The organism is Mesorhizobium calcicola, assembly GCF_042682105.1.
Classification (GTDB): Bacteria; Pseudomonadota; Alphaproteobacteria; order Rhizobiales; family Rhizobiaceae; genus Mesorhizobium; species Mesorhizobium calcicola.
Window position 1 is genome coordinate 1 of the sequence record NZ_JBHUGY010000052.1, and the last position, 55,190, is coordinate 55,190.

Sequence of the window (55,190 nt, forward strand, 5' to 3'; positions counted from 1 at the left end):
CGTAGAACGGGCTGGTTTTGGTTCGTGTCTCTGACGCTAGGTCACTCGTCGTCGTGGTCCGTGTTCTTCGACTTCAAGGCCGAGAGCTTGGGCGAAGACGGCGTTGGCGTCCAGCTCGGCGTCCTCGTCCTTCGGCTTCTCCGGAGCCGGCACCCAGCCGCTCGGTCAAGGCCGCCGGCAGCAGCGTGTCGCCAATCGGCTGCGCCTGTTCGCGACCACGTGAAGCGCGGTTGACCTCCATGTCAAGGTCGATCTGCGAGGCGAGGCCCAGCGTCACCGGATCCATCGGCTGCAGATTGGCCGAGTTCCAGTGCTTGCGCTCGCGGATCTGCTCGATCGTCGACTTGGTGGTGCCGACAAGACGCGAGATCTGCGCGTCCTTGAGTTCTGGATGGTTACGCACTAGCCAGAGAATGGCATTCGGCCGGTCCTGGCGCTTTGACAGCGGCGTGTAGCGAGGACCCTTGCGCTTGGATTCCGGCACCCGCACTTTGGGGTCCGAAAGCTTCAGGCGCTGGTTCGGATCCTTCTCGGCGCGCGCGATCTCGTCGCGGGTCAACTGGCCGGTCATGATCGGATCCATGCCCTTGATGCCTTGCGCCGATTCGCCGTCGGCGATGGCCTTGACCTCGAGCGGATGCAGCCCGCAGAACTGCGCGATCTGCTCGAAGGAAAGCGCGGTGTTGTCGACCAGCCAGACGGCGGTCGCCTTGGGCATCAGCAGCGTGTTGGCCATTGCAAAAAATCCTTCTCGTTCGCCCGCGTTCCCGCGCGGGCGGTGGTTTAGAGCCACCAAAATGGGAAATTCGCAGTCTGTATAACCGCTCTCTTACCATTTCGCAACGTTTTTGGAAGCAACGACCGGACCGCGCTCGTGCCATCGAGCGTAGCGGATTGAAAACCGACATTGGGGAAGCTGAGGTCGGCCACCGACTGCCGTCTAGCTGCATTCGGTGGTTGCCGGCGCCAAAACGACAAAACCCGCCGGACTTGGTCCAGCGGGCTCGGAACCGCGACGGAAATCCCGTCTGATGCGGCTCTGGCTTCCACGGCACGGTCCGCTTCCTAGAGCAATTCCAGGAAAAGTGTGAAACGGTTTTCCGTCCGGAATTGCGTCAAAACAAACAGATAGAGCGGTTCGGCGTTTCCGTGAAACGGTGAACCGCTCTAGAGCGGACCGTTGCCTGACGTCAGATGGCCTTGCGGGCGATCTTTTCGATGTCGGCGCGGTTGATGCCGAGATCGCTGAGCTGACGTGCATTGAGACGGTTCAGTTCGCGCACGGTCTCGGTGTACATGCGCCAGTTACGGAAAGCGCGGATCGGGTTCATGGCAGTCCTCCAAATGGGTTGTTCGTTTCGGTGATGCTCAAATAGTCATCATCGAGCAGGACTTGAACGGCCGATTTTGCATAGCAATGATGCAAATGCTGCATTGCACCATTAAGCCTTTGTTCATCTTGCAGGCAGGGATCGAAGGCGCGGCGCGAGCCCTTTCGGCCAGCCCGCCGACCGCGCCTTAGGCAATGTCGCCGTCAGCCGACGTCGAGGACGATCTTGCCGATATGCTCGCCGTCCTCCATCCGCTCATGCGCCCGCCAGGCCTCGCTGAGCGGGAAGATCATGTCCATGACGGGAGCGACCTTGCGGGTGCCGAGCAACGGCCACACCTGCGCCTCCAGCGCCGCCGCGATCGCCGCCTTGAACTCGACGGTGCGCGGCCTCAGCGTCGAACCCGTGTGGGTCAGCCGCTTGACCATGATCTTCGAGAAATCGGCGCTCGCCACGGCGCCGGCCTGCAAGGCAATCTGGACAATGCGGCCCTCGACGGCGGCGGCCTCGTAGTTGCGCGCCACATAGTCGCCGCCGACCATGTCGAGGATGATATTGGCGCCGCTGCCAGCCGTTGCCTCTTTCACCGCGGCGACGAAATCCTCCTCGCGATAGTTGATCGCCCGGTCGGCGCCGAGCTTCAGGCAGGCGTCGCATTTTTCCTTGCTGCCTGCGGTGGTGATGACATAGGCGCCGAATGCCGAGGCAAGCTGGATTGCCGTGGTGCCGATGCCGGACGAGCCGCCATGGACGAGCAGCGTCTCGCCGCTCTTCAGGCCGCCGCGCTCGAACACATTGTGCCAGACGGTAAAATAGTTTTCCGGCACCGCCGCGGCCTCGGTATGGGTAAAGCCGGCCGGCAGCGGCAGCACGCTGCCGGCATGGACCTTGACATATTCGGCATAGCCGCCGCCAGGCGTGAGCGCGCAGACGCGGTCGCCGATGCGCCAGCGCGATATGTCATCGCCAAGGGCGGCCACTTCGCCCGACGCCTCGAGGCCCGGCAGGTCGGACGCGCCGGGCGGCGGCGGATAGGCGCCCTTGCGCTGCTGGATGTCGGGCCGGTTGACGCCGGCGGCATGCACCTTGATCAGGATCTCGCCGGGGCCGGGCTGCGGCACGTCGCGCGTTTCGGGTTTCAGCACCCGGGGCCCGCCCGGCTCCGAGATCGCGATGGCCGTCATTCGTGCCGGAATTTTCTGTCCGCTCGCCATGAGATTTCCCGTCTTTCCTCGCCGTTATCGGATCGGCTGTTTGCATCGACGCCCCTGCCCTATGTATGCTGATTGCCAAATCAGGCAAATGGCCAATGTGGGAGGAGCGACGATGGCGATCTTCGACGACGAACCCAAGAAGAAGGCGCGCCCGCACGAGATCGGGCAGGATCTGTCGCTGCTTTCGGTCGGTGAATTGACCGAGCGGATCGGCATCCTGCGCGACGAGATCACCCGCCTGGAAAACGAGCTCAAGGCCAAGGACGGCACCAAATCGGCCGCCGAGGCGCTGTTCCGCCGCGGATAGACGCGGGCGTAAGGCTCGCCGCCGAAAAGCCCGAATGCGACTGTCTTCAGAAGACCCAGCGTCCCCGCCAACCCGAGCCGGATCAGAAAATGTTTGCAACCTACCGACCGATCCTCTCGCTGCTTCGCGGCACCGCCTTCCTGCTCGCGGCGTCTGGATTGCACGGGCTGCTGCTGCCGCTGCGCGGTCAGCTGGAAGGCTTCTCGACCGCATCGCTCGGCCTGATGGGCACGGCCTGGGCCGGCGGCTTCGTCACCGGCTGTTTCTTTGCCCCGCGCATCGTGCGCCGCGCCGGGCATGTGCGCGCCTTCGGCGCCTTTGCCGCGGCGGGCGCCATCGTGGCGCTGCTCACCGGGCTGATCATCGACGAGTATGTCTGGATCCTGCTGCGCGCCTTCACCGGCTTCACCATGGCCGGAGCCTTCATGGTCATCGAAAGCTGGCTGAACGAGAAGGCCACCAACGAGAACCGCGGTACCGTCTTCGGCCTCTACATGATGGTCACCTATGCCTCGATCATGGGCGGGCAGATGATCGTCGCCGGCGGCGACGTGAAATCGGCATCGCTGTTCATGATCACCGGCATCCTGTTCTGCCTGTCGCTGCTGCCGACGGCGGTTTCGACCGCGTCGCATCCAAAGCCGCTGCAGGATGTCAAGCTTGACGTCAAAGGCCTTTATGCCAATTCGCCGGTGTCGGCGGTCGCCTGCCTGTTGATCGGCATCGCCAACGGCGCCTGGGGCACGCTTGGCGCGGTCTATGGCGCCCGCATCGGCATCCCCACGGCCGAGATCGCCCTGATGATGAGCCTTGTGGTCGTTGCCGGTGCCGCCATGCAGCTTCCGGCCGGGCGCCTCTCGGACAAGACCGACCGGCGCTTCGTGCTGGCGGGTGCTGCCTTCGGCGCGGCCCTGTTTGCGCTTGCCATCTTCCTGTTCGAGCCACGCTCCAGCGTCTTCGTCATCGTCTTCACCGCCGCCTATGGCGCCTTCGCCTATACGCTCTATTCGATCGCGGTGGCGCATGCCAACGACCACGCGCGCCCGGAGGATTTCGTCAAGGTGTCGGGCGGCCTGCTTCTGCTCTACGGCTTCGGCACGATGATCGGACCTCTGCTGGCCGCGGCGCTGATGGGCTGGATGCGCCCCGAAGGCCTGTTCCTGGCGACTGCCTTCGCGCATCTTTGCCTGGCGGGTTATACGCTGCTGCGCATCAGCCGCCGCGCCCCGGTGCCGATCGGCGATCGTGACGCGTTCAAGACGCAGCCGGCCGACCGGTCGGTGACGCCGGAAGCATTGCGGCTTGATCCCAGAAGAAAAGCAGAAGCAGACGGTTGAGATTCGAAAGGCTTTGCCTCACAAATAAGGCATGATGTTTTCCGATGCCTTCATGGCGATTGCCGATCCCAACCGGCGCCATCTTCTGGAAGAACTTCGCCGCGGCCCGAAGACCGTCAACGAGCTGGCGTCGGGTTTGCCCGTGTCCCGCCCGGCCGTTTCGCAACATTTGAAAGTGCTGCTCGATGCCGGGCTGGTCAACGCCAAGGCCGAAGGCACCAGGCGCGTCTATACGGTGAGCAACACCGGTTTCCTCAAACTCAACATCTGGCTCGATCAGTTCTGGGAAGCCTGACGACCCGCACCCGCAGCACCCACCACATCGCTCAAGCATCCTTGCCCAAGTAAGCGCCGAGCACATCGAGCAGCTCCCCTGTGCCATGTTCGCGTGTGGCCGCCGTGTCGTGGCCGTCGAGGAAGGCGCCCTGTTCCGTCATCACCAGCCGCGTGCCCTTGCCCTCGGCAACAAGTTCGATCGTCGTCAAGGACACCGAGATGCGGGTTTCGCCGAACAGCATCTCGTAGCTGTAGACGATGCGCTGATCCGGCACGATGTCCTGGTAGACGGCGTTGAAGACGTGGATCGGTCCATCCTTCGGCCCGCCGGCGTTGACCTCCTTGCCGCCAATGCGGAAGTCCATCTCGTGCCTGTGGGTCATCGGATTGTCGGGGTCGGCGAACCAGCGCCGTTTGGCCGCCGGATTGCTGAGCGCGAAATAGACTTTTGCGGGCGACGCAGGATAGCTGCGCTCGATGACGAAGGTGGAATGGACGACGGATCGTTCGGTCATGTTAGGCTCCTTCAGCTTCCTCAGGTTTCATCGCCAGCAAGAAAATCGCCGAGCCGATCCAGCCGGCGCTCCCAGGCGAGGCGCCGCTCGTTGATCCAGTGTTCGGCGGCTCTCAACGCCTTGGGCTCGATCTGGCAGGTGCGCACCCGGCCAAGCTTCTGCGTGCGCACGAGGCCGCTGGCCTCCAAAAGGTTGAGATGCTGGACGACGGCCGACAGCGACATCGCCAGCGGCTCGGCCAGCTGGCTGACCGAAGCGGGGCCGCGCGACAGCCGGTCGACCATCTGTCGCCGCGCCGGGTCGGCAAGTGCCTGGAACATCAGGTCGAGCTGGGCAGGATCGTGCAGCATCGCGATCAGCCGTTGTTGTAGGGGAAGAACTTGAAGTAGGGCCGCGCCTCCTCGATCACGCGGGTGAAAGCGGGGCGCTGCAGCAGGCGATCACGGTATCGCTTGACGGCAGGATACTTGTCGCCGAACGGCTCGACCTTGTTGGCATAAAACAGTGCGGGAGACGCCGAGCAATCGGCCATGCTGAAGGCGTCGCCCATAGCCCAGGTCTTCGTCTGCATGTCCTGTTCGATGATGGCGTAGGAATTGTGCAACTGGGCGCGGGCCTGCTCGACGCCGAACGGATCGGTTTTGTCCTGCGGCCGCAACCGGTCGCCGACGATCTTCTGCATCGGTTCCTGTACATAGAAATCATAGAAGCGATCGGCCTGCCGGACCGCCAGCGCCAGGTCGATGTCGGCGGGAACGAGGTCGATCGGCCCCGGATAGTGGGCGGCCAGATATTCGACGACGATGGTCGATTCCAGCACCGTGCGGTCGCGCGTATCGTCGCGCAGGGCCGGCATCTTGCCGCTCGGCGAAATCTTCAGAAAGGCCGCGCGCGACTCGGCGTTGCCGAGATCGACGACGACGGGCGTAAACGGTATGCCGTTCTCATACAGTGCGATCAGCGGCTTCCAGCAGAAGGAGGCCAGCGGATGGAAATGAAGCGTCAGGGACATTTTTTGCTCGTCTGTTTTGGAGGCGTCGGCGGCCGGCGCCGCGCTGCTTGCCAGGATTAAACACTGAAGCATTCACTTAACTATTGCGACGGGCCTTGCTCGTCAAGACCCGTCGATGCCGTCTCAATTGGCTTGGGTGTGGGCGACGATTGCCGCGGATATCACCGCCCAGTCGTCCGGGTGCAGCTCGTGGCCGCCGCCGTCGATCCGAAGAATTTTCGCACCGGCGACAGCCTCAGTCAGCGCCTCGCCATGCTCGACCGGAAAGATCGGATCCGCCTTGCCATGAATGACCAACAGCGGCGCCGTCATCTCGCGCAGACGGCCCTTCCATGCGTCACCGCCCTTGAGCATGAAGTGGTTGGTCGCGCTCAAGAAGCCGCCGGAGCGGTCGTAATCCTGCTCGACAAAAGCCCGCATCCGAGCCTCGTCGAATGGATGTGCGGTGCTGGCGATCGCCCGCGCGTCCTTGACGATGAAATCGACCACCTGGCCACGATCGGACCAATCGACTTTCGCGCCCTCGGCCGAATGCTTGATATAGGCATCGCCCGTTTGCGGCAGATGCGATGTGTCGACCCCCAGGGGCGAGCTGCTGATGACGGTCAGCGATGCGACACGGGACGGGTGCTTGAGGGCCACGAGCTGCGCGATCATGCCGCCCATCGACATACTGACGACATGCGCCTTGCCGACGCCGTGGTCGTCGAGCACACGCATCGCGTCGTCCGCCATGTCGTCGAATGTGTAAGGCGGTTCGCCCGGCGGATATTTGGTCGATCGGCCGGTATCGCGATTGTCGTAGCGGATCACGAAAAGGCCGGCATCGGCCAGGTTCCGGCACAGCGCCTCCGGCCACCAAAGCATGGAAGCCATCGCTCCCATGATCAGCAGCAGCGGCGGGTTTGCCGGATCGCCAAAGGCCTCGGATAAGATTTTGGGGCGTTCGGTCGTCGTCATGGCGCGTTCTCCTGCCTTTACAATACTGATTGCATTTTGCAATCAGTTGCACGATAATAAACCGATACGATAATGCAACTGGTTTTTGGAGAAATCTCATGAGCATGGATCGCCGGTCTGGATGCCCGATCAACCTGTCGCTCGAAGTGTTCGGCGACCGCTGGAGCCTGATCATCCTTCGCGACATGATCTTCGGCGGCAGGCGCCATTTTCGCGAGCTGCTCAAAGGATCGATGGAAGGCATTGCCTCCAACATCCTCGCCGACCGGCTGAAGCGGCTGATGGAGCTGGGCATGCTGACCAAGGCCGACGATCCCAGCCACAAGCAGAAGGCGATCTACAGCCTGACCGAGATGGCGATCACACTGGTGCCGATCCTGGCCCATCTCGGCGCCTGGGGCCGCGTTTGGCTGCCAGTCAGCGAGGAACTCTCGATCCGCGCCGAGCTTCTGGAGAAAGGCGGACCGCCGATGTGGGACAAGTTCATGGACGAGTTGCGCCACGAGCATCTCGGCATGCCGCTCGATACGCCGGCGGACGCCACCGTTCGTGCGACCCTGCAAGCCGCCTATGAGGCCGTGGTCGCCAGCAAGGCCCTCGCCGCCAGCCCGGCCGCTTGACCCAACTTATTTTCCCGTTTTCGGGCCGGCTCTGCTACAAGAGGCGGAAAATCAAGCTTCACGGGATTGGACAAGCTCTTGGTTGAGAACTCTAGGGATGCTGCCCGCGCACGCGCCGACCTGCGTTTCAAGAAGCAGGAAGAGGCGGCAACCGTCCGCCAGAAGGCGATGGCCGAATATGTCGCCGAGAGCGACGCCCGCCAGGCCAAAACCAACAAGTTGCGGGCGCTCCGCCTCGCCAAGGAAGCCGAAGACCTTGCCAACGCGCCGGCGGCACCCGCCAAGAAGCCGGCCCGCGCCAAGAAAAAATAGCGCTGCCGGCCGGCACGATCGACTGCCGGCGTGGAAATGCGCAAAATGGCAACGCCATATCCGGTGTCAGCGAACGCCGCTTTCCATTCCACCTCTTCACGCAAAGCAATTTCAACCGAAATCGGGATTTTACCGTGCCCGTCGACGGTCGATGATCGACGCGTTTTAACCAGGAGACTGCCATGACCGCACTGCCGCTCGAAAAAGCCGTTGAGATCATCGATGCCGCCTTTGCCAAGGGCGCCGATCTCAAGCTCAAGCCGCTGGGCGTCTCGGTGCTCGACGCCGGCGGACATCTGGTCGCCTTCCAGCGCCAGGACGGCGCCTCGTTCCTGCGCCCGCAAATGTCGGCCGGCAAGGCCTATGGCGCGCTGGCCATCGGCATGGGCTCGCGACGGGTCGAGGCCTTCGCCAAGGAGCGCCCGCACCTCGTCGCCGGCATCTCGGACGTGTCGGGCGGTCGTGTGCTGCCGGTTGTCGGCGGTGTGCTGATCCGCGACAAGACCGGCGCCATCATCGGTGCCGTCGGCATTTCCGGCGATACGTCAGACAATGACGAAGCCGCCGCCATCGCCGGCATCGAGGCCGCCGGCTTCACCGCCGATCCAGGCTAGAGCATGATGCCGAAAAGTGTGAAGCGGTTTTCGGACGACATCATGCTCTATCTCTTTGAGTTAGAGCCGGAGCTTCGGCTCTAATTCAGATTGATGTCCCGGCTCGCCGACCGCATCGACACCGCGAATCCGGCCAATACGTCGAACAGCGCGATGACCATCAGCGTGAAGAAGATGGAATGCGCCGCACCCTTCACCAGCAGGAACTCGACCAGGAACGCGACGAAAACCAGCGTCGACAAAAGATGATCCATGATCGAGGCACCGGTCGTGCGCGCCGCCTTCACCATTTCGGCGAAAAGGAAAATCAGCCCGATCAGCACCATCAGGTCGCCGAGCGTCATCGAGAAGACCCCGCCCGACATCATGCTGTATGAGAAGACTTCGCTCGCCCACGGGTCGTCACCGCCGCCGAATATTCCGAGCAGGCCGAGATTGTAGAGCACGAAAGGCACGATCAAAAGCGGGACGGCACCGAACATCTGGCGTCTCCATATGGGGGCAATCTTCTGTAGAATGCGCCACAGGCACGTCGTCAAGATTTTTCGTAAGAGGCCACGAACACGGTCGAAGACCGGATGCAACAACCGTGTCAGCCTCCGGCGCAACGATCCTGATGAATATCCCCCGGCATTTGGCGTCTGCCACAGGGTGAGCCGACACGCGCCAATCCAGGCCGTCCGGTCATGGGGCGCCGAACGCAAAAAGACCGGCCAATGGCCGGTCTTTCGGTAACTCAAAACTTCGAAAAAGCTGGTCTCAGCTTTCCTTGGGCGTCAACACCTGGCGGCCGCGATACATGCCGGTCTTCAGGTCGATGTGGTGCGGACGGCGCATTTCGCCGGAATTCTTGTCCTCGACATAGGTCGGGGCCTTGAGGGCGTCGGCCGAGCGGCGCATGCCGCGCTTGGACGGAGAGGTTTTTCGTTTCGGAACGGCCATGGATATGCTCCATTACATGGTCAAAAAGCCCCGCCCGCCCTCGTGAAAGGGCCATGTCGGGGCCGGAATCTGAGAAAGTCGGGTGCCTATACACGCCCTGCGCCGTTTTGGCCAGCGCTGCCGCGAATTTTTTTGAGCTGGCTACTGCAGACAGCCGACATAGGCTCCAGAGCGGCCGGCCCGCCGCTCGATCAGGTTGGCGAGCCGTCTGAGGCCCGGCCCGGGCTTCGCCGGATTGCGGGCGATCGGATTTGGCAAGGAGACGGCGAGCAGTGCGGCCTGCCGTCGCGACAGCTGTTTTGCTGAAACGCCGAAATGGTGCTGTGCCGCGGCCTCGATGCCGTAGATGCCCGGCCCCCATTCGGCGATGTTGAGATAGATCTCCATGATGCGCCGTTTCGACATCACCGCGTCGAGATAGACGGCCAGCGGCAGTTCGACGACCTTGCGCACCGAGCCCAGCGGCCGCGACCAGAGAAAGAGGTTCTTCACCGTCTGCATGGTGATGGTCGAGGCGCCGCGTGTCGCCTCGCCGGCCAGCGCATCGTCGACGACGCCCCTCAGCTCACCGAGATCGACGCCGCGATGAAAGCAGAACTGCCCGTCCTCCGACATGATGACCGAATTGGCCAGCACCGGCGCGACGTCGTCGATCGACACCCAGCGCCGGTCATAACCGGAGAATGTCGCCAGGTCCTTCAGCATCAATGTCGAGACCGGATGCACGAAGGACGGCAGATAGAGGAACGTCAGCACCGTTGGTATGAGCGCCAGCACCGCGGCCACGACGATGCCGCGCCGGACCCAGCGCTTGAGACCGCGGCGGTTCATGCCCCGCGATCTGGTCGCCATGTCCAGCTTTTCGATTTCATGATCGACGATCGGTTCCGCCAAGCCGCCCAACCCATGCCTCTCCTTGCTCCGGCATAATGGCGCTTGGCTTCTTGCGCAACGTCTGAGTGTCGGCTACCGCTCCCGGCCATGACGAATGACAACGAAATGGCGTTCGAAATGGCGCTTATTGGACGGGCAGCCGGCGTCGAGGCGCTGCTGCGGCGGCTGCTCGACGACCGCGCGCTTTCGGGCGAGATCGCGCGGCCCGACCGCCTGATGGCGGCCATGCGCCACGGCGTGCTCAACGGCGGCAAGCGCCTGCGCCCGTTCCTGGTCATGGAAAGTGCCGGATTGTTTTCCGCCGACGGCGAGGCAGCGCTGCGCATCGCGGCCGCCCTCGAATGCGTGCATTGCTATTCGCTGATCCACGATGACCTGCCCGCCATGGACGACGACGACCTGCGGCGTGGCCAGCCGACGGTGCACAAGGCCTTCGACGAGGCAACCGCCATCCTGGCCGGTGACGCCTTGCTGACAATTGCCTTCGATATCATTGCCGACGAGGCAACCATGCTGCCGGCGGAGCGGCGGGTAGCCCTGGTGCTGGCGTTGGCCCGCGCCGCCGGACCCGGCGGCATGGTCGGCGGCCAGAAACTCGACCTCGAGGCCGAACAGGCGCCGCCGGACGAAGCCGGCATCATCCGGCTGCAGGCGATGAAGACCGGCGCGCTGATCCGCTTCGCCTGCGAGGCCGGCGCGCTGATCGCCGGCGCCCCCGCCGAGGACCGTGAGCGGCTGGCCGAGTTCGGCTCGGCGATCGGCCTTGCCTTCCAGCTTGCCGACGACCTGCTCGACCTGACCGCCGATGCCAGCCAGATGGGCAAGGCAACCGGCAAGGATGCCGCCGCCGGCAAGGCGACGCTGGTGGCATTGCATGGCGCGGCCTGGGCGCGCAGCCAGTTGCAGGGGCTTGTCGAACAGGCTCAGGCGCTGCTCGATCCCTATGGCGACCGCGCCGTTCTTCTCAAGGAAGCCGCGGAATTCATAGCCATTCGCAACAACTGATTTCTGCCCAATATCTCGTACCGGGTACCATTTTTGGACGATCCCGGCTTGGACGGCTTGCCGGTCGTCCTGCCCGGCGCCGTATCAAGGTCGGCAGAAGTTTCGCGGTGACAACAGGTATTCCGCGCACGGACCGGGCGAAGATTATACCCGGTAGAGGTTCGTATTTATAACCTCTTCACCGACGTTTACTCCACCTGATTGTTCCACGGCTAAATGATATCCGTCTCTGCATCTGATATGCAAAGAGGGAGCCGGTCGGCGACTGAGCTTAATATAGAGCATTTCGATTCGCTCGTCCGTTTTCGGCAATTTACAAGTATTATTGAATTGCGCGCATTTGAAAATCGGGGGAATATTTATTCGGGAGAGAGGGGTGCGTGACGCGTCGGACGGCAGCCAGGACTTCCATTTTCTTCATAGCGACGACAACCTGCTGTTTTGCCGGCAATCTCTATCTTGGGCGACGCCGCCGACATCGGCAGCGGCCATTGTTTCATGCCAGCAGCAGCTGGGGCCTCTAGCGATCATGAGGAGAGACGGGCATGCGATTCAAATCGGACAAGATCGGAGGCTTTCAAGTCTTCGCGGTATCGGGAACGAACACTGTTTCCTTCGGCATCGATTTCGATCCCGCTCAGATCGTTGAGTTGATGGGTTTTGCAGTCGAGCGCCACGACATCAAGGAGGATGAGCGCTACTATATGTACGGGTTCAAGGTGTTCGAGAGCATCTATCCGAACCCTGACCCGACGCTGCAGGTCTCGACCTTCGACCAACCGGTCCAAAGTTTTGTCTGGGACGATTTCACGGCCAAGGATGGCCGAGAGTACGTCTATTATTTCCACCCGCTGAAAGGCACACCGAAGAACCTGGACCGCTCTGCTCCCGCAATCCCGATCCGGATTCGAACCGAGAAGGCCTTCAGCACCGGCACCCATGACATCTTCTTCAATCGGGGTGTTGCCAGCAGCCAGGCCTATGCTCGAAAATTCGACAACAAGCGGCCGGACAAGCTTCCCGAGCCCAAGCGCACGGAAGCTTTGCAATGGCTCAGCCGCGATCTCGACGAAGCTTTGCAAAAGTTCATCGAGCAGGCCCAGCCGGGCGACACTTTGCTCGGTGCGTTTTACGAATTCAGGTATCCGGACGCGGCACAGTGGTTCAAGACGGCCATTGATCGGGGCGTCGACGTCAAGTTCGTCATCGATGCGAAGAAGAATGGCGGTGGTGTCGACAAGAAGGGCAAACCGATCCCCAACTTCCCGCGCGACGACAACATGCAGACCGTTGCCGATGCCGGTCTGCCGGCGGACGCGATCGCATGCTGGCGGGAGAAGAACACCGATGAGATCGCACATAACAAGTTCATTGTCCTGTTGAAGGGGGCCGCGAAGGCGCCGACACAGGTTTGGACCGGCTCGACAAATCTTTCGGACGGCGGCATTCACGGTCAGACCAATGTCGGCCATTGGGTCCGGGACGCGACTGTCGCCGGCCACTTCAGGGATTATTGGACACTGCTTTCCGGCGATCCGGGAAAACCCGGAACGGGTACGCCGGCCGAGGAGAAGGCGGCGATGAATGGGCTAAGATCCAGTGTCGCCGCCCTGCTTCCGACGCCGGCCGACTGGCGAACGATTCCGCAAGGTGTCACGCCGGTTTTCAGCCCGCGGGCCGGTGGCGGCGTGCTCGACATGTATTCGGTTGCGCTCGACGAATCGGATGCGTTGGGCTGCATCACGCTCGCTTTCGGCATCTCAGCGGTCTTCAAGGGCCGCCTGGTGAAGCATGACCAGACCTCGCCTTTGACCTTTCTCATGCTCGAGAAGAAGGACGCACCGACAAAACCAAAGCCGGGAACCGCCCCGAAGCCCTTCGTTACCCTCAGCTGGAGGCAGAACGTCTATTCGGCGTGGGGCTCGTTTATCCAGGATCCGCTGTACCGTTGGACGCGCGAGACAAATGCCGGAGCGCTCAAGCTCAACCAGCATGTAAGCTACATCCATTCAAAATTTCTGCTGCACGATCCGCTTGGGGCGGACCCGATCGTGGTGACCGGGTCGGCGAATTTCTCGACCGCCTCGACCAACGACAATGACGAGAACATGCTGTTGATCCGCGGCGAGACCCGGGTTGCCGACATCTATTTCACCGAATTCAACCGGCTGTTCTTCCACTATTATTTTCGCTCGGTTCACGAGGCGATCCGCGACCGCAAGCCAGCAGATACACTGGGTGTGGCGGCTACCAGTGCGGCCGAGAAGGCAAGTCTGTTCCTTGACGAAACGGCGGGCTGGGTCAGCAAGTATGCACCGGGGAGTCTGAAGACGAAACGCGTGAAGATATTCACCGCCATGGCAGGGGCGACTACCATCTAGCAATCGGACGCGAAGCTGGGGAGCTGCAGCGAGGCGAAGGGCATGATTCCGCAAAGGCGAGCCAACCCTTGCGAACGAAATTTTAATGTAAATGAAGCGTAATCCCGACCATTAAAATGATGCGTATGTGTTGGGGTTGCGCATGCCGGAATATTCGTCCTTCATCCGGTCGGTCCGGATTCGCTATATTTCGGGGTTGCTGATCTTCGCGCTGGCTTCCGCCGCCATCGTGATTGCGCTCGATCGTGTCAATTCCTTTCGCCGTGACATCGATGCGCTGAACAGCAACCTCGTCGTCTTCACCCGCGACCTGCGCAACGCGACCAGCTTTGCCGAGACGACTGGCACCGCCTGGCGGGCGGAGACACGTGATGCGCTCACGACATCGGCGCGCGGCCATACGGAGCGCCTGACCGGCGAGATCGAGACGCTGACCGCCCAGCTTGCCGCGATCAGGTCGCGCCTTTCGGTGAAGACCATCAACGAGCTCGAATCCGCTTCCGTCAACGGCGACCTGTTCTGGTCGCCCCGCGACATGGTGCGCAACTTCAACCTGATGTCGGCGGCGCAGAAGGTCGATGAATGGAGTTATCGCGAAATCCGCAACCAGAACGACCTATTTGCCCAGCCCATGCTGGTCCGCGTGCGCACCGCCATGGACGATGAGCGCCATCTGGCCGATGCCTCCAGCGACAGGCTGCTGCTGTGGGCGAGCGGTATTCTGTTCGCTGCCCTTGCCATCGTCGCCTTCTGGATCTTCCGGCCGATGGAAGTGGCCATCCGCCGCGCCTTTGCCGAATCGGCCGAATCCCTGTTCAAGGCCGAGGCCGCCGATCGCGCCAAGTCGGAATTCCTAGCCAATATGAGCCACGAAATCCGCACGCCCATGAACGGTGTGCTCGGCATGGCCGAGCTGCTGGCCAAGACCGACCTGACCGCGCGCCAGAAAACCTTCACCGACGTCATCGTCAAATCCGGCAACGCACTGCTCACCATCATCAACGACATTCTCGATTTCTCGAAGATCAATGCCGGCCAGCTCACTCTCGACCCGGCCCCCTTCCGCCTCTCCGAAGCGGTCGAGGATGTGGCGACGCTGGTATCTGCGCGCGTCGCCGAAAAGAACCTCGAACTGATCGTGCGGGTCGACCCGCGGCTGCCGGCCTATGTCGTCGGCGACGCCGGGCGGTTTCGGCAAATCGTCACCAACCTGCTCGGCAACGCGGTGAAGTTCACCGAAAAGGGTCATGTGCTGATCGATGTCGGCGGCGAGATCGTCAATGACGTTGTCCAGCTCAAGGTTCGCGTCGAGGACACCGGCATCGGCATACCGGCCGAGAAGCTGCAGAACGTGTTCGAAAAATTCGCCCAGGTCGACGGCTCGTCGACCCGCCGCCACGAAGGCACCGGCCTCGGCCTCGCCATCGCCGCCCGCCTCGTCGACCTGATGGCGGGCAAGATCGGCGTCGAGAGCGAGATCGGCCGCGGCTCCGTGTTCTGGTTCGCGGTGCCGCTGCCGGCGCACCATGCCACGGCGCGCGACGAAATCGTACCGGTCGACGTCACCGGCGCGCGCGTGCTGGTCATCGACGACAACCCGGTCAACCGCGAAATCCTGCTCGAGCAGCTGAGAAGCTGGAGCTTCGATTGCGCCGCCGCCGAAAGTGGCGCCGTGGGCCTGGCCTTCCTCGATCGCGCCTTCCAGCTGGGTGCCGCCGTCGACTGCATCATCCTCGACTACCAGATGCCGGGCATGAACGGCGCCGACGTCGCCAGGGCGATTGCGTCCGACAGCCGGCTGGCTTCCATTCCGGTGGTGCTGCTGACCTCGGTCGACCAAGTCGATTTCGGCAAGATGATCATCGACTTCGGCATTGCCGCCCACCTGACCAAGCCGGCGCGCTCCGCGGTCTTGCTCGGTACCGTCATCTCGGTCATCCAGAGAGCCCGCTCGCAGGTCGGCAAGGCGCAGTTCGTGCGCGAACCGATCGTGCCGGCTCCCCCGGTAGCGCCACCCGCTTTCACCGTCATCCGCGGCCCGGCGATGCCGGTCGCCGCAGCACCGGAATCGACGGCCTCGCCGAACGGTCCGATCGATATCCTCATTGCCGAGGACAATGACGTGAACCAGCTGGTGTTCGGCCAGATCCTCAACGGCCTTGGCCTCAGCTACCGCATCGCCGGCAACGGCCGCACGGCCGTCGAGATGTACAGGGCGCTGCGCCCCAGGCTGATCCTGATGGACGTCTCGATGCCGGAGATGAACGGCTACGAAGCGACCCGCGCCATCCGGGCGATGGAGACCTCGTCGGGCACCCGCATCCCGATCATCGGCGTCACCGCGCATGCGCTGAAGGGCGATCGCGACAAGTGCATCGAAGCCGGCATGGACGACTATCTGCCCAAGCCGGTTTCGCCCGACCGGCTCGGCACCAAGATCGGCACCTGGCTCAGCGAAACGGTGGTGGCGAAGACGGCTTAGCCAGCAGCCATCGACGCATCAGGCGGCGGCGTCCAGATGATAGCGGCGCATCCAGTCAAGGCTCGTCTCGTCGGAGAGCTGTGCAACGCCGGGCCTTACGTCGTCGGCATTCGGCGCTTGAACGCCCAGGGCCTCGAAGATGCCTAGCAATGTCGCAGCCGGGTTGGCGGCAAGACGCTCATAGCCAACCCGCAGTGGAATGATGCCTTGTTCTGCAAACCAGATGTTCCAGGCGCCATCATAGGCCTCTAGCTCCGTGACCTCGCGTCTGAGCCGCTCGAAATCATATTGCGGTTTCTTCGCGGGTGCGACCCTTTCGATCTCGGTTCCGTCAGGAGCGATATGCCAAAGACCGGTTTGCTCCGCTTTGACCAGGGAGACAGCCTGCGCAAGTTTGTTCTCCCGCGACAGATGCAGGTAGAGAATATGACCGAATGCTTTTTCAAAACGCGCTCTGTCCGATGAAAGTTTTGGGAAAATCTGGTCGAGGATCGCCGAGAGCTCATCCAGGTTTTCGCGCATCAGACGAAGGCCGAAAATGCCTGTCCCACCCCTGCCGGCGGCGATCGCCGCATTCAGATAGGCGGCATTGAATTGGAGCTCGCTCATCGTGGCACGATCGGGCAGGCCCCAGTCTTCGGCCCACTCCGCCACGTCCTGCCGCCGATAGAATGAGTGAGGATTGCCGGCCGTCTTCGTAGACGCCAGAAGCTTGCACAGCAAAGTGCTTCCGGTTCTCGGCGTGCCGCAGATAATGTATCCGTCAAACATCTTATGGCCCATGCTGCTCGTCGTGCGGCAGGCCCCCGGCGAATGACGGCCGTCGCTATAGCTGAAATCCTTGCTGGATGCGACGGCCATTGAGCAGAACGATGCTGGCTTTCACCTTCAAACGCCTCTTTCAGACATTGTGCCGATTCCAAGTCGACTACCGGTTGCGCACCACCACACACGCTCCGCCGATACTTTGCAGTTTCTGACAGATGACGTTGGCGGCGGCGCGGTCGTCGACACCGATCCTGACCGCGTAGATGCCGCGCCGGCCGATGGGGGTGCGCACCCGGCTGACCACCGGATCATGGCCGCTGAGCAGAACCGGAAACCGGCTCCTCACCCGCAGCCACTGGCTGATCGCGGCACTGCGGCGGAAGTTGCCGGCCACCTGGATGCCCCATGGTTTTATGTTGATCGAGGCCATCGCCACGGTCTGCGACATGATCACCGGCAGCCTGCGGCAAGCGACGGCAAAATCCGCCTTTGCATCGAGCGGCTCGACCTTGCCGGCATAGGCCCGGTCGGTGAACTTGTCGACCGGCTCGCCCATGATGTCGAAGACATAGCTCTCGGTCTCCATCGGCAGGAAGCCGCCCGAGCCGAGCCAACGCGAGACCCGGCTTTCGCCGGAATTGTAGGCGGCAGCCGCCAGGCCGAGATTGCCGTAGCTGGTTTTCATCTCGGCGAGATATTTCGCCGAGGCCGGGATCGCCTGGCTGATGTCGAAGGAATTGGCCAGCCCGCGCATCTTGGCGGTGCCCGGCATGAACTGGGCAATGCCTTCGGCGCCGACCGGACTGACGGCGTTGGGATCGAAACGGCTTTCCTTCCAGATCAGCCGGGCGAAGAAATCCCTGGGCAGGCCGTTCTGGTCGGCATGGGCCTGGATCAGGTTGCAGACCTTGTCGATGAGCCTCTGCTTGGCGGATTGCGGCGGATCCGCCTGAACGGAGGTCGAACACCCCAGGGCACAAAGCAGAACCAGCGTCGCCCTGAGGAAACGCTGCATTGCGTTTACTCCGCCGCGGCCTTGCCGCGACCGAACCGTTGCTCGATATAGTCCGCGACCATTTTCTCGAAATCCGCCGCGATCGACGGCCCCCGCAGCGTCGCCGCCTTCTTGCCGTCGACGAAGACAGGTGCCGTCGGCGTCTCGCCGGTGCCGGGCAGCGATATGCCGATGTCGGCATGCTTGGACTCACCCGGGCCGTTGACGATGCAGCCCATCACCGCGACCTTGAGGTTCTCGACGCCGGGATATCTTTCGCGCCACACAGGCATGTTCTTCCGCAGATCGGCCTGGATGTTCTGGGCGAGTTCCTGGAACACGGTGGAGGTGGTGCGGCCGCAGCCGGGGCAAGCAGCGACGATCGGCACGAACTGCCTGAACCCCATGGTCTGCAGCAGCTCCTGCGACACCTGCACCTCGCGCGTGCGGTCGCCGTTCGGCTCCGGCGTCAGCGAGATGCGGATGGTGTCGCCGATGCCTTGCTGGAGCAGGATGCCCATGGCGGCGGACGAGGCGACAATGCCTTTCGAACCCATGCCGGCCTCGGTCAGGCCGAGATGCAGCGCATGGTTGGAGCGAGTGGCGAGCCCGGTATAGACGGCAATCAGATCCTGCACGCCGCTGACCTTGGCCGACAGGATGATTTTTTCGCGGCCAAGGCCGATTTCTTCCGCCATTTCGGCCGAGAGAATGGCCGACTGCACGATCGCCTCGCGCGTCACTTCCTGCGCCGTCAGCGGGAAACCCTGGGCCTGGTTGTCGTCCATCAGCCGGGTCAAAAGCTCCTGGTCGAGCGAACCCCAGTTGACGCCGATGCGCACCGGCTTGTCGTATTTGATCGCCATCTCGACGATCGCCGCGAACTGCCGGTCCTTCTTGTCCTTGAAGCCGACATTGCCCGGATTGATGCGGTATTTGGCCAGCGCCTCGGCGCAGGCCGGGTGGTCGGCCAGCAGTTTGTGGCCGATATAGTGGAAATCGCCGACCAGCGGCACGTTGACGCCGAGCCGCGCCAGCCTTTCGTGGATGCGCGGCACGGCGGCCGCGCTCTCGTCGCGATCGACGGTGATGCGCACGATCTCGGAGCCGGCACGGTGCAGTGCGGCAACTTGCGCAACGGTCTGGTCGACATCGGCCGTATCGGTGTTGGTCATCGACTGCACGACGACAGGCGCGCCGCCGCCGACGACCACGCCGCCGACATCGACACCGACCGACGTGCGGCGGGGGAAGGGAGAGGAAAAATATCCGGTCATGCCGGCAGCCTTTTGTCTCTGGAGCGTCTTTGCGTCCACTTGGACGCACAAACTACGCTCCGGGCCGATGCGCTAGGTCCGGGCATGAGGTGGAGGAGCAAAGATGGCTTGTCAATGGCGACAGGTCGCCACTGGCCACAATTGACCCGCCGCAGGAATCGGAAATGATCCCGATCCGGCGAAGGCCGAAGCGATAATTGAGCTCATTGGAGGTCCAGCCTCGGCTGAAAGCCCAGCGCTGGAAATTAAAAACCCGCCCTACCGGCGGCAGACGTCGCCGGCAAAAGAGGCCGCGGATCGTAAGCGGCTATGTCAGCAGGGCATCAATGCGTGGTTGGTTGTGCTCTCAGTTTTTCAATCTCGTCCTTGAGTGCCAGCTTGCGTCGCTTGAGATTCACGATTTCGAGGTCGTCGACCGATGGATGGTTCATCGCGTCATCGATTTCACGCTCGATGTCGCCGTGTTTCCGCTGCAACTCATCAAGATGGGATGCAAGAGACATGATTGGTTCTCCCTTTCATGGTTTCCTCGATTGCAGCCGTCACGGCGCGTCCACCGCAGGTCGCTTCTGTGACGGCACAATGACACTGTGCCACCATCCGGCAGCGATGTCGAATGCTGCGTGGTAGCATTCCACGACAATGTGAAATGTGATATGGGCTGCGCGCCGGTGGCAGAAGTTGCCGGCCCCGCCCAATCAGGCCCAGTTTTGGGCGCCGCAGACGTGCAGACGGTAGAGAATGTCCGATCAGGAACAGGCCGATATTCGCCTCGAATTTTCCCGGCTGAAGCAGGAACACGCCGATTTCGACGCAGCGATCAACGCGATGATCGCCACGAACTGCGACCCGCTGCAGATCCAGCGCATGAAGAAGAAGAAGCTGTTCCTCAAAGACCGGCTGATGGCGCTGGAAGACAAGATCATTCCCGACATCATTGCCTGAACGAATTCCGCGCCGGGCGGACGATGGATTTGCGGCTCATCCCGAAATCGAAAGCCGCGCCGCGCGCTGGCGCAGCAGGCCGATGAGTTCGTCGGTTTTTTCGTTCGACGTGTCGATGGGAACCACCAGGCACATCGTCGCCTCGACCTTGCCGGCCGCCGAGAAGACCGGCGCCGCCAGGCATTTCGTATAGGCGTCGACAAGCCCTGAGGTGACGCAATAGCCAGTCGATCTGGCCGTCGCGATATCAGCGATGAAATCGTCGAGCTCCAACCTGCGGCCATCAGGCAGCAGGAGATCGTCTTCCGACACCATGCCTTCGATCGCGGCCCTTTCCAGGCCCGCCAGAAGCAGCCGCCCGGACGCGGTCCAGGGCAGCGGAATCTGCAGGCCGGTGGCCGAGCTGATCCGGAACGGCCTGGTGCCCGGGCTTGAATGGACGATCGTGTAGCGGCCACTCTGCAGCATGCATAATTCGGAGGTTTCGCCGGTCTCGCGCGAAAGATTGTCGACCTCCTGGCGCCCCCTCCTGAGCAGGTCGTTGCCGCGCACATAATCCATTCCGTAGAGATAAAGCTTCTTGCCGAAATAGACGCGGTTGCCGTCGCCTTCCATCTCCAGGAGGCCGGCATCGACCAGCGATCGCACCAGCGTGTAGGTTGTCGACCGTGGCGCGTTCACCCCCTTGGCCAGATCGCCGATGCCGATCGCGCGCTGCGTCACATGCAGAAACTCCAGAATCTCAAGCACCCGGTTGAGGCCCTTCTCACGAGAGGCCGTCGTCTTGTCGCCGACTGAGACTGCCAAGGCATTGCCATCTTGCATTGTCAATTCCTGATGTTAGTATCTGTCTTGTACAGGATACATGCGTCTCTTGTAAGAGACAATCGCAATGCCGACGCATGTATTTCTCGTTCAAGGGGAACACAACACGAAAGGAGGTCGCCGTGAACGACACATCCAAAAGGCGTGATTTTCTGAAACTGGGAATGGCCGGACTGGCAACGGCCGGGGTCATGAGCGCAGCGTCGACGATCGACGTCAAGAAGGCGGCCGCTCAGGCCGCGTCGGACAGCCTGCTGCGCACCGTGCTCGATCGCGGCAAGCTGATCGTCGGCACCGGCAGCACCAACGCACCCTGGCACTTTGAGAACGACGCCGGCGAATTGGTCGGCATGGACATCACCATGGGCCGGATTCTTGCCAAGGGGCTGTTCGACGACCCGACCAAGGTCGAGTTCGTCATGCAGGATCCGGCGCAGCGCATTCCGAATGTCACCACCAACAAGGTCGACATCACCATCCAGTTCATGACCATGAGCGCCCAGCGCTCGCAACTGATCAACTTCTCCAGGCCCTACTATGTCGAAGGCGTCGCCTTGCTGACCCGCCCGGACGCCGAGAACAAGACCTTCGACAAATTGCTTGCCGCGGGTTCGGCAACGCGTGTTTCCATTCTGCAGAATGTTGACGCCGAAGCCCAGGTGCATTCGGTTCTGCCCCAGTGTGAGGTCATGCAGATCGACACCCAGGCCAACGTACTGCAGGCACTGGAATCGAAGCGCGTCGACGCGGCCGCGGTCGATCTGTCGACGGTGCGCTGGCTGGCCTCGCGCAACCCGGACAAATACTTCGATGCCGGAAAGAGCTGGTTGAGCATGCTCTATGGCGCCGCCCTGCGGCAACGCGACCTCGATTGGCTGACCTTCGTCAACTCGACTTTCACCATCGCCATGTTCGGCCACGAAAACGCGCTCTACGACGCGGCGTTCAAGGACTATTTCGGACAGGAGCCGCCGGCACGCCATCCCGGTTTCCCGGCCATCTGACGTATCAGGCGGAAGGGCATCCACGCCCTTCCGCCTTCTTTTTTCTCGATACAAAGCATGTCGCCCAAAAGTGCGCAGCGGTTTTGGGCGACATGCATAAAACTGAGGCCCGAAGCGGGACGAATTTCGGATTCGTCACACCATTCGTTGCCTTAGGGGCACTGAGAGAGGCGCATGGGCTATACGCTCAATTTCAACCTGATCTGGCGGCACTTCGACAAGCTGTGGGGCGGATTGCTGCTCAGCCTCGAGCTCGCCGTCATCTCGATCGCCATCGGCGTCGTCATCGGACTGGTGCTGGCGGTCTGGTATGTTTCGGCCGGACGCGCGGTGCGGGCCGTCATTGCCGCCTATGTCGAATTCATCCGCAACGTACCGCTGATCCTGCTCGTCTACCTCGTCTTCTACGGCCTGCCGACCGTGGTCGATATCGCCTACAGCGCGCAGACGTCGTTCGTCGCCACGCTGGCGCTCTACAGCGGCGCTTATCTGGTCGAGGTGTTTCGCTCCGGCCTCGAAGCCGTGCCGCGCGGACAGCTGGACGCCGGCAAGGCGATCGGCTTGACGCCTTGGCAAAGGCTGCTGCATGTAAGACTGCCGACGATGCTGCGCATCACTTTGCCGGCGCTTTCCAACACCTTCATATCCCTCTTCAAGGACACGTCCGTCGCGTCGGTCATTTCGGTGCCGGAGCTGACCTACGGCGCCCAGTGGATCAATTTCAACACCTTCCGCATCGTCGAGGTCTATCTCGTCGTGACGGCGATGTACCTGTTGACCGGCTACGCCCTGCTTTACGCGCTTCGGCTTGTCGAGCGCTGGTTCAGGACGGTGCACTGATATGCTTGGCCAGATCATCTATGCCTTGCCTTTCCTGGCCCAGGGTTTTGCGCTGACGCTGTGGGTGTCGCTGCTGGTCGTGGTGTTCTCGCTCTTGGCCGGCGTGATTCTGGGCGTTGGTCTTGTCTATGGCCCGGTCCCGCTGCGCTGGGCGGTGCGCATCTTCAGCGACACCATCCGCGGCATACCGATCCTGGTGCTGATCTTCTTCGTCTATTACGGCCTGCCTGCGGTGGGCCTTCATCTGCCGTCCTTCTGGGCGTCCGTGCTGGCGCTGACCCTGTTCAAGACGGCGCAGGTCATCGAATACCTGCGGGGCGCGGTCGGTTCGATCCCGAAGGGGCAGTCGGAAGCGGCGATGGCGATCGGGCTGACCTTCCGCCAGCGGCTGGCCTACGTCATTTTCCCGCAGGCGTTCAGGCGCTTCCTGCCGCCATGGATCAATGGCGTCACCGACGCGGTCAAAGGCAGCGCGCTGGTGTCGCTGCTCGGCATCACCGATCTGATGCAGGCCATCAACCAGGTCATCGGCCGCACCTATGAGGCAATGCCGCTCTACATCCTCGGCGCGCTTATCTACTTCGCTGTCAATTATGCGCTTTCGCTGGCCAGCCGGCGGCTGGAGCGGCGCTTCTCCTTCATCCGGGAATAGCAAGATGTCCATCGCCCCCAACGACAAGCCGGCGCTTCTCGGCGTCACCGATGTTTCCAAATCCTTCGGCAGCGTCGCGGTCCTACGCTCCGTCAGCCTGCAGGTGGCCCGCGGCGAGGTGGTGACGGTCATCGGCCCCTCCGGCAGTGGCAAAACCACGCTGCTGCGCTGCGTCAACTTCCTCGAAAGCTACGACAGCGGCTCCATCCGCATCGACGGCAAGGAGGTCGGCTACCGCGAGAGCGGAACCCGCCAGCGCCGCAGCGAGCGCGATCTTGCTGCGATGCGGGCCGAGACCGGCATGGTGTTCCAGGGCTTCAACCTGTTTCCGCATCTGACTGCGGCCGGCAACATCATGCTTGGCCTCACCAAGGTGCGCGGCAAGAGCAGCGCCGAGGCGCGCACCATCGCCGCGCACTGGCTCGGCCGGGTCGGCCTCGCCCACAAGGCCGACAGCCTGCCCGCCGAATTGTCCGGCGGCCAGCAGCAGCGCGTCGGCATCGCCCGCGCCGTGGCGATGGAACCGAAAATCCTGCTGCTCGACGAGATCACCTCGGCGCTCGATCCCGAGCTCGTCGGCGAGGTGCTGGAAGTCGTGCGCAGCCTGGCGGAGGACGGCATGACCATGCTGATGGTCACCCATGAGATGGCCTTCGCCCGCGACGCTTCGAGCCGCATCGTCTTCATGGCGGATGGCGGCGTCAGCGCGGTAGGGCCGCCCGCTGAGATCCTCGCCGAAGGGTTCGACAATGACCGTCTTCGCACCTTCCTGGCGCGTTTCCGCGCCTCGCATTTCTGACATTGGACGGCGAAAGCCGTCGCAAGGAGCCTTTTTCAATGACGCCTTACATCCGGCTCGCCAAACTCGGCCTGACGCTGCCCGAGCCGCCGACCCCCATCGCCAACTTCGTCACCCATGCCGAAAGCGGGCGGCTTATCTTCCTGTCCGGCCAAGGGCCGCTGCGCGCCGACGGCACGCTTTGCACCGGCAAGGTGGGCGAGGATGTCTCGGTCGAGGAAGCTTACGGCCACGCCCGCCTCACCGGCCTCAACCTGCTGGCCGTCATGCATGCGGCGGCGGGCGATCTCGGCCGCATCGTGCGCGTCGTCAAGCTGCTCGGTTTCGTCAACGCGATCCCGACCTTCAGCGACCATCCGAAAGTGGTGAATGGCTGCTCCGATCTTTTCGCCGAGGTTTTCGCCAGCATCGGCGGGCATGCCCGCTCGGCGATCGGCGTCGGCTCCTTGCCGGGAAACATCACCGTCGAAATCGAGGCGGTCGTCGAGATCGCCGCGTGACTTTCTAGAAATAGGATCCGCAGAGATGAAAACATATTCCACCGACGGCTCCAACACCACGATCCGCGAACGGCTCGGCCTTCGACCGATCATCAACGTGTCCGGCACGATGACGGCGCTCGGCGCGTCGATCATCGTCCCCGAAGCGATCAGCGCCATGTCCGAAATGGCGTCACAATGGGTGGAGATGGACGATCTGCAGCGCGCTGCAAGCACCGTCGTAGCGCGCCTCACCGGCGGAGAGGCCGGCTTCATCACCGCCTGCTGCGCCAGCGGCATCACCATGGCGATCGCCGGCGCGATGACGGGAACCAACCTGCTCGCCATCGAACGCCTGCCGGACGACACGGAAGGGCTGAAGTCGGAAGTCATCGTCCAGCTCGGCCACATCGTCAATTACGGCGCGCCGATCGACCAGTCGGTCCGGCTGGCGGGCGCCAAGGTCGTGCCGGCCGGCACTGTCAGCGTGACGCAGGACTATCATGTCAGGGATGCGATCCGCGACCGCACGGCGGCCGGGCTTTATGTCGTCGCCCATCACACCGTGCAGTACGGCATGCTGTCGCTGGAGGAATTCTGCGAGATCTGCCACGCAAGGGGCGTGCCGGTGATCGTCGACGCGGCGTCCGAATACGATCTGCGCGGCTTCCTGGCGCGGGGCGCCGATGTCGTCATCTACAGCGGCCATAAATTCTTGAGCGGCCCGACCAGCGGCATCGTCACCGGCCGCAAGGATCTGGTGCGGGCCGCCTATCTACAGAACCGCGGAGTCGCCCGCGCGATGAAGGTCGGCAAGGAGAGCATCGCCGGTACCATGGCCGCGCTCGATGCCTGGGAGAAGCGCGATCACGCCGGCATCCGCCAGCGCGAGGAAGCGGCGCTCCATCTGTGGAAGGATACTCTGCAAGGCCTGCCCGGCATTGCCGCGCGCATCATCCCCGACCCGACCGCCAATCCGCTCGACCGGCTGCAGATCTTTGTGGAACCCCAGAGCCGCTTCACCGCCGCCGGCCTTGCCTCGGCGCTCGCCGCGGGCTCGCCACCAATCATCGTGCGCAACCACGAGGTGGAGCGCGGCCATTTCTTCCTCGACCCCTGCAATCTTCATCCCGGCGAGGCCGAGATCGTCGCCGGACGGCTGCGGGCCATATTGACTGCGGCGGAACGCCCGGCGGACGCCATGAAGCAGACCCGCAAGGACTCTTCCGGCGCCTTGCGCTGGCCGGACTAGCTGGATTCGCGGGCCAGCACCATGTCCGATCACGCGACCGTGAATGCCCGGATGCGCAACAGCCGGGAATAAACCGCCGCCATCCCGGGTCTCCCCAGCATACGCCACTCCTGGCGTTGAGGAGACTGACATGACCCATCACCACGATGACGAGAGCGGGCGCGACGGCATCAGCCGCCGCCACGCGCTGGAATGCATGATCTGGGCCGGCACCGGCGTGCTGTGGACGATTTCAGGCGGCGTCCCGGTGTCGCTCAACCTGCTTGGCGCCGCACAGGCCGGCGAGGCCATGGCCACCGGCTTCACCTTCCTGCAGATCTCCGACAGCCATATCGGCTTCGACAAGGCGGCGAACCCGCATGCCATCGACACGCTGAAGGAGGCGATGGGCAAGATCCAGGCGCTGCCGCAAAAGCCCGCCTTCATGATCCACACCGGCGATATCACCCATCTTTCCAAGGCCGCACAATTCGACAATGCGGCCGAGATCATCGGCGGCGCGGGCTTCGACGTGCACTACGTGCCGGGTGAGCACGATCTGATCGACGACGGCAATGGCAAGGCCTATCTCGACCGCTATGGCAAGGGCACCAAGGGCGCCGGCTGGTACTCGTTCGACCAGAACGGCGTGCATTTCGTGGCACTGGTCAATGTCGTCAACCTCAAGGCCGGCGGGCTCGGCAATCTCGGCGCCGAGCAACTGGCATGGCTGGCCGATGATCTGAAGGCGGTCAGCGCCTCGACGCCGATCGTCGTCTTCGCCCATATCCCGCTGTGGGCCGTCTATCCCGAATGGGGCTGGGGCACCGACGACGCGGCACAGGCGCTCGGCCTGCTCAAGCGCTTCGGCTCGGTCACCGTGCTCAACGGCCACATCCACCAGATCATGCAGAAGGTGGAAGGCAACGTCACCTTCCACACCGCGCGCTCGACCGCCTTCCCGCAGCCGGCGCCGGGCACCGCCGCATCGCCCGGGCCGATGACGGTGCCGGCCGGTCAGCTGCGCGGCCTGCTCGGCACCAGCAGTGTCACCGTGAAGCAAGGCGGGCAGGATCTCGCCATCATCGACTCGACGCTGGCCTGAGCTGGAAGGGAACCGCCATGATCTGCATACGCCTGCCGGCCCGGCACATGGCCGCGATCCTCGCCGCCTTCACCTTGGCCACGGCGACCTGTCAGCCGCTGCGCGCGGCCGATGCGCCGATGGTCAAAATCGAGAATTTCGCCTTCACGCCATCTGTGCTGACCGTCAAGCCCGGCACCACCGTGACCTTCAGGAATGACGACGACATCCCGCATCTGGTCGTCGCCAATGATTCGTCCTTCCGCTCCAAGGCGCTTGACACCGGTGACACATATGAATTCACCTTCACCAAAGCAGGCGACTTTGCCTATTTCTGCGGACTTCATCCGCACATGCAGGGCAAGATCACCGTCGCGCCCTGAGGGCGCATGGCAGGACCTGCCCGGAGTGCCGGATCATGCTGCGGTGTTGAGCGAGAAGGCCCTGGCCGAGCGCTTCGGCGAGGTGGTGCTGCCCCATCTCGGTGACGCGCTTGCGCTCGCCCGCTGGCTGACCGGCAACGCCGCCGATGCCGAGGACGTGGTACAGGAAGCCTGCGTGAAGGCGCATGCCGGCATCGCCGGCTATGCCGGCGGCAATGCCCGCGCCTGGTTGCTGACCATCGTGCGCAACACCGCCTACACCTGGATGTCGCGCAACCGGCCGCGCGGCATGCTCGCCGTCGGCGACCTCGGCGATCTCGACGAGATCGCCGCGGTGCACGGCACCAGCCTGCCGGACGAAGACGGTCCTGAGGCGAGCCTGATCGCCAGGGCCGATACGGCGGCGCTGGAGGCGGCGATCGCTGCACTGCCGCAGCCGTTTCGCGAGACCCTGGTGTTGCGCGATATCAACGGCCTCAGCTACCGCGAGGTAGCGGCCATGCTCGGCGTGCCGATGGGCACGGTGATGTCGCGGCTGGCCCGCGCCCGCGGCCTGCTTGTGTCTGAACTGGGGAGAACGCCATGACCGGCCATGATGACGGGCTGCCCAACGATCCCGAGGGCATCAGGCTGATGATCCACGCCCTGGTGGATGGCGAACTCGACGCGGCGGCAGCGCTGGCGGTGGAGCGGCGCATCGCCGCCGACCCGCGGCTTGCCGCTGAACACGCCCGCATCGTCGCCTTGCAGGGCGCGGTCAACCGCTTGCCGCGCCCCGATGTCGGCGACGCCTTTCGCGCGCGCATCGCGGCGATCGGCATGGCAGCCACGCCACAGCCGGCGCAAGACGAGGCGGAGCCGGGGTTGAGTGCCCCGATCGGGGGAGGCCAGAGGCGAAACGCCGAGACACGTGCTTCCCAGCGGATCCTGCCAAGGCCGCGCCGCTTCGGCTCGTTCGACTGGCGCGCGCTGGCGGCGTCGATCGTGGTCAGCGCGGTGTTGGCCAGCGGAGCGACGCAATGGGTGATGCTCAACAGCGCATCCGACAGCTTTGCCGCGGCGGTCGCCAGCGGCCATCGCCGCAGCCTGCTTGCGACGAGCCCGATCGACGTCGTCTCGTCCGACCGCCATACGGTCAAGCCGTGGCTCGACGCCCGAGTGGGCGTGTCGCCGCCGGCGCCGGACCTCGCCCAGGATGGCTTCGCGCTGATCGGCGGCCGCGTCGAGGTGATCGCCGACCGGCCGGTGCCGGCGCTGGTCTACCGTCACCGCGAGCACCTGATCACGCTGGTCGCCGAACCGCAGCAGGGCGGCGGCACGGCAGCGCCTGAGGATCTTTCATCAGGTGGCTTCTCGCTGGTGCACTGGAGCGACGGCGCCTTCTCCTACTGGGCGATCTCCGACATGGAGCGCCCCGAACTCGACGACTTCGTCGCCCGCTTCCGCAAGGCGGCGACGTGAGGACGATCCTGCCCCTTTACTGATCCCACCGCCCTGATAGGTCCTCCAGTGTACGATGCCAGTTGAGAAATCGCCGGCTCACGGCGCGCATTTGCGCGGCCCGGCCCGGCCGGATTACCGCCTGGCCACTGCTCGCAGTCTTCAAAAAACAATAACTTTACAAATATTCGTGCATGTGTGAAGTTATGAGAATTGAAGGGTCGATCATGACAGCCAACCGTTTCGCCACGCGCCTGAATTCCTTTGCCTCGCGGCCACAGGCCGAATGGCCCGATCTCACCGGCAAGCCGTCACTGATGCAGATGGCAGCGCGTGCCGCCAGAGTTGCCGGGCTGACCGACCTCGATCTGAATTTCCCCGACCATGTCCGCGAAAAGCCCGCCGAGATCGCGCGGAACCTTGGTGACCTTGGCCTTTCCATCAATGGCTTTGCCATGCGCTACTACTCCAACCCGGCCTTCAAGCTCGGAGCCTTCACCAATCCGGATGCGGCGGTGCGCCGTGAAGCGATCGACATGACCAAGGCCGGCATCGACGCCGTGCGCGAGGCCGGCGCCAGCCTGATGACGCTGTGGCTCGGACAGGATGGCTTCGACTACGCCTTCCAGGCCGATTATGCGGCACTATGGCAACACGAAATCGACGGAATTCGTGAAGTTGCGGCGCATGACCCCGGCTGCCAGATCAGCCTGGAGTACAAACCCAACGAGCCGCGCTCCTACAGCCTGATGCCGGATGCAGCGACGACCTTGCTGGCGATCCGCGAGGTCGGCCTGCCCAATCTCGGCGTCACGCTCGACTTCGCCCATGTGCTCTATGCCGACGAGCAGCCGGCTTTCGCCGCCGCCCTGGTGGCGCGTCACAGCAAGCTGCTCGGCGTGCATCTCAATGACGGCTACGCTAAACGTGACGACGGCCTGATGGTCGGCGCCGTGCACACGCTGCAGACGATCGAACTGCTCCGCCAGACCCGCAAGGACGGCTACGCCGGCGCCATCTATTTTGACACCTTCCCCGACATGACCGGGCTCGATCCGGTGCACGAGTGCGAAGTCAACATTGCCACCGTGAAGCGCATGCTGCGGGTCGTCGACCGGATCGACCAGGACAACCGCCTGGCCGCCGCTGTCGACCGGCAGGACGCGGTGACGTCGCAGGCCATCATCCAGGAAATCATGCTCGGTCCGGACAGCTGAGGCGTCCAGGAAAACTGACGCGTCAGGAGCCGCCACCGTTCAACAAGGCCACCGTTTTTCAACAAGGCCACCGTTTTTCAACAAGGGAGGAATACAATGAAATTTCTGCTAGCCACCACCGCCGCTGCCCTGATGGCGCTGTCGATCGGCTCGGCCTTTTCAGCCGAGCTTGCACCGCTCAATTCCGATACCGAGAAGGACCGCATCGACTGGTCGCAGGTGGAGGCCAAGTTCGGTGCATTGCCCAAGCTGCCCGACGGCACCAAGGCCGGCGCCGTCTCGAAGACGCTGACCAATGAATACTGGCGCTCGCTCGGCGAGGGCTACAAGGCGTTCGGCGACAAGGTCGGCGTACCCGTCGTCTATCAGGCGGCGCAGAGCGAAGGCGACCAGCTCGGCCAGCTCACCATCGCCGAGGGCCTGGTGACGCAGGGCTACAACGTGCTGCTCGTCTCGCCGCAGACGGACGCCAATCTGCAGCCGATCATGGAACAGGCCAAGGCTGCCAACGTCCCGGTCGTCAACGTCAACGACGCGGTCATCCCGCAAGCCGAGCACTATGTCGGCAATGTCCAGCGCGACAACGGCGTGCGCGTCGCCAAATGGTTCATCAAGAACCGCCCGAATGGCGGCAAGGTCGCCATCGTCGAAGGCCAGGCCGGCGTCTATGCCGCGGTACAGCGCACCGACGGCTTCAAGACCACCATTAGCGAGTCCGGCAAGTTCGAGGTCGTCGCCAGTGTTCCCGGCAACTGGGACCGCCAGACCTCCTATGACGCTGCCACCAACATCCTGCAGCAACATCCCAACCTGATCGGCTTCTATGCCAACAATGACGGCATGGCGCTGGGCATCGTCGAGGCGGTCAAGGCCGCCGGCCTGCAGGACAAGGTTGCAGTGTTCGGCACAGACGGCATCTCCGACGCCTATGCCTCGATCCGCGCTGGCGAGCTGACCGGCACGGTCGATAGTTTCCCGGTGCTGACCGGTGAGGTGGCGCTGGAAACCGCGCTGCGGCTTGTCGCCGGGCAGAAGCTGCCGCGTGTCGTGGCCACACCGCAGGCGCTGATCACCAAGGACAATGCCCACCGCTATTCCGGCGCCGGCGACGCCGTGCGCAAGGCGCTGATCGAGGACGCCGCGGCCGGCCACTAGCACAAGAAGATAGGGCGGGGCGGCGGGTGCCGGGCAGAGCATTTCGCTCGCAGCTGGCACCCTTGCCCGGAGAATGGAACCTCATGGCACCCCGGCTGCAATTCGACGGTATTTCCAAGCTGTTTCCGGCCGTGCGGGCGCTCAACGACGTGTCCTTCTCGGTTGGAGCCGGTGAAATCCACGGGCTGCTCGGCGAGAACGGCGCCGGCAAGTCGACGCTGCTGCGCATTCTGTCGGGCGTCTACAGGCCGACGGCAGGAAGCGTCCTTATCGACGGCAAGCCGGTCACGCTCGCCAATCCGGTCGCGGCGCGCGCGGCGGGCGTTGCCATGATCCATCAGGAACTGCAGCAGGTGCCGCGCCTCAGCGTCGCCCAGAACATGTTTCTCGGCCACCCGCTGACGCGCGGCCGCATCTTCGTCGCCCGGCTAGAACAGGAGCGCCGCGCCGCCGAGGCTCTTGCAGCCATCGATCCGTCCATCGATCCGGCGGCCCCCCTTGGCACGCTGACGGTGGCGCAGCGGCAGATCGTCGAGATCGCCCGCGCGCTGCTCGACCGCGCCCGCATCGTTGCCATGGACGAACCGACATCGAGCCTGACGCCGAGCGAATTCGAACGCCTGGCCGAAGTCATCACAGGGCTCGCACGCGACGGCGTGGCGGTTGTCTATGTCTCGCACAAGCTGGACGAGGTGTTCGGCATCTGCCGGCGCGCCACCATCATGCGCGATGGCGCGGTCGTCGATTCCGTGGATCTGAAAAGCCTGTCCGAAAAGGCGGTCGTGGCGATGATGGTCGGTCGCGAACTGGCACAGGAACAGCACCGCTCGCATGCCTCCGGCGAAGTCATGCTGAGCGTGCGCGGCCTTGCCTCCACGAAAGTCCGTGACGTTTCGTTCGACCTGCATCGCGGCGAGGTGCTCGGCATTGCCGGCCTCGTCGGCTCCGGGCGCACCGAGCTGCTACGGCTGCTGGCCGGCGTCGACCGCGCATCCGCCGGTACGATAGCAATCGACGGCAGAGCGGCACGATTTTCCAGCCCGCGCGATGCTATTGCCGCAGGCATCGGCCTGGTGCCGGAAGAGCGCAAGCGCGAGGGCATCGTGCCGCTGCGGTCGATCACCAGCAACATGGCGCTGGCCTCGATGGGCGTGTTCGCGCCGCGCGGCGTCATCGATCATATCAGGCTGAAACAGGTGGCGGCCGAGAAGATGAGCCGCGTCAATCTGCGGCCGTTCCTGCTTGACCGGTCGATCCAGCTGTTCAGCGGCGGCAACCAGCAGAAGGCGATCATCGGCCGCTGGCTGGCGGCGGGCACACGCATCCTCTTGTTTGACGAGCCGACGCGCGGCATCGATGTCGGCGCCAAGGCGGAGATCTATCACCTGATCGAGGAACTCGCCGCCGAGGGTCATTCGGTGGTCGTCGTCTCCTCCGAACTTCCCGAGGTGATCCGGCTTGCCGACCGCGTGCTGGTCATGCGCGACGGCACGATCGCGGCCGAACTCGACACAAGCGACATCAGCGAACAGGCGATCGCGGCGCACGCCATCCCGCAAACGCAAACGCCGGCCACACGGCCGGCAAGGCAGTAGGTGACGGATATGTCGGATACCACTCTTGTCCAGCCACGGGCCGAATTCCTGCGCGGGTTTTCCATGCGCGACGCCGGCACGCTGATCGGCCTTGTCGTGATCCTGGCCGTGTTCGGCGCGCTGGTGCCCGGCTTCTTCGCCGAGCGCAACCTGATCAACATCCTGCAGCAGTCGAGCATCAACGCCTGCCTGGCACTGGGCATGACGCTGGTCATCATCTCTGGTGGCATCGATCTGTCGGTTGGGCCGACGGCAGCACTCTCGGCCGTCATCTCGGCCTCGATGCTGGTCGCCGGCGTGCCGTTTCCGCTCGCCATCGCCGCCGGCTTCGCCATTGGCCTCGCCTGCGGCCTCGTCAACGGCGTGCTCGTCGCCTATGTCGGGCTGCAGCCCTTCATCGTCACATTGGGAACGCTCAGCACCTATCGGGCGCTGGCGCTGATCTACACCGGCGGCAATCCGGTGCTCGGCCTGCCCGCCAGCTTCCGCGCCATCTTCAACGGCTCGTTGTTCGGACTGCCGCTGGCAGTCATCATCGTTGCCGGCGTGGCCGTCGTCGCCTGGGTCGTGCTGAAGAAGACGCCTTTCGGCGAATATCTGCTTGCCGTCGGCGGCAATGAGGAGGCGGCCTATATTGCCGGCGTGCCGATCGCCCGCACCAAGATCGCCGCTTACATGATCTCCGGCCTGCTGGCGGCCCTTGCCGCGCAGATCTTGATTGGCCGGCTCGGTGCCGCCGAGCCCATCCTCGGCAATCTCTGGGAGCTCGACGCCATCGCCGCCGCAGCCATCGGCGGCGCCTCGCTGATGGGCGGCAAGGGCAGTGTCGTCGGCACCATTCTGGGCGCCGTCATCCTCGGCGCCATGCGCAACGGTTTGACGCTGATGAACGTGCAGTCCTTCTATCAGCTTCTGGCAACTGGTCTTATAATCCTCGCCGCGATGCTGATCGATCGTGTGACGAGGGGGCGTGGATGACCTTGAGCGGGCTGGACCTGAAAGCGGTAGGACCGCGCATCCGCATGATGATGCCGCATCTCACCCCGCTGGAGGCGAAGGTGGTGGAAACCGTCTTTGGCCGGCGCGGCTTTGACGAGAGCATTCCGCTGAAGCAGATCGCCGAGGAATCCGGCGTGTCGGAAGCGATGGTGGTCAAGATCGCCAAGAAGCTCGGCTTCTCCGGCTATCGCGACTTCCGCACCGCCGTCTATGAATACAGCCGCCTGCCGACCGCCGAAATGCACCAGGAATTGTCGTCCGACGACAGTTCGGCCGAGATCGTGCAGAAGGTGTTCCGCACCTCCATCCAGGCGCTGGAGGAGACGCTGGCCATCCTCGACATCGAGGATTTCGACCGTGCCGCCGATCTGCTCTACCGCGCCGGGAATCGCGACTTCTACGGTGTCGGCGGTTCGGCGCAGATCGCGCGCGACGTCTCGCACAAATTCCTGCGTATCGGCATCCGCGCATCGGTCTACGACGATTCGCACATGATGCTGATGTCGGCCTCGCTGCTTGGCGCGGACGACATCGCTGTCGGCTTCTCGCATTCGGGCAACACCTCAGCCGTCATTGATGCCATTCAGCTGGCCCGCAAGAACGGCGCACGGACACTGGCCATTACCAATTACGACAACTCGCCGCTGGCCGCGGTCGCCGACATCGTGCTGTGCTCGACCGCGCAGGGCTCGCCGCTGATGGGGGAGAACGCGGCGGCGCGCATCGCCCAGCTTAACATCCTCGATGCATTGTTCGTGGCGGTGGCGCAGCGCGACTATCAGGCGGCGGAGCGCAATCTCGGCCGCACCATGTCGGCGGTGGCATCGAAACGAAAAGACCGGGGCTCATGACACTGCCGACAACGCCGCTGGTGACCGTGTTTGGCAGCTTGCACTACGACATCATGGTCGACGCCCCCGATCGCCCGCGCAAGGGCGAGACGGTGACCGGCCATGCCTGGCACCCGAAATGCGGCGGCAAGGGCGGCAACCAGGCGGTCTCGGTGGCGAGGGCGGGTATGCGCGCGGCGATGATCGGCGCCGTCGGCGACGACGATTTCGGCACGGCGCTGCTGGCCAATCTCGATCGTGCCGGCGTCGACCGCCGCTTCGTTCGGGTGGCGCCGGGCGCCGGCTCCGGCATGAGCGTGGCGATCTTCGACGAAGGCGGCGACTATGGCGCGGTGATCGTCTCCGGCGGCAATTTGACGTTGAGCGACAAGGACATCGCGGCAGCCTCCGATGCGGTGGGACAAACTTCCGTGCTGCTTTTGCAGAACGAGGTACCGGAAGCCGCCAACATTGCCGCTGCACGCGCGGTGAAGAGACATGGCGGCCGCGTCCTGCTCAACGCCGCACCCGCACGCAAACTCTCGGGCGAATTGATCGAGCTCGTCGACATCCTGGTGGTCAACGCCATCGAGGCGGAATTCCTGGCCGGCCTGGCGGTGGTCGAAACACTGGAAGGTGCCTCGCAGGCGGCGCGGCTTCTGGTCGATCTCTGCCCGGCCGCGATCGTCACCGTGGGCGGCAAGGGCGTCGCCTGTTGCGACCGGAGCGCTGGAGCCTTCGCGTTGCCGGCCATCCCGATCAAGGTCGTCAGCACGCATGGCGCGGGCGACGAATTCGTCGGCGCGCTGGCCGCGGCGCTGGCCCGTGGCGAGGTCATGCGGGCGGCCGTCACCACCGCCAACGCCGCTTCGGCCTTGCTGGTCTCGACACCCGAGGCCGAGCGCGACCGGATCTGATATCTCGGCTCCAGGAGAGCACTTTTCGCCTTGCCGAACGACAGCGGCGGCCACGTATCCTTGCGGCACCGCCCGAATTCCGCTAAGGCGCGCCTTTGTCGCCAGGGAGCACAAGCTTGGACGATCAACGCGCCGACGTCGCCATCATCATGGGCAGCCAGTCCGACTGGGCGACCATGCGCCACGCGGCCGAAACGCTGGAGGCGCTCGGCATCCCGCACAAGCGGCTGATCGTCTCCGCGCATCGCACGCCCGACCGGCTCTATGATTTCGCCAAGGGCGCCAAGACTGCCGGTTACAAGGTGATCATCGCCGGCGCCGGCGGCGCGGCACACTTGCCCGGCATGACGGCGGCGATGACGCCACTGCCGGTGTTTGGCGTGCCGGTGGAATCGAAGGCGCTTTCCGGGCAGGATTCGCTGCTCTCCATCGTCCAGATGCCAGCCGGCATTCCGGTGGGAACGCTGGCCATCGGCAAGGCCGGTGCGACCAATGCGGCACTTCTGGCTGCCGCCGTGCTGGCGCTTTACGACGACAAGCTTGCCACGCGGCTGGATGCCTGGCGCGCCGCGCAGACCGCCAAGGTCGCGACTGAGCCGACGGATGCGTCGTGAGCCTGCCCGCCGGATCGACCATCGGCATCATTGGCGGCGGCCAGCTCGGCCGCATGCTGGCGATGGCCGCCGCACGCCTCGGCTACCGCACGGTGGTGCTGGAGCCGCAAGCGGATTGCCCGGCAGCGCAGGTCGCCAACCGGCAGATAACGGCCGCCTATGACGACCCGGCAGCGCTTGCCGAACTGGCGGCGGCGAGTTCCGTCATCACCTATGAATTCGAAAACGTGCCGGTCGCGGCTGCCAACGCGCTTGCCGCCAAGGTTCCGGTCCATCCGCCGGCGCGGGCGCTTGACGTGGCGCAGGACCGGGTGAGCGAAAAGACATTCCTCAACGGCATCGGCATTGCCACCGCCGATTTCCGCCCGGTCGACAATGACAACGAGCTGACGGCGGCGCTGAAGGCGTTCGGCGGCAGCGGCATATTGAAGACACGGCGTATGGGCTATGACGGCAAGGGCCAGCGCGTCTTCCGCAACATGGAAGCCGGCGGCTTTGCCGGCACCTGCGAGGCGATGGGCAATGTACCGCTGATGCTGGAAAGCTTCGTGCCGTTCGAGCGCGAGATTTCGGTGATCGCGGCGCGTGGGCTGGACGGCGCCGTCGCCGCCTACGATCCGGCGGAAAATGTCCACCGCAACGGCATTCTCCACACATCGACCTTGCCGGCCGCCATTGTGCCCGAAACGGCCGCCGCGGCACAGGCGGCGGCGTCGAAGATACTGTCGGCGCTCGACTATGTCGGCGTCATCGGCGTCGAGTTCTTCGTGCTGGCCGATGACTCGCTGCTGGCCAACGAGATCGCGCCGCGCGTGCACAATTCCGGCCACTGGACGGAAGCCGCCTGCAGCGTTTCGCAGTTTGAGCAGCACATCCGCGCTGTCGCCGGCCTGCCGCTGGGAGACCCGAAACGCCATTTTGACTGCGTGATGGAAAACTTGATCGGCGACGATGTGCTGCGTGTTCCGGCTTTGCTTGCCGAGCCCGATCTGATGCTGCATCTCTACGGCAAGGCCGAGGCTCGGCCCGGCCGCAAGATGGGCCATTTCACCCGGATCAGCCGTCGCGCCTAGCCCCGGAAAAGCGCTTTATTGCACGCCGTCGCTCTCGTCCTCTTCAGGGCTGGCGCAACTCGCATCGCCTTCCTCGCAATTGGCCGTGGCAGCGAGCTGCCTGGTGCGGTCATTGGTCAGCCTGGTCAGGCACTGCGAAACTTCCATCGAATGGATCGAGCCGCCCTCGCTGGCCGCGGTGGAATGAGCGCACTCGGCGTCGCGAAAGGTGATCCACGCCCGTTGCGCCGCCTGCAGCAATCTCTTGCTATCGGCATCGTCCGAGCTGATCAGGTCCTGGTAGGCCTTGTTCAGTCTGGCGTCGGCCGCCTGGTAGTCCTCCCCGGCACAGATGTTCATCATCTGCTGGCTGTCGTCGCCGCGATCGCATTCCTGCGCGCGGGCAACCGAAGCTCCCGCCAGCAAGGCAAGGCAGGCGGACAGGAAAATTCGGCGCATATTCATCTCCAAATCACTTCACGGCGGCCGCATCATCCCAGCCGTCCCGGGGCCGCGCAATGCCGCGAAGCCGACATGGCGGATATTTGATGATATGGGGCGGTCGAGCACGCTTGCGGTTGACACGGACAAGCCTCCTCGTTTATGAGCCACCCACAGTTCAAAGGCGCGTCTTCTGGCGCGCCTTAAAATTTCGACCCGGACCGGGTCCACACCGACAGGCAAGACCATGAAGATCAAGAATTCGCTCAAGGCGCTGAAGGCGCGTCACCGCGACAACCAGCTGGTTCGCCGCAAGGGCCGCATCTACATCATCAACAAGACCGCCCCGCGTTACAAGGCGCGCCAGGGCTGAGCTTTCGGCCGGAGGCTTTACGCCTCCGCCAATTGATGCTTGTCGTCGGCCCGCCGACCTCCTCACGCTAAAATCACTTTGATGTTCCGCCACCCGGGATTAGAGTCGGGCGATGCGGATTCTTTTTGCATTTCTGGCGATCTTCCTTGTTTCCGGTGGCGTCGCCTTACCGGCCCGGGCGGATGATCAGGCGGCTGCGCCGGCCGCCCCGGATACCCCACCGCCGGTGATGACGAAACAAGCGCGTCTCGACCAGCTGTTCAGCGACCTGAAGCGCGAGCGCAACGAAAAGGCGGCCGAGCGCATTGCCGGCAACATCTGGGGCGAGTGGTTCCAATCCGGCAGCGCCTCGATCGACCTGATGATGCAGTGGTCGCAAAAGGCCATCGAAAGCCAGAAATTCGACGTCGCGCTCGACTTCCTCGACCAGGTGGTGACCTTGCAGCCGGCCTATGCCGAAGGCTGGAACCGGCGCGCCACCGTGCATTTCATGATGAAGAACTACGGCAAGTCGATGTCCGACATCGACCACACGCTGCGGCTCGAGCCGCGCCATTTCGGTGCGCTGTCCGGCCTGGCGCAGATCATGGCCCTGACCGGCCACAAGCAATCGGCGCTCGAGGCCTGGCAGAAGGTGCTGGCCATCTATCCGATGATGCGCAGCGCCCAGGACCAGGTCGCCACACTGTCGGAAGAGCTTGCCGGCGAAGGCATTTGAATTAGGGAGTAGGCAGCAGGGAATAGGCATTAGGGGCTTGAGCTTCCCCTACTGCCTACTGCCTACTGCCTACTGCCTACTGCCCTACTCCAAAACTAATTCCCCTCCAGCCCGTATTTCCCCGCATGAACCTGATCTACGCCGCGCTCGCCTTCCTGATGGCGCTTGTGTTCAGCCTTGTCGGCGTCAGCCGCGTCGGCTCGTGGCTGATCGAGCGCCGTAACCCGCCGATCGGCGACGTCGCCGACATCGATGGCGCCCGCATCCACTATGTCCACGTGCCAGCGCCTGCAAACGCGGATCTGCCGCCGATCGTCTTCATCCATGGCGCCAGCGCCAACCTCAGGGATCAGATGCTGCCGCTGCGCCCGCTGCTCGAAGGCCGCGCCGAAATGCTGTTCTTCGACCGGCCGGGTTTCGGCTGGTCGGAACGCGGCCCGGGCAACAACGAAAGCCCGTCGGCGCAAGCCAACACCATCGCCGCGCTGATGGACCGTCTCGGCATGAAAAAGGCTGTCATCGTCGGCCATTCCTTCGGCAGCGCGGTGACGACGGCGTTTGGCCGCGAGCATCCCGACAAAACGCTTGGGCTGGTTTTCCTGGCGCCGGCCACCCACCCATGGCCGGGCGGCGCAACCTCCTGGTATTATGATCTGACGACCATTCCGGTCCTCGGCCGGCTGTTTTCCGAAACCCTGACCTATCCGACGGGAACACTGCGGATGGCTGATGCCACGACCTGCGTCTTCTCGCCCAACAAGGTGCCGGACAATTATCTCAGCTTGGCCTCGATCCCGCTGGTGCTGCGGCCATCGGCCTTTCGCGCCAACGCCACCGACGTCGCCGGGCTCTATCGCTATGCCTTTGGCGCGGCACCCCACTACAACGAGATCAAGGCGCCGACCGTGGTCATTTCGGGCGACCGCGACAAGGTCGTCTATGCGGAGATTCATTCGGTCGGCCTGGCGCGCGACATTGCCGGCGCCGAGCTGTTCTGGGTGCACAATCTCGGCCACAAGCCGGACTGGATTGCCCCCGACCTCGTCGTCGGCGCCATCGCGAAGGTCGCCGGCAAGGACATCGACCTGCAGACACTGGCAAAGACTGTCGAGGCGCGCATCGCCGGCGACGCCTATGGCGTGGGCAGATGCGCCGACATCAAGGTGCCGCAGGCCGAACTCGCGCCAACCTGATCACGCCTGGTGGCCCAGACGAACCGATCTAGCGGCTGCTCTGCACGTCGGAACCAACATAGGCGATGCGCAGCATGTTGGTCGAACCCGGGGTCCGCAGCGGCACGCCGGCGGTGATGATGACGCGATCGCCCGGCTTGCCGAAACCTTCGTCGAAGGCGATGCGGCAGGCGCGGTTGACCATGTCGTCAAGGTCGATGGCATCGGGCGAGACGACGCAATGCGTGCCCCACAGCAGCGAAAGCCGCCGCGCCGTGTTGACGATCGGCGACAGGGCGATGATCGGCACTTGCGGGCGCTCGCGAGCGGCGCGCAGGCCGGTGGTGCCCGACGCGGTGTAGGTGATGATCGCCGACAGTTTCAGCGTCTCGGCGATCTCGCGGGCGGCCAGCGAAATGGCGTCGGCGCCGGTCGCTTCCGGCTCGGAGCGCTGCGCGTTGATGATGCCGGCATAGGTCGGATCGGTTTCGACCTTGGTGGCGATGCGGTCCATCATCGCAACCGCTTCGACCGGATATGCGCCGGCGGCGGACTCCGCCGACAGCATGATGGCATCCGCGCCCTCGAAAACGGCGATCGAAACGTCCGACACCTCGGCGCGGGTCGGCACGGGCGCTGTGATCATCGATTCCAGCATCTGCGTCGCCACCACCACCGGCTTGCCGGCACGGCGCGCCGCGCGCGTGATCTGCTTCTGGATGCCGGGCACCGCCTCGAGCGGCATTTCGACGCCGAGATCGCCGCGGGCGACCATCAGCGCGTCGGACAGTTCGATGATCTCGGCCAGCCGGGCAACGGCCTGCGGCTTTTCGATCTTGGCCATGATCAGCGCCCGGCCGCGTGCGATCTTGCGCGCTTCCGCCAGATCCTCCGGCCGCTGCACGAACGACAGCGCGACCCAGTCGACGCCTGTTGCCAGCACGGCGTCGAGGTCCTTGCGGTCCTTCTCGGTCAGCGCGCCGACCGGCAGGTCGGTGTCGGGCAGGCTGACGCCCTTCTTGTCGGAAATCGTGGTGCCGGCGATGACGGTGCAGACGATCGACTTTCCGTCGCTTCTCACCGCCTTCAGCTCGAGCTTGCCGTCGTCGATCAGCAGGCGATGACCGGCCTCGACCGAGCTCAGGATCTCCGGATGCGGTAGATAGACCCTGGTTGAGGTGCCGGGCTCGGGATTGTCGTCGAGCGTGAAGGTCTGGCCGACGGTCAGCACTTCCTTGCCATTGGCGAACTTACCGACGCGCAGCTTGGGGCCTTGCAGGTCGGCCAGGATGCCAATCGGCCGGCCGACCGCTTCCTCGACGGCGCGGATGCGTCCGACCAGCGTGCGCATCAGCTCGTGATCGGTGTGGCTCATATTGATGCGGAACACATCGGCGCCCGCTTCGAACAACTTCTTCAGCATCTCCTCGGACGAGGAGGCCGGACCGATGGTGGCTAGGATCTTGACCTTGCGGCTACGTCTCATTGACTGTTTGTTCCCGGGGCGGCTGGAGCGCCTCCCGTTGCGGGCTCATCGGTCAGCTGGACCATCCAGCTTGCCTGTTCGCCCGTGTCATATTCCTGGAATCCGGCGCGCTGGAAGCCCCGGGCGACGCAATCGGTTACGCCGGCGATCTTGAACTCTTTTTCAGCCACGCACATGTTGATCGGGCCGTCCCAGCGTCCGCCGCGCTCGGCGTCTTCTGCATAAAGATAGTAAAACCTTGATGACAGCGGCCCTTCGATCAGCGTTTTGCAGCTCGATCCCTCGATGTGCCACCAGCCCTCGGTGATCCAGCCAGCCTTGGCGCGATAGCCGATACCGACGCCGACCAGGTTCTGCGTGGCGTTGCAGACACGGAAATCGGCACGCGCGGGCGAGGCCATGACCACCGCCGACAGGCTCACCGCAAGGATCAGGAGCGGCATGGCAAAGGCAGAGCGCATGCGCTGCCTGCCGGCGAAACCCATCCGAAAACCCCTCAAGAACCACATCAGCATCTCTCTGCGCCCCTTTTCGGAAAAGTCCGGGCGCATGTCAACGCACCGTTTTGTCCAATTCCAATCGATTTAGAAAGGCTCCGGCGCACAATTCGCCGACTTCTGCCAGATTTCCCGAGAAACCTTGGCCAAACAACGGCATTGCGCAAGCGTCGTCTTCGTGGAATGACGATAGCACCCTCCCCGGAAGCCAGCGAACAGACCATTTCCCGCCAATGACCCGATCCACAGGTTTCGCGCCTTTCGACATCGTCGAGGGCGACTGCAAGCGAGGCATCGTGCTGCTGGGCGACCACGCCCGCCGCGACCTGCCGGAGGACTATGGCAGCCTCGGCCTGCCGGCGGACGAATTCGATCGCCACATCGCCTATGACATCGGTGTGGAGACGGTGACGCGCGAACTGGCCGCATCGCTTGGTGTGCCGGCGGTGCTCGCCAATTTCTCGCGGCTGCTGATCGATCCCAATCGCGGAGAGGACGATCCGACGCTCATTCGCCAGCTCTATGACGGCACCGTCGTGCCCGGGAACTACCCGATTGCTTCCGAGGAGCGCGAAAGGCGGCTCGACCGCTTCTACCGGCCCTATCACGACGCCGTCGGCGCCATGATCGCCTCGGTCGCGCAGGCCTCTGCCCGAGCACCCTTCATCTTCTCGGTGCATTCCTTCACCCCTGTCATGCAAGGCGTCCAACGTCCCTGGCATGTGGGTATCCTGTGGGATCGGGATGACCGGGTGGCGCGGCCGCTGATCGACATGCTGGCCGCCGACAGGAGCCTCGTCGTCGGCGACAATGAGCCCTATGACGGCGCGCTGCGCGGCGACACCATGTACAAGCACGCCATCGTCAACGGCTTCGCCCATGCACTGATCGAGATCCGCCAGGACCTGATCGCCAACGGCAAGGACGCGCTTGCATGGGCCGAGCGCCTGGCGCCGATCGTTGACGCGATCAATCGTCGTCCCGATATACATGTGGTCAAGCAATTCGGCTCCCGCACCGGGCCCTATGAGCCTACTGGAACGTAAGGAGTTTTCGATGACCGAACTCAGCGACGAGCAGCAACGCGACTTCGAGGCGGCTGCCTTCCGCCGGCTGGTCGCGCATCTGCGCGAGCGCAACGACGTGCAGAACATCGACCTGATGAACCTCGCCGGCTTCTGCCGCAACTGCCTGTCGAACTGGTATCGCGAAGCAGCCAACGCCGATGGCGTCGACCTCAGCAAGGACCAGTCGCGCGAGATCGTCTACGGCATGCCCTATGCCGAGTGGCAGGCGCTCAACCAGACCGAGGCATCCGACGCCAAGAAGGCCGAGTTCGAGGCAAGGCGGCCCAAGGACCACTAGGTTAGCGGTCGACATCCCCTCGATCGTTTCCAACGCTGCGATTGGCCCAAAAACTTTCGGTGACGAGCGCTTGACTGAAAATTGAATCGATCTAATTTGCCGCGCAAAGCCATTTTTGACCGGATTCGTATCAATGCGCGCGCAAGACGTCATACAGGCTGCCATTCGCGGACGATGGGCCGTAGCGGCGATTTTCCTCGCCAACGGCTTCCTGACCGGCAGCTGGGCGCCGCAGATCCCGGTGTTCCTGACCCGGCTGGAGATCACGAAGTTCACGCTCGGCCTGCTGATCCTGCTGTTCGGCGCCGGCGCTGTCACCGCCATGACCTGGTGCGGCCACCTGATCTCGAAACATGGCTCGCGCACCGTACTGCGCTGGTTCGGCCTTTGCGGCAGCCTCGGCCTGCTGGTCGTGGCGCTGGCCCCCAACGTGCCGCTGGCGGCCATCGCCATGTTCATCTTCGGCGGCTCGATCGGCGGCATGGACGTCGCCATGAATGCCAATGCGGTCGTTGTCGAAAGGCGGCTCTCCCGCGCCATCATGTCGTCCTCGCACGGCTTCTGGAGCCTTGGCGGTTTCGCCGGCGGCGCGCTCGGCGGCTTCGCCATCCAGAACTATGGCCACCTGACCCATGCGGTCGTGGTGACGGCGCTTGCTTTCACAGTGATCGCGGTGGCGGTTCGCCATCTGATCGGCGAGGACAGGCCGCAGGCTGCCGAGCATCACAAATTCGCGCTGCCGGCAAACCCGCTGGTCTACCTCGTCGGCTTGATGGCGCTGCTGACGATGATTTCCGAAGGCGCGGTGCTCGACTGGGCAGCGCTTTATCTCAGACAGGAACTCGGCGCCGACCTCGCCATAGCCGGTCTCGCCTATGCTGCCTTTTCCGGTGTCATGGCGATCATGCGTTTCTTCGGCGATGGCGTTCGCAACCGCCTCGGCGCGGTGATGACGCTGCGCGCGTCGGCGCTCGTCGCTGCCACCGGCATGCTGATCGCCGGCCTGTCACCCTCGCCCTGGCTTGCGATCGCGGCCTTTGCCCTTTGCGGCTTCGGCATCGCCAACATGGTGCCGATCATCTTTTCGGCCGGCGGCAACCAGGAAGGCATGTCGTCGGGCACCGGCATGAGCGTCGTCACCACCATGGGTTACTCAGGCATTCTGGTGGCGCCGTCGGCCATCGGTTTCGTTGCCGAGCATTTCAGCATCGGCCCGATTTTCGTCGCCATGTCGGGACTGCTGATTGTCGTTCTGCTGATGGCCGGGCTTGCTCACCGGGCCGAATTCGCTCCCGACGCCACGCCGGCCGAATAGCGTTTGAGTTCCTCGTAGAGGAAATCCGCCACGCGGCGGATGCGCACGCTGCTGCGCACGTCGCGATGCATGGCCAGCCACACCGGCAGTACCGGCAACGCAAAGTCAGGCAGCACCTTCTCCACCAGCGGATCGCGGTCGGCCAGCGGTTCCTGGCCGAACCCGATACCGTTGCCCGCCCGCACGGCTTCCCATAGCACGATCTGGTTGTCCGCCCGGAAGCGGAAAGCGTGGCGATCAACCTTGATGCCGGCGGCGGCAAAGCCGCGGATCGCGCTGTCGTCGCGGTCGAAGCCGATCAGGTCGTGGCCGACGAGATCGGTCGGCCGGCGCGGGCGGCCGCGCCTGTCGAGGTAGGATCTGGTCGCGCAGGCGCAGAGCGCAATGTCGCAAACCTTGCGCGCCACCAGTTCGTTCTGAGCGGGTTTGACCATGCGGATGGCGATGTCGGCATCGCGCCGCAACAGGTTCTCGACCTGGTTCGAGGCGACGATCTCCACTTCGATGCCGGGCTCCTCGGTGCCGAGCCGCGCCGTCATCTCGGGCAGCACATAGGCAGCCACCACCTCGCTGGCGGCTATGCGCACCGTGCCCTCGATCGCCTCGACCGAACCAAGCGCCAGCAGCGAAAAGGCGCTCGCCTGCTCGCTGACCGCCTTGCCGCGCTCGAACAGCGTCGCGCCGGCTTCGGTCAGTTCATAGCCGCGCCGCCCGCGCCGGAACAGCGTGACGCCCAGCGCCTGTTCCAGTTCACCGATGTGGCGGCCAAGCGTCGGTTGGCTTGCGGCCAGCTTTCGCGCGGCGGCCGACAGGCTGCCGGTTTCCGCCACGGTGACGAAGCTCTTGATCAGATTCCAGTCGAGATCGGACATACAATCCATTCAAAATTGAATATCAATTCGCCAATTCTAGCGAATTTAAATTCAACCGCAAATAGACCATCTTCCTCTCATCGGAGACAGGAAAACAGGAGAAGACAGATGCGGACAGTTGTTGTTCTGGGTGCGGCAGGCAGGGTCGGCGAGGCCGCGGCGCGAGAATTCGTCGCCGCCGGATGGCGGGTGAAGGGGCTGGCACGCAACGCCAAGGCGGCATCGCTGGCGCCGGGCGTGGAGGTCGTCCAGGGTGACGCCACCGACCGCGCGGCCCTGATTGAAGCCTGCAAGGGCGCCGACGTGATTCTCAACGCGTTGAACCCGCTTTACACGGAATGGGCCGAGAAGGTCTTGCCGATGGCTGAGAACGTCATTGCGGCGGCCGAGGCAAGCGGGGCCACCCACATGCTGCCCGGAAACGTCTACAATTTCGGCTACGGCCTCGGTGTTGGCACGACGGAAACCGCGCCTGAAGTCCCATCAACGGAGAAGGCCGAGATCCGTATCGGGATGGAGGATCTGTTCCGCAGGAAGGCGCAGGAGCGCGGCGTCCAGACCATCGTGCTCAGAGCCGGCGACTTCTTTGGCGGCGCGCGGCCGGAAAGCTGGCTCGACCTGATCATCCTGTCGAAGCTGCGCAAGAACGTCTTTACGTGGGGTGGGCCGATGGATATCCCGCACGCCTTTGCCTATCTGCCGGATCTCGGGAAGGCCTTCGTCGCGCTGGCCGAAAAGCGCGAGAGCCTCGGCGCTTTCGAGCGTTTCCATTTCGCCGGCCATACGCTGACCGGCCACCAGATGAAGGCGGCGGCGGAAACTGCCAGCGGTCGCAAACTGGCGTCGAAACGCGTGCCATGGATCGCGCTGCGTGCTGCCGCCCTGTTCAGCCCGATGATGCGGGAAGTCGTCAAGATGTCCTATCTCTGGCACACGCCGCACTCACTCAATGGCGACAGGCTGGAGCGGACCGTCGGCAAGCTGCCTGCCACCGATCCCGTCGACGCCATCCGCCAGGCGATCGCCGATTTGAACCTGGATGACAGCCATCCGACCGCGGTGACTTGAACCAACCCCTGCACTGGAAACTCACAGCGCCAGACAAGGGATGGGCGAGACCCCGCCGCGCATCGCTGGAACAGGCATCACGTCAGCGGACCTAAACGCATGGAGACGACAAAATGACCAAGATCGCAATCCTCGGCGCCAATGGCCGGCTCGGCCGCGTGGTCGCCAAGGCTTTCATCGACGCCGGCTTCGACGTCCGCGCCATTACCCGCAGCGGCAAGGTGCCGGCAGAACTCAAGAGCGCCACGGCCGTCATCGGCGACGCGCTCGACCGTGAAGCCCTCATCCGCGCCACTGAAGGTGCCGACATCGTCTTCAACGGCCTGAGCCCGGTCTACACCGACTGGAGCAACTGCCTGCCGATGGCGCAGAACGTCATGGACGCCTGCCGGGCGAATGGCGCGCTCCACCTCTTTCCCGGAACCATCTACAATTACGGTTCACCGACGCCGGCGGTGATATCAGAAGACACGCCGTTTCACCCAACGACGGAAAAGGGCCGCATCCGCGTCGCCATGGAAGATCTCTTTCGCCGCGAAGCCGACGCCGGCCATGTCCGCACCATTGTCTTGCGGGCCGGCGACTTCTTCGGCGGCACCGGCAGCGGATCGTGGTTCGACCTGGTCGTCGCCGCCAAGATCAACAAGGGCGTCTACACCGCGCCCGGTCCGGTGGATCTGGTACATGAATGGGCCTACCTGCCGGACTTCGCCGTAGGCTTCGTCGCGCTCGCCAAGAATCTCGACAAGCTCGGCTCCTATGAGGCGCTGAACTTTCCCGGCCATGCCGTCACCGACCTGGAGATCAAGGCAGCAGCAGAAAAGGCGCTTGGTCGCCCGCTCAAGATGACCTCGATGCCCTGGTGGGTGCTGCGCGCCGGCAGCCCGTTCGTGGCCATGTGGCGCGAGATCGTCTCGATGTCCTATCTGCGCTTCGAGCTGCACCGGCTGGCCTCGGCAAGGCTGGAAGGCATCATCGGTGCGATCCCGCATACGCCGCTGGATCAGGCGGTCGCCGAGGCTCTCGAGGATATCGGCATCGCCACCGTTGCGAAAGCTGCCTGACATTGCGTGCCGGCGGACGCAGCCGCCTCGCGTTGCTCCGGGACAATGCTTCGCACTGCTCTTGGGGGGACAATGCAAAAGGCCCGGTTGTTCCGGGCGGCCTTTGCAGGTCAAATCGGCAACCGGGCTACTCGGCGGCTTTTGGAAAGGCGATGGCCGGCTCCGCTCCGGCATCCTGCCCCGGCGCATCGGTCGACGAGATCTCGCCCTTGCCGCGCCGGAACAGCCGGCTGAACCAACCGCGCCGGACACCCGGCTTGACCTTGGCGCGAGTGAACACCATCAGCATCGACGGCGTCACCACCAGCGTCAGCACCGTGGCGAAGGACAGGCCGAAGACGATCGCCGAAGACAGCGAAATCCACCACTGCGTCGACGGCGCGTTGATCGTCGTCTCGTGGTGGAAGATTTCGAGACCGAGGCCGAAGGCGATCGGCAGCACGCCGAGGATCGCCGACACCGCCGTCAGCACCACCGGACGGGCGCGCTCGCGGCAGGTCTGCAGCACCGCTTCGACCTTGTCCCAGCCTTCTTCGCGCAGCCGGTCGTAGGTGTCGATCAGCACGATGTTGTTGTTCACCACCACGCCGGCCAGGGCGATGACGCCGATGCCCGACATGACGATGCCGAACGTCTCCCCTGTTATCAGCAGCCCGAGGAACACGCCGATCGTCGCCATGACCACGCAGGACAGCACCAGCCACACGCTGGTGAACTTGTTGAACTGCGCCAGGAGCACCAGGAAGATCAGGAAGATCGCCGCGCCAAAGGCCTTGCTGAGGAAGGCGCTGGCTTCGGCGCTGTCCTCGTTCGAGCCGGCCAGCTTCCAGCGGATGCCGCTGTCGAGCTTCATATCGGTGACCGCCTGGGTGACCTCCTGTTGCACGGCTGCGACCTGGGCACCCGCCGCGGCATTGGCCTGCACCACCACGGTGCGTGCGCCATCGATGCGGTTGAGGATGCCGACGCTGGGTTTCGCCTTGCGGACGACGAAGTTCGAGATCGGCACCGACCCTTGCGAAGTCTGCACCCGAAGTTCGTCGAGCGTCGACAGCGTGCGCCGGTCTTCCGGCAGGCGCAACCTGATGTCGACCGCCTTGTCGGCGCCGGCCGGCCGGTATTCGCTGAGCTTCAAACCGTTGGTGACGAGTTGCACCACCGTTCCGACCGAAGTCGGGCTGATGCCATACTGCGCCGCCTTGGCGCGATCGACCTCGAGCGCCCAGTCGACGCCGGGTGGCGGCAGGCCGTCGGAAATGTCGATGACGCCGGGCACCTTGCCGATGCGTGCCGCAACCGCGCGGGCCTGGTCGTCGAGCCCCTTGGGGTCGACGGCCGAAAGCCTGATCTGGATTGGCTTGCCGGTCGGCGGACCGGCCTCCGGGACGCGCACCTCGACATCGACGCCGGGAATGCCGGCCATCACGCCGCGCAGGTCATCCAGGATGTGGTTCGCCGACTTGCGCTCACGCCAGTCGATGAATTCGTACTGGATGACGCCGACGACGTCTTCGGGGACGTCCTGGCCGCCGCCTTGCGTCTTGCCGACGCGGGTATAGACCGACTTGACGCCCGGCCAGCCGAGCAGCCTGTTTTCTGCAATCTTGGTTGCCGTATCCATTTCGGCCAGCGAAAGGTTGCCGCGCGCATGCACGTAGAGCAGGCCGTAATCCGGCTCGACATTCGGGAAGAACTCGACGCCGGCGCCATATTTCGAATAGGCAAAGCCGACGCCGAACAGCAGCGCCACGGTCAGCACCAGCACGGTCACAGGGAAACGCACCGCCTGCTTGACGATGGCCATGTACCAGCCGTCGCGATTGTCGTCCTCGTGATGCGTCGGCGCCTTGGCGAAGATCGCACCCAGCGTCGGTGCGAACACCAGCGCGTAGAGCATCGAGGCCGACAGCGTGACGATCAGCGTGATCGGCATGTATTTCATGAAGTCGCCGATAATGCCCGGCCAGAACAGCAGCGGCGAGAAGGCGGCGATGCGCGTCATCGTCGCGGCGATGACCGGACCGGCCATGCGCTTGGCGGCGAGCGCGAAGGCTTCCTCTTTCGGCATGCCTTCGCTCATCCGTCGCTCGGCGAACTCGGTGACGATGATGGCGTCGTCGACCAGCATGCCGACGGCCAGGATCAGGCTGAACAGCACGATCATGTTGATCGTGTAGCCCATCATCGCCAACAGCAGGATGCCGATCAGGAAAGACGACGGAATGGCGAGGCCAATGAGCAGCGAGGCACGGCCGGACAGCGCGTAGAGAATAACGATGAACACCAGGATGACGGCGATCATGACGTGGTTCTGCAGGTCGCCGAGCAACTGGTTGACGAAGACCGACTTGTCCTGCGTGTAGGTAACGTTCATGCCTTCCGGCATGCTCTTGACGAACGCGTCGGATACGGCCCGCACCTTGGTGAGCGTGTCGATCAGATTGGCACCGATGCGCTTCTTGACTTCGATGGCGATGGCCGGCTTGCCGTTGAGGCGGGTCACCGTCTCGGCATCCTTGAAGGTGGAGCGGATCGTGGCGATGTCCTTGGCCTGCACCACGGCATTGGGGCCGGCGACCACCGGCAGCGCCGCGACATCCTCGGGCGTCTCGATCAGCGACGGCACCTTGACGGCATATTTGCCCTCGGAGCCCTCGATGTTGCCGGCGGCGACCAGGCTGTTGGAAGCGCCGACCGCACCGATCAGCTGATCGAGTTGCAGCCCGTAGGAAGACAGCTTCATCGGGTCGATGACGACTTCGACGAGGTCGTCGCGCGCGCCCTGCAACGAGCCTTCGAGAACGCCGGGCACTTCCTCGATCCGGTCGCGCAATTCGCGCGCCGCGGCCGTCAGCACGCGTTCGGGCAATTCGCCCGACAGCGTGACGACAAGCACCGGAAACTCGGAAATGTTGACTTCGTTGACAGTCGGTTCCTCGGCCGCCTGCGGCAGGTCGGCCTTGGCGTCCTGCACCTTGCTGCGCGTGTCCTGCAGCGCCGTCGCCAGGTTGGTCTGCGGCTGGAATTCGACCAGCACATAGCCGCCGCCCTGAAAGGCGGCCGAACGCATTTCCTTGAGCCCCTTCAAGCTCTTCAGCTTGCTTTCCATCGGCCGCAACAGAAGCCGTTCCGAATCCTCCGGCGAAATGCCTTGATAGATCAGGCTGATATACATCATCGGAATCGGAACGTCGGGCTCCGCTTCCTTCGGCGTCGACTGGTAGGCGACCGCGCCGGCAAGGATGAGGAAGACCAGGACCGAGATGGTCAGGCGGGCATTGTTGATTGCGAGTCTGACGATATCCATGGCTAACGCCTGTTGTTGAATTTCAGGAGCTGCGTCGCAGCCGATTGTCCCCGCCGGGGCTAGAGCGGTTCATCGTTTCCCGGAAACGCAGAACCGCACTGTCTCTTTGTTTCGACGCAATTCCGGACGGAAAACCGTTACACACTTTTCCTGGAATTGCCCTAGTCCGTCGCGACCCGTGCTACTGCGTGCCGGCAGTCGCCTCGCCCAGCAGCTTCTGGATGGTCGCCTGGTCGGCCTCGACCGGGTTGACCACATCGCCTTCCTTCACCAGCTCCTGGCCGGCGACAATGATGCGCGCGTCAGCCGGGATGCCGCCAAGCACGAGACCGGTCGGCGTGTCGTCAACGAGGTCGATCGGGAAGAACACCACCTTGTTGTCCTTGCCGACGGCACGGATGCCGAGGTCGCCCTTGTCGCCGAGCGTCACCACCGAGCGCGGCAGCAAGACAGCGTCGGTCGGTTGCGCGTTGAGCGCGATTTCCGCCGTCATGCCGGCCGGAACGGAGCCGTCGCCATTGGGGATGGCCACCTCGACGCGGAAGGTGCGGGTCGCCGACGACGCGTCGCGGCTGATGTAGCGCACGGTGCCTTCCACCGTCTGGCCGCTGACCAGCCGCACATTGGCCTTGTCGCCGAGCTTGAGGTAGCCGAGGTCGCGCTCGCTGACTTCGCCGCGGCCAATCACCGGATCAAGCTTGAGGATGGTTGCCACCTCACCGCCCTGCATGATGGAACTACCAAGTTCCACCGGCACCCGGTCGATGACGCCGTCGAAAGGCGCCTTCACCTCATTGCGGTCGAGTTCGGCCTGCGCCGTGTCCAGCAGCGACTGCGCCGAGGTCAGGTTCGAGCGCGCGGTATCGAGCTGCAGCTTCGGCAGGTTCCCGGTTTTCATCAGCCGCAGGGATGCGTCCAGCTCGGCCTGACGTTGCACCACAAGCTGCTTGGCGTTGTCGACCATCGAGATCTTTTCCTCGGCGGCAAGCATCATCACCATATCGCCGGTCTTGACGTGCTGGCCCTGCTTGACCGGCAGCTTGTCGATGACGCCGGCAACGCGCGTCGCCAGCACCGCCCGCTTGTCGGCTTCGGTCAGTCCTGAAATGCGGATGGCGCGCGCATAGGTGCGACGCGGCGGCGTCACCACCGCGACGGTGCGAAGTGGTGCCTTCGGCTCGGCTTCCGCAGCCTTGGGCTTGTTCGCGTCCGGCGCCTTGGCCTGCTCGACTTCGGCGGCCTTGGCCTTGTTGGCGGCCACGCTGCCGACCGACGAAAACTCGCCTGTCACCATCCAGGCCGCGAAACCAATGAGCACAACAACGGCTGCAAGCTTGTGAAACCTGAATCTCATCGTCGTTTTTTCCACTGCGGGTTTGGCCAGCGTCCTCATAACGCGGGCGCGTCGCCGATATGGGTGCGCGCCAGGCCATCTTCAATTTGCCGTGATCGGCGAAGCGCGCTTCTACATCAAAGTTGCACCGCAATATAGCCTTAAAGTTGCAAGACCATTACGGCACCGGGCAAGGTGAACCCACCGCCATCCAGTTTTCGATCGCTTGAAAGGTTGCTTCGGCCGAGCCCGGAGCCGGCTCACGGTTCGACCCCGGCGTCCAACCCCAGCCGACCAACCTGTCGTCGCGAACATGCAGCGCGATATCGTCCAAACTGCGACTGCCATTGCGCGCCGGATCCTTGATCTGGGCGCAGATTTCGGCCGAGGATTTACCGAACCAGGCCATCTCGGCCGGCGCCAGATGCCAGCCCTCGGCGCCGGGCGGTCCGTGCAATGCATTGGAATTGCTTGCGAAATGGCAGGTCGTGCAGCGCAGGCCCGGATTGCCGAAGCCCGATCCGTCGGTGCCGCGCTGGACGTTGAAGGCGTGCACACGCGTACCGCCATAATGCGCACCCGACCAGCGCGGCCGGTCGTCCGCGACATGACAATCGGCGCAGCGCGGATGTGAGAACACCGCATAGATCTTGTCCCATTCGGACAGGCCCTTGGCCATGTCGACCGTCGGGCTCGGTGATGTCTGGCTCTCCTGTGCGGTTGCGAAAGGCGCCGCCGAAAACAAGATGGCAGCAGGCGTCAGCATGATGAGAAGCTTCTTCATGCGAAGGCCACCGTTGTCGACAGCGGCAGCGTGCGGATGCGCTTGCCGGTGAGCGCGAAGATGGCATTGGCCAGCGCCGGTGCCGCCGGCGGTGTGCCAACCTCGCCAACGCCGCCCATCTTGTGGAAATTCTCCAGGATGGCGACTTCGAAGACCGGGCACTGGAATATCCGCATGGCGTCGAAATCGTGGAAGTTCGACTGTTCGACCATTCCGTCGGCGAAGGTGATCTGCTGTCCCATTGCCGCCGACAGGCCATAGATGGCGGCGGAAATCAGCTGCGCCTCGATGATACCCGGATCGAGCGCGGTGCCGACATCAGCGGCGATCCACATCTTTTCGATGCGGATGCCGGCCGGCGTATCCGCCACTTGCACGATCTCGCCGACCCAGCTGCCGAACGACAGCGTGAACGCCATGCCCTTGGCCTTTCCGGCCGGCAGCGCCTCGCCCCACTTCGCCATTTCGGCGACCTTCTCGACAACCTTCACCGCCGCCGGATGGTCGGCCATCAATTTCTTGCGCAACTCGACCGGATCGATTTTTCCGGCGACCGCGATTTCGTCCATGAAGCCTTCATGGAAAAAGCCATTGGTCGAGGCGCCTACCGACCGCCAGAAGCCAACGGGAATGGAGACGGGCGCGGCGATGCCGCTCACCCGGTAGTTCGGGATGGTGTAGGGCTGGTCGAAGGCGCCGTCGAAGATGGCCTTGTCGGGACCGATCGGCGATATCGAGGGGAACAGCCGGCGCAGCACCCCGGCAATGATCGAGGGCGAGGCCAACTTCATGTCGAGGGCGACCGGCAGACCGTCGTCGCCGAGCCGCGCCTGGAACTTGCCGACGGCAGCGGGGCGATAGGCGTCGTGGCGCATGTCTTCCTCGCGCGTCCAGGTCACCTTGACCGGACGCCCGCCCGCATCCTTGGCCATCAGTGCTGCATAGAGCGCAAAGTCCATTTCGATGCGCCGGCCGAAACCGCCGCCGAGGAAGGTGGTGTGCACAGTGACCTTGTCCTGCTCGATGCCGAGCTGATTGGCGCAAAGCTGGCGCACAATGGTCGGCGCCTGGTTGCCGCACCAGATGTCGAGGACGCCGTCCTTGAGCCGTGCCGTGGCGTTCATCGGCTCCATCGTCGCATGCGCCAGATAAGGCATCGCATAGTCGGCCTCGACGATCCTCTCGCGCGGCGCGTCGGCGATGGCGGTATCGACATTGCCATCGTCGCGCATCGCCGAACCTTTTTGGCCGAGCGCCTGTTTCAGCACGTCGGCGATGGCGGCGCTATCGAGCGGATATTCGGGATCGGCCCATTTGGCCTCGATCGCCTCCGCTGCCTTGAACGCCGCCCAGGTGTTTTGCGCGATGACACCGAAGCCATGGCCGTAGCTGGTCTCGATCGGCACGATCTTGACCACGCCAGGCATCTTCTCCGCCTTGGAGAGATCGGCCGAAACCGGCTTCGACCAGAAGCGCGGGCTCATTTTCACTGTGCCGTAGAGCATGTCCGGCAGCCTGACATCGATGCCGAAGATGGGCGCGCCGGTGACCTTGGCCAGCATGTCCATGCGCTTCTGCGGCTTGCCGAGCAGCTTCCAGTCGGCCTTGTCCTTGAGCCTGACCTCCGCCGGCGGCGCCATGGCGGCGGCGGTCGCAGCGATGTCGCCATAGGTGACCGATTTGCCCGACGCCTTGTGCAGGATCGAACCGTCCCTCGTCTCCAGTTCGCCGGCGGCAACGCCGAGCTTCTGCGCCGCCGCGGCGATCAGCATCTGCCGCGCTGCCGCGCCTGCCTGCCGCATCTTCTCGAACCCGTCGCGCATCGAGCTCGACCCGCCCGTGCCCTGCAAGGCGAGGAGTTTCCCGATCACGCCCATGCCGGCACGCACGGTTTCGGCGGTCATGCTCTCGTCGAAGAAGGCGAACGGACCGCCCTCTTCAAGGATTGCGGTGTTGTAATAGGCATAGGAGGCCGGGCCATGCTCGACCTTTACCTGGTCAAGACCGACATCGAGTTCCTCGGCGACCATGGCGGCCAGCGTCGTCGAGACGCCTTGCCCCATCTCGGCGCGCGGCGCGACGATGGTGATGGT

The 55,190-nt window shown here is 63.8% G+C and carries 58 protein-coding genes and 1 pseudogene (1 of these 59 running past the window's edge); 36 read left to right on the forward strand and 23 right to left on the reverse strand.

Going from position 1 to position 55,190, the window contains the following annotated elements; translation table 11 throughout:
- Positions 1-41: 41 nt before the first annotated feature.
- The 3 genes and pseudogenes from ACFSQT_RS29690 to ACFSQT_RS29700 all read right to left on the reverse strand — a co-directional run bounded on the left by ACFSQT_RS29690 (position 42) and on the right by ACFSQT_RS29700 (position 2,545).
- Positions 42-736 (reverse strand): annotated as a pseudogene (locus tag ACFSQT_RS29690) (DUF1013 domain-containing protein).
- 454 nt (positions 737-1,190) lie between these two features.
- Positions 1,191-1,331 (reverse strand): DUF1127 domain-containing protein, encoded by a 141-nt coding sequence (locus ACFSQT_RS29695; protein WP_091578925.1) that lies wholly within the window; start codon positions 1,329-1,331, stop codon positions 1,191-1,193.
- A gap of 203 nt (positions 1,332-1,534) precedes the next feature.
- Positions 1,535-2,545, reverse strand: coding sequence for an NAD(P)H-quinone oxidoreductase (locus ACFSQT_RS29700; RefSeq protein ID WP_379024829.1), 1,011 nt, complete (start codon positions 2,543-2,545; stop codon positions 1,535-1,537).
- Positions 2,546-2,657: 112 nt separating this feature from the next.
- On the opposite strand from ACFSQT_RS29700, the gene ACFSQT_RS29705 reads away from it, so the two are divergent.
- The 3 genes from ACFSQT_RS29705 to ACFSQT_RS29715 all read left to right on the forward strand — a co-directional run bounded on the left by ACFSQT_RS29705 (position 2,658) and on the right by ACFSQT_RS29715 (position 4,484).
- Complete coding sequence (locus tag ACFSQT_RS29705; RefSeq protein ID WP_379024831.1) at positions 2,658-2,852, forward strand: DUF1192 domain-containing protein; 195 nt, start codon at positions 2,658-2,660, stop codon at positions 2,850-2,852.
- An 89-nt stretch (positions 2,853-2,941) separates the two neighbouring features.
- Positions 2,942-4,189, forward strand: coding sequence for an MFS transporter (locus ACFSQT_RS29710; RefSeq protein WP_379024833.1), 1,248 nt, complete (start codon positions 2,942-2,944; stop codon positions 4,187-4,189).
- 31 nt (positions 4,190-4,220) lie between these two features.
- The gene (locus ACFSQT_RS29715) at positions 4,221-4,484 is read left to right on the forward strand and encodes an ArsR/SmtB family transcription factor (RefSeq protein WP_379024835.1); all 264 of its coding nucleotides are present in this window, start codon (positions 4,221-4,223) and stop codon (positions 4,482-4,484) included.
- Between the two features lie 31 nt (positions 4,485-4,515).
- On the opposite strand, the gene ACFSQT_RS29720 is transcribed toward ACFSQT_RS29715, so the two are convergent.
- The 4 genes from ACFSQT_RS29720 to ACFSQT_RS29735 all read right to left on the reverse strand — a co-directional run bounded on the left by ACFSQT_RS29720 (position 4,516) and on the right by ACFSQT_RS29735 (position 6,952).
- Positions 4,516-4,980 (reverse strand): SRPBCC family protein, encoded by a 465-nt coding sequence (locus ACFSQT_RS29720; protein ID WP_379024837.1) that lies wholly within the window; start codon positions 4,978-4,980, stop codon positions 4,516-4,518.
- Positions 4,981-5,000: 20 nt separating this feature from the next.
- Entirely contained in the window at positions 5,001-5,330 is a 330-nt protein-coding gene (locus tag ACFSQT_RS29725; RefSeq protein WP_379024839.1) for an ArsR/SmtB family transcription factor, read from the reverse strand.
- A gap of 5 nt (positions 5,331-5,335) precedes the next feature.
- Positions 5,336-5,992 (reverse strand): glutathione S-transferase family protein, encoded by a 657-nt coding sequence (locus tag ACFSQT_RS29730; protein ID WP_379024841.1) that lies wholly within the window; start codon positions 5,990-5,992, stop codon positions 5,336-5,338.
- Positions 5,993-6,115: 123 nt separating this feature from the next.
- On the reverse strand, positions 6,116-6,952 hold the full coding sequence (locus ACFSQT_RS29735; RefSeq protein ID WP_379024843.1) for an alpha/beta fold hydrolase: 837 nt from the start codon (positions 6,950-6,952) through the stop codon (positions 6,116-6,118).
- Positions 6,953-7,050: 98 nt separating this feature from the next.
- Between ACFSQT_RS29735 and ACFSQT_RS29740 the strand changes: the two genes are divergently transcribed.
- The 3 genes from ACFSQT_RS29740 to ACFSQT_RS29750 all read left to right on the forward strand — a co-directional run bounded on the left by ACFSQT_RS29740 (position 7,051) and on the right by ACFSQT_RS29750 (position 8,498).
- Positions 7,051-7,572 (forward strand): winged helix-turn-helix transcriptional regulator, encoded by a 522-nt coding sequence (locus ACFSQT_RS29740; protein ID WP_379024845.1) that lies wholly within the window; start codon positions 7,051-7,053, stop codon positions 7,570-7,572.
- A gap of 78 nt (positions 7,573-7,650) precedes the next feature.
- Positions 7,651-7,884 carry a hypothetical protein gene (locus ACFSQT_RS29745; protein WP_023810948.1) on the forward strand — a complete coding sequence of 78 codons (234 nt, stop codon included), beginning with the start codon at positions 7,651-7,653 and terminating at the stop codon, positions 7,882-7,884.
- Between the two features lie 182 nt (positions 7,885-8,066).
- The gene (locus tag ACFSQT_RS29750) at positions 8,067-8,498 is read left to right on the forward strand and encodes a GlcG/HbpS family heme-binding protein (RefSeq protein ID WP_379024847.1); all 432 of its coding nucleotides are present in this window, start codon (positions 8,067-8,069) and stop codon (positions 8,496-8,498) included.
- Between the two features lie 80 nt (positions 8,499-8,578).
- On the opposite strand, the gene ACFSQT_RS29755 is transcribed toward ACFSQT_RS29750, so the two are convergent.
- From ACFSQT_RS29755 to ACFSQT_RS29765, 3 genes are all read right to left on the reverse strand, one after another.
- Entirely contained in the window at positions 8,579-8,980 is a 402-nt protein-coding gene (locus ACFSQT_RS29755; protein ID WP_379024849.1) for a hypothetical protein, read from the reverse strand.
- Between the two features lie 277 nt (positions 8,981-9,257).
- Positions 9,258-9,440: a 50S ribosomal protein L32 gene (gene rpmF, locus ACFSQT_RS29760; RefSeq protein WP_008834724.1), complete on the reverse strand. Its 183-nt coding sequence runs from the start codon at positions 9,438-9,440 to the stop codon at positions 9,258-9,260.
- 141 nt (positions 9,441-9,581) lie between these two features.
- Entirely contained in the window at positions 9,582-10,343 is a 762-nt protein-coding gene (locus ACFSQT_RS29765) for a transglycosylase domain-containing protein (protein ID WP_379024851.1), read from the reverse strand.
- Between the two features lie 78 nt (positions 10,344-10,421).
- Here ACFSQT_RS29765 and ACFSQT_RS29770 point away from each other — a divergent pair, with 78 nt between their 5' ends.
- The 3 genes from ACFSQT_RS29770 (at position 10,422) to ACFSQT_RS29780 (ending at position 16,202) form a co-directional block, all read left to right on the forward strand.
- Positions 10,422-11,339: a polyprenyl synthetase family protein gene (locus ACFSQT_RS29770; RefSeq protein WP_379024853.1), complete on the forward strand. Its 918-nt coding sequence runs from the start codon at positions 10,422-10,424 to the stop codon at positions 11,337-11,339.
- Positions 11,340-11,884: 545 nt separating this feature from the next.
- A complete protein-coding gene (locus tag ACFSQT_RS29775) occupies positions 11,885-13,720 on the forward strand; it encodes a phospholipase D-like domain-containing protein (protein WP_379024855.1) in 1,836 nt (611 codons plus the stop codon).
- Positions 13,721-13,862: 142 nt separating this feature from the next.
- Positions 13,863-16,202 carry a response regulator gene (locus tag ACFSQT_RS29780; RefSeq protein WP_379024857.1) on the forward strand — a complete coding sequence of 780 codons (2,340 nt, stop codon included), beginning with the start codon at positions 13,863-13,865 and terminating at the stop codon, positions 16,200-16,202.
- An 18-nt stretch (positions 16,203-16,220) separates the two neighbouring features.
- Here the strand turns inward: ACFSQT_RS29780 and ACFSQT_RS29785 are convergent, their stop codons facing one another.
- The 4 genes from ACFSQT_RS29785 to ACFSQT_RS29800 form a co-directional block, all read right to left on the reverse strand.
- Positions 16,221-17,063: a Stf0 family sulfotransferase gene (locus ACFSQT_RS29785; protein ID WP_379024859.1), complete on the reverse strand. Its 843-nt coding sequence runs from the start codon at positions 17,061-17,063 to the stop codon at positions 16,221-16,223.
- A gap of 67 nt (positions 17,064-17,130) precedes the next feature.
- The gene (locus tag ACFSQT_RS29790) at positions 17,131-17,985 is read right to left on the reverse strand and encodes a transglycosylase SLT domain-containing protein (RefSeq protein WP_379024861.1); all 855 of its coding nucleotides are present in this window, start codon (positions 17,983-17,985) and stop codon (positions 17,131-17,133) included.
- 5 nt (positions 17,986-17,990) lie between these two features.
- Positions 17,991-19,241, reverse strand: a complete 1,251-nt coding sequence (gene ispG / locus ACFSQT_RS29795; RefSeq protein ID WP_379024863.1) for a flavodoxin-dependent (E)-4-hydroxy-3-methylbut-2-enyl-diphosphate synthase — start codon at positions 19,239-19,241, stop codon at positions 17,991-17,993.
- Positions 19,242-19,564: 323 nt separating this feature from the next.
- Positions 19,565-19,744 (reverse strand): YdcH family protein, encoded by a 180-nt coding sequence (locus tag ACFSQT_RS29800; protein ID WP_027023510.1) that lies wholly within the window; start codon positions 19,742-19,744, stop codon positions 19,565-19,567.
- 238 nt (positions 19,745-19,982) lie between these two features.
- On the opposite strand from ACFSQT_RS29800, the gene ACFSQT_RS29805 reads away from it, so the two are divergent.
- Complete coding sequence (locus ACFSQT_RS29805; protein ID WP_095089397.1) at positions 19,983-20,186, forward strand: YdcH family protein; 204 nt, start codon at positions 19,983-19,985, stop codon at positions 20,184-20,186.
- A 36-nt stretch (positions 20,187-20,222) separates the two neighbouring features.
- Here the strand turns inward: ACFSQT_RS29805 and ACFSQT_RS29810 are convergent, their stop codons facing one another.
- Positions 20,223-21,011 (reverse strand): IclR family transcriptional regulator, encoded by a 789-nt coding sequence (locus ACFSQT_RS29810; protein WP_379024865.1) that lies wholly within the window; start codon positions 21,009-21,011, stop codon positions 20,223-20,225.
- Between the two features lie 122 nt (positions 21,012-21,133).
- On the opposite strand from ACFSQT_RS29810, the gene ACFSQT_RS29815 reads away from it, so the two are divergent.
- The 18 genes from ACFSQT_RS29815 to ACFSQT_RS29900 all read left to right on the forward strand — a co-directional run bounded on the left by ACFSQT_RS29815 (position 21,134) and on the right by ACFSQT_RS29900 (position 37,323).
- The gene (locus ACFSQT_RS29815; protein WP_379024867.1) at positions 21,134-22,015 is read left to right on the forward strand and encodes a transporter substrate-binding domain-containing protein; all 882 of its coding nucleotides are present in this window, start codon (positions 21,134-21,136) and stop codon (positions 22,013-22,015) included.
- 174 nt (positions 22,016-22,189) lie between these two features.
- Positions 22,190-22,855 carry an amino acid ABC transporter permease gene (locus ACFSQT_RS29820; protein WP_379024869.1) on the forward strand — a complete coding sequence of 222 codons (666 nt, stop codon included), beginning with the start codon at positions 22,190-22,192 and terminating at the stop codon, positions 22,853-22,855.
- A 1-nt stretch (position 22,856) separates the two neighbouring features.
- Positions 22,857-23,507 (forward strand): amino acid ABC transporter permease, encoded by a 651-nt coding sequence (locus tag ACFSQT_RS29825; protein WP_379024871.1) that lies wholly within the window; start codon positions 22,857-22,859, stop codon positions 23,505-23,507.
- Between the two features lie 4 nt (positions 23,508-23,511).
- Positions 23,512-24,306, forward strand: a complete 795-nt coding sequence (locus ACFSQT_RS29830; RefSeq protein ID WP_379024873.1) for an amino acid ABC transporter ATP-binding protein — start codon at positions 23,512-23,514, stop codon at positions 24,304-24,306.
- 38 nt (positions 24,307-24,344) lie between these two features.
- Positions 24,345-24,806, forward strand: a complete 462-nt coding sequence (locus ACFSQT_RS29835) for a RidA family protein (RefSeq protein WP_379024875.1) — start codon at positions 24,345-24,347, stop codon at positions 24,804-24,806.
- A gap of 25 nt (positions 24,807-24,831) precedes the next feature.
- A complete protein-coding gene (locus ACFSQT_RS29840; protein WP_379024877.1) occupies positions 24,832-26,037 on the forward strand; it encodes an aminotransferase class V-fold PLP-dependent enzyme in 1,206 nt (401 codons plus the stop codon).
- 130 nt (positions 26,038-26,167) lie between these two features.
- Positions 26,168-27,121, forward strand: coding sequence for a metallophosphoesterase family protein (locus tag ACFSQT_RS29845; RefSeq protein WP_379024879.1), 954 nt, complete (start codon positions 26,168-26,170; stop codon positions 27,119-27,121).
- A gap of 17 nt (positions 27,122-27,138) precedes the next feature.
- Entirely contained in the window at positions 27,139-27,483 is a 345-nt protein-coding gene (locus ACFSQT_RS29850; RefSeq protein WP_379024881.1) for a cupredoxin domain-containing protein, read from the forward strand.
- Positions 27,484-27,499: 16 nt separating this feature from the next.
- Complete coding sequence (locus tag ACFSQT_RS29855; RefSeq protein ID WP_379024956.1) at positions 27,500-28,069, forward strand: sigma-70 family RNA polymerase sigma factor; 570 nt, start codon at positions 27,500-27,502, stop codon at positions 28,067-28,069.
- Entirely contained in the window at positions 28,066-28,944 is an 879-nt protein-coding gene (locus ACFSQT_RS29860; protein WP_379024883.1) for an anti-sigma factor family protein, read from the forward strand. Before ACFSQT_RS29855 ends, ACFSQT_RS29860 begins: the two co-directional genes overlap by 4 nt.
- A 206-nt stretch (positions 28,945-29,150) precedes the next feature.
- Entirely contained in the window at positions 29,151-30,140 is a 990-nt protein-coding gene (locus ACFSQT_RS29865; RefSeq protein ID WP_379024885.1) for a sugar phosphate isomerase/epimerase family protein, read from the forward strand.
- Positions 30,141-30,236: 96 nt separating this feature from the next.
- Positions 30,237-31,295 carry a sugar ABC transporter substrate-binding protein gene (locus ACFSQT_RS29870; protein ID WP_379024887.1) on the forward strand — a complete coding sequence of 353 codons (1,059 nt, stop codon included), beginning with the start codon at positions 30,237-30,239 and terminating at the stop codon, positions 31,293-31,295.
- Positions 31,296-31,378: 83 nt separating this feature from the next.
- The gene (locus ACFSQT_RS29875) at positions 31,379-32,890 is read left to right on the forward strand and encodes a sugar ABC transporter ATP-binding protein (protein WP_379024889.1); all 1,512 of its coding nucleotides are present in this window, start codon (positions 31,379-31,381) and stop codon (positions 32,888-32,890) included.
- A gap of 9 nt (positions 32,891-32,899) precedes the next feature.
- A complete protein-coding gene (locus ACFSQT_RS29880; protein WP_379024891.1) occupies positions 32,900-33,868 on the forward strand; it encodes an ABC transporter permease in 969 nt (322 codons plus the stop codon).
- The gene (locus ACFSQT_RS29885) at positions 33,865-34,740 is read left to right on the forward strand and encodes a MurR/RpiR family transcriptional regulator (protein ID WP_379024893.1); all 876 of its coding nucleotides are present in this window, start codon (positions 33,865-33,867) and stop codon (positions 34,738-34,740) included. Before ACFSQT_RS29880 ends, ACFSQT_RS29885 begins: the two co-directional genes overlap by 4 nt.
- Complete coding sequence (locus ACFSQT_RS29890; protein ID WP_379024895.1) at positions 34,737-35,636, forward strand: ribokinase; 900 nt, start codon at positions 34,737-34,739, stop codon at positions 35,634-35,636. Before ACFSQT_RS29885 ends, ACFSQT_RS29890 begins: the two co-directional genes overlap by 4 nt.
- A gap of 116 nt (positions 35,637-35,752) precedes the next feature.
- A complete protein-coding gene (purE, locus tag ACFSQT_RS29895) occupies positions 35,753-36,250 on the forward strand; it encodes a 5-(carboxyamino)imidazole ribonucleotide mutase (RefSeq protein WP_379024897.1) in 498 nt (165 codons plus the stop codon).
- A complete protein-coding gene (locus ACFSQT_RS29900) occupies positions 36,247-37,323 on the forward strand; it encodes a 5-(carboxyamino)imidazole ribonucleotide synthase (protein WP_379024899.1) in 1,077 nt (358 codons plus the stop codon). The genes purE and ACFSQT_RS29900 overlap by 4 nt, the downstream gene beginning before the upstream one ends.
- Before the next feature lie 15 nt (positions 37,324-37,338).
- On the opposite strand, the gene ACFSQT_RS29905 is transcribed toward ACFSQT_RS29900, so the two are convergent.
- Entirely contained in the window at positions 37,339-37,761 is a 423-nt protein-coding gene (locus ACFSQT_RS29905; RefSeq protein ID WP_379024902.1) for a lysozyme inhibitor LprI family protein, read from the reverse strand.
- A gap of 229 nt (positions 37,762-37,990) precedes the next feature.
- Here ACFSQT_RS29905 and ykgO point away from each other — a divergent pair, with 229 nt between their 5' ends.
- The 3 genes from ykgO (at position 37,991) to ACFSQT_RS29920 (ending at position 40,027) form a co-directional block, all read left to right on the forward strand.
- Positions 37,991-38,116 (forward strand): type B 50S ribosomal protein L36, encoded by a 126-nt coding sequence (gene ykgO, locus ACFSQT_RS29910; RefSeq protein WP_006203764.1) that lies wholly within the window; start codon positions 37,991-37,993, stop codon positions 38,114-38,116.
- 112 nt (positions 38,117-38,228) lie between these two features.
- Positions 38,229-38,834 (forward strand): tetratricopeptide repeat protein, encoded by a 606-nt coding sequence (locus ACFSQT_RS29915; protein ID WP_379024906.1) that lies wholly within the window; start codon positions 38,229-38,231, stop codon positions 38,832-38,834.
- Between the two features lie 125 nt (positions 38,835-38,959).
- The gene (locus ACFSQT_RS29920) at positions 38,960-40,027 is read left to right on the forward strand and encodes an alpha/beta fold hydrolase (protein ID WP_379024908.1); all 1,068 of its coding nucleotides are present in this window, start codon (positions 38,960-38,962) and stop codon (positions 40,025-40,027) included.
- 28 nt (positions 40,028-40,055) lie between these two features.
- Here ACFSQT_RS29920 and pyk read toward each other — a convergent pair whose 3' ends face one another.
- Positions 40,056-41,492, reverse strand: a complete 1,437-nt coding sequence (pyk, locus tag ACFSQT_RS29925) for a pyruvate kinase (RefSeq protein ID WP_379024910.1) — start codon at positions 41,490-41,492, stop codon at positions 40,056-40,058.
- Complete coding sequence (locus tag ACFSQT_RS29930; protein ID WP_379024958.1) at positions 41,489-41,935, reverse strand: DUF1036 domain-containing protein; 447 nt, start codon at positions 41,933-41,935, stop codon at positions 41,489-41,491. The genes pyk and ACFSQT_RS29930 overlap by 4 nt, the downstream gene beginning before the upstream one ends.
- A gap of 287 nt (positions 41,936-42,222) precedes the next feature.
- On the opposite strand from ACFSQT_RS29930, the gene ACFSQT_RS29935 reads away from it, so the two are divergent.
- The 3 genes from ACFSQT_RS29935 to ACFSQT_RS29945 all read left to right on the forward strand — a co-directional run bounded on the left by ACFSQT_RS29935 (position 42,223) and on the right by ACFSQT_RS29945 (position 44,669).
- The gene (locus tag ACFSQT_RS29935) at positions 42,223-43,035 is read left to right on the forward strand and encodes an N-formylglutamate amidohydrolase (protein WP_379024912.1); all 813 of its coding nucleotides are present in this window, start codon (positions 42,223-42,225) and stop codon (positions 43,033-43,035) included.
- A 10-nt stretch (positions 43,036-43,045) separates the two neighbouring features.
- A complete protein-coding gene (locus ACFSQT_RS29940) occupies positions 43,046-43,354 on the forward strand; it encodes a DUF1244 domain-containing protein (RefSeq protein WP_379024914.1) in 309 nt (102 codons plus the stop codon).
- 133 nt (positions 43,355-43,487) lie between these two features.
- Positions 43,488-44,669 (forward strand): MFS transporter, encoded by a 1,182-nt coding sequence (locus tag ACFSQT_RS29945; RefSeq protein WP_379024916.1) that lies wholly within the window; start codon positions 43,488-43,490, stop codon positions 44,667-44,669.
- Here the strand turns inward: ACFSQT_RS29945 and ACFSQT_RS29950 are convergent.
- Positions 44,627-45,541 carry a LysR family transcriptional regulator gene (locus ACFSQT_RS29950; protein WP_379024918.1) on the reverse strand — a complete coding sequence of 305 codons (915 nt, stop codon included), beginning with the start codon at positions 45,539-45,541 and terminating at the stop codon, positions 44,627-44,629. The genes ACFSQT_RS29945 and ACFSQT_RS29950 overlap by 43 nt on opposite strands.
- 108 nt (positions 45,542-45,649) lie before the next feature.
- Between ACFSQT_RS29950 and ACFSQT_RS29955 the strand changes: the two genes are divergently transcribed.
- Together ACFSQT_RS29955 and ACFSQT_RS29960 are read left to right on the forward strand one after the other, a co-directional pair.
- Entirely contained in the window at positions 45,650-46,609 is a 960-nt protein-coding gene (locus ACFSQT_RS29955; protein ID WP_379024920.1) for an NmrA family NAD(P)-binding protein, read from the forward strand.
- 113 nt (positions 46,610-46,722) lie between these two features.
- The gene (locus ACFSQT_RS29960) at positions 46,723-47,673 is read left to right on the forward strand and encodes an SDR family oxidoreductase (RefSeq protein WP_379024922.1); all 951 of its coding nucleotides are present in this window, start codon (positions 46,723-46,725) and stop codon (positions 47,671-47,673) included.
- 127 nt (positions 47,674-47,800) lie between these two features.
- On the opposite strand, the gene ACFSQT_RS29965 is transcribed toward ACFSQT_RS29960, so the two are convergent.
- From ACFSQT_RS29965 to ACFSQT_RS29980, 4 genes are all read right to left on the reverse strand, one after another.
- Positions 47,801-50,980 (reverse strand): efflux RND transporter permease subunit, encoded by a 3,180-nt coding sequence (locus tag ACFSQT_RS29965; RefSeq protein WP_379024924.1) that lies wholly within the window; start codon positions 50,978-50,980, stop codon positions 47,801-47,803.
- A 181-nt stretch (positions 50,981-51,161) separates the two neighbouring features.
- Positions 51,162-52,334 carry an efflux RND transporter periplasmic adaptor subunit gene (locus ACFSQT_RS29970; protein WP_379024926.1) on the reverse strand — a complete coding sequence of 391 codons (1,173 nt, stop codon included), beginning with the start codon at positions 52,332-52,334 and terminating at the stop codon, positions 51,162-51,164.
- 157 nt (positions 52,335-52,491) lie between these two features.
- Positions 52,492-53,097 carry a hypothetical protein gene (locus ACFSQT_RS29975; RefSeq protein WP_379024928.1) on the reverse strand — a complete coding sequence of 202 codons (606 nt, stop codon included), beginning with the start codon at positions 53,095-53,097 and terminating at the stop codon, positions 52,492-52,494.
- A protein-coding gene (locus tag ACFSQT_RS29980) for a xanthine dehydrogenase family protein molybdopterin-binding subunit (RefSeq protein WP_379024930.1) crosses the window boundary here: on the reverse strand, positions 53,094-55,190 show its 3' portion. Its footprint extends 177 nt past the window's final position; the window shows 2,097 of its 2,274 coding nt (coding positions 178-2,274); the start codon falls outside the window, past its right edge; it ends in the stop codon at positions 53,094-53,096. Before ACFSQT_RS29980 ends, ACFSQT_RS29975 begins: the two co-directional genes overlap by 4 nt.

Coding starts and splice junctions, on each gene's coding strand:
- ACFSQT_RS29695 (WP_091578925.1), bottom strand. CDS start 1,331: ATGAACCCGATCCGCGCTTTCCGTAACTGGCGCATGTACACCGAGACC.
- ACFSQT_RS29700 (WP_379024829.1), bottom strand. CDS start 2,545: ATGGCGAGCGGACAGAAAATTCCGGCACGAATGACGGCCATCGCGATC.
- ACFSQT_RS29705 (WP_379024831.1), top strand. CDS start 2,658: ATGGCGATCTTCGACGACGAACCCAAGAAGAAGGCGCGCCCGCACGAG.
- ACFSQT_RS29710 (WP_379024833.1), top strand. CDS start 2,942: ATGTTTGCAACCTACCGACCGATCCTCTCGCTGCTTCGCGGCACCGCC.
- ACFSQT_RS29715 (WP_379024835.1), top strand. CDS start 4,221: ATGATGTTTTCCGATGCCTTCATGGCGATTGCCGATCCCAACCGGCGC.
- ACFSQT_RS29720 (WP_379024837.1), bottom strand. CDS start 4,980: ATGACCGAACGATCCGTCGTCCATTCCACCTTCGTCATCGAGCGCAGC.
- ACFSQT_RS29725 (WP_379024839.1), bottom strand. CDS start 5,330: ATGCTGCACGATCCTGCCCAGCTCGACCTGATGTTCCAGGCACTTGCC.
- ACFSQT_RS29730 (WP_379024841.1), bottom strand. CDS start 5,992: ATGTCCCTGACGCTTCATTTCCATCCGCTGGCCTCCTTCTGCTGGAAG.
- ACFSQT_RS29735 (WP_379024843.1), bottom strand. CDS start 6,952: ATGACGACGACCGAACGCCCCAAAATCTTATCCGAGGCCTTTGGCGAT.
- ACFSQT_RS29740 (WP_379024845.1), top strand. CDS start 7,051: ATGAGCATGGATCGCCGGTCTGGATGCCCGATCAACCTGTCGCTCGAA.
- ACFSQT_RS29750 (WP_379024847.1), top strand. CDS start 8,067: ATGACCGCACTGCCGCTCGAAAAAGCCGTTGAGATCATCGATGCCGCC.
- ACFSQT_RS29755 (WP_379024849.1), bottom strand. CDS start 8,980: ATGTTCGGTGCCGTCCCGCTTTTGATCGTGCCTTTCGTGCTCTACAAT.
- rpmF (WP_008834724.1), bottom strand. CDS start 9,440: ATGGCCGTTCCGAAACGAAAAACCTCTCCGTCCAAGCGCGGCATGCGC.
- ACFSQT_RS29770 (WP_379024853.1), top strand. CDS start 10,422: ATGACGAATGACAACGAAATGGCGTTCGAAATGGCGCTTATTGGACGG.
- ACFSQT_RS29775 (WP_379024855.1), top strand. CDS start 11,885: ATGCGATTCAAATCGGACAAGATCGGAGGCTTTCAAGTCTTCGCGGTA.
- ACFSQT_RS29780 (WP_379024857.1), top strand. CDS start 13,863: ATGCCGGAATATTCGTCCTTCATCCGGTCGGTCCGGATTCGCTATATT.
- ACFSQT_RS29785 (WP_379024859.1), bottom strand. CDS start 17,063: ATGGCCGTCGCATCCAGCAAGGATTTCAGCTATAGCGACGGCCGTCAT.
- ACFSQT_RS29790 (WP_379024861.1), bottom strand. CDS start 17,985: ATGCAGCGTTTCCTCAGGGCGACGCTGGTTCTGCTTTGTGCCCTGGGG.
- ispG (WP_379024863.1), bottom strand. CDS start 19,241: ATGACCGGATATTTTTCCTCTCCCTTCCCCCGCCGCACGTCGGTCGGT.
- ACFSQT_RS29800 (WP_027023510.1), bottom strand. CDS start 19,744: ATGTCTCTTGCATCCCATCTTGATGAGTTGCAGCGGAAACACGGCGAC.
- ACFSQT_RS29805 (WP_095089397.1), top strand. CDS start 19,983: ATGTCCGATCAGGAACAGGCCGATATTCGCCTCGAATTTTCCCGGCTG.
- ACFSQT_RS29810 (WP_379024865.1), bottom strand. CDS start 21,011: ATGCAAGATGGCAATGCCTTGGCAGTCTCAGTCGGCGACAAGACGACG.
- ACFSQT_RS29820 (WP_379024869.1), top strand. CDS start 22,190: ATGGGCTATACGCTCAATTTCAACCTGATCTGGCGGCACTTCGACAAG.
- ACFSQT_RS29825 (WP_379024871.1), top strand. CDS start 22,857: ATGCTTGGCCAGATCATCTATGCCTTGCCTTTCCTGGCCCAGGGTTTT.
- ACFSQT_RS29830 (WP_379024873.1), top strand. CDS start 23,512: ATGTCCATCGCCCCCAACGACAAGCCGGCGCTTCTCGGCGTCACCGAT.
- ACFSQT_RS29835 (WP_379024875.1), top strand. CDS start 24,345: ATGACGCCTTACATCCGGCTCGCCAAACTCGGCCTGACGCTGCCCGAG.
- ACFSQT_RS29840 (WP_379024877.1), top strand. CDS start 24,832: ATGAAAACATATTCCACCGACGGCTCCAACACCACGATCCGCGAACGG.
- ACFSQT_RS29845 (WP_379024879.1), top strand. CDS start 26,168: ATGACCCATCACCACGATGACGAGAGCGGGCGCGACGGCATCAGCCGC.
- ACFSQT_RS29850 (WP_379024881.1), top strand. CDS start 27,139: ATGATCTGCATACGCCTGCCGGCCCGGCACATGGCCGCGATCCTCGCC.
- ACFSQT_RS29860 (WP_379024883.1), top strand. CDS start 28,066: ATGACCGGCCATGATGACGGGCTGCCCAACGATCCCGAGGGCATCAGG.
- ACFSQT_RS29865 (WP_379024885.1), top strand. CDS start 29,151: ATGACAGCCAACCGTTTCGCCACGCGCCTGAATTCCTTTGCCTCGCGG.
- ACFSQT_RS29870 (WP_379024887.1), top strand. CDS start 30,237: ATGAAATTTCTGCTAGCCACCACCGCCGCTGCCCTGATGGCGCTGTCG.
- ACFSQT_RS29875 (WP_379024889.1), top strand. CDS start 31,379: ATGGCACCCCGGCTGCAATTCGACGGTATTTCCAAGCTGTTTCCGGCC.
- ACFSQT_RS29880 (WP_379024891.1), top strand. CDS start 32,900: ATGTCGGATACCACTCTTGTCCAGCCACGGGCCGAATTCCTGCGCGGG.
- ACFSQT_RS29885 (WP_379024893.1), top strand. CDS start 33,865: ATGACCTTGAGCGGGCTGGACCTGAAAGCGGTAGGACCGCGCATCCGC.
- ACFSQT_RS29890 (WP_379024895.1), top strand. CDS start 34,737: ATGACACTGCCGACAACGCCGCTGGTGACCGTGTTTGGCAGCTTGCAC.
- ACFSQT_RS29905 (WP_379024902.1), bottom strand. CDS start 37,761: ATGCGCCGAATTTTCCTGTCCGCCTGCCTTGCCTTGCTGGCGGGAGCT.
- ykgO (WP_006203764.1), top strand. CDS start 37,991: ATGAAGATCAAGAATTCGCTCAAGGCGCTGAAGGCGCGTCACCGCGAC.
- ACFSQT_RS29915 (WP_379024906.1), top strand. CDS start 38,229: ATGCGGATTCTTTTTGCATTTCTGGCGATCTTCCTTGTTTCCGGTGGC.
- ACFSQT_RS29920 (WP_379024908.1), top strand. CDS start 38,960: ATGAACCTGATCTACGCCGCGCTCGCCTTCCTGATGGCGCTTGTGTTC.
- pyk (WP_379024910.1), bottom strand. CDS start 41,492: ATGAGACGTAGCCGCAAGGTCAAGATCCTAGCCACCATCGGTCCGGCC.
- ACFSQT_RS29930 (WP_379024958.1), bottom strand. CDS start 41,935: ATGCCGCTCCTGATCCTTGCGGTGAGCCTGTCGGCGGTGGTCATGGCC.
- ACFSQT_RS29935 (WP_379024912.1), top strand. CDS start 42,223: ATGACCCGATCCACAGGTTTCGCGCCTTTCGACATCGTCGAGGGCGAC.
- ACFSQT_RS29940 (WP_379024914.1), top strand. CDS start 43,046: ATGACCGAACTCAGCGACGAGCAGCAACGCGACTTCGAGGCGGCTGCC.
- ACFSQT_RS29945 (WP_379024916.1), top strand. CDS start 43,488: ATGCGCGCGCAAGACGTCATACAGGCTGCCATTCGCGGACGATGGGCC.
- ACFSQT_RS29950 (WP_379024918.1), bottom strand. CDS start 45,541: ATGTCCGATCTCGACTGGAATCTGATCAAGAGCTTCGTCACCGTGGCG.
- ACFSQT_RS29955 (WP_379024920.1), top strand. CDS start 45,650: ATGCGGACAGTTGTTGTTCTGGGTGCGGCAGGCAGGGTCGGCGAGGCC.
- ACFSQT_RS29960 (WP_379024922.1), top strand. CDS start 46,723: ATGACCAAGATCGCAATCCTCGGCGCCAATGGCCGGCTCGGCCGCGTG.
- ACFSQT_RS29965 (WP_379024924.1), bottom strand. CDS start 50,980: ATGGATATCGTCAGACTCGCAATCAACAATGCCCGCCTGACCATCTCG.
- ACFSQT_RS29970 (WP_379024926.1), bottom strand. CDS start 52,334: ATGAGATTCAGGTTTCACAAGCTTGCAGCCGTTGTTGTGCTCATTGGT.
- ACFSQT_RS29975 (WP_379024928.1), bottom strand. CDS start 53,097: ATGAAGAAGCTTCTCATCATGCTGACGCCTGCTGCCATCTTGTTTTCG.